The sequence below is a fragment of the Sporolactobacillus putidus genome (assembly GCF_014647035.1).
GTDB lineage: Bacteria > Bacillota > Bacilli > Bacillales > Sporolactobacillaceae > Sporolactobacillus > Sporolactobacillus putidus.
In genome coordinates, this window is sequence record NZ_BMOK01000006.1 from 1 (window position 1) to 57,671 (window position 57,671).

General features: G+C 48.4%; 50 protein-coding genes, 1 tRNA gene and 1 pseudogene (1 of these 52 running past the window's edge). 13 read left to right on the top strand and 39 right to left on the bottom strand.

What is annotated here, in order from left to right; all coding sequences use genetic code 11:
* The first annotated feature begins 141 nt into the window (after window positions 1-141).
* From IEX81_RS08320 to IEX81_RS08330, 3 genes are all read left to right on the top strand, one after another.
* A tRNA-Ala gene (locus tag IEX81_RS08320) sits at window positions 142-214 on the top strand.
* A gap of 121 nt (window positions 215-335) precedes the next feature.
* Window positions 336-1,202, top strand: coding sequence for an alpha/beta fold hydrolase (locus tag IEX81_RS08325; RefSeq protein ID WP_188802623.1), 867 nt, complete (start codon window positions 336-338; stop codon window positions 1,200-1,202).
* Between the two features lie 335 nt (window positions 1,203-1,537).
* A complete protein-coding gene (locus IEX81_RS08330; protein ID WP_188802624.1) occupies window positions 1,538-2,320 on the top strand; it encodes a helix-turn-helix domain-containing protein in 783 nt (260 codons plus the stop codon).
* Between the two features lie 1,105 nt (window positions 2,321-3,425).
* Here the strand turns inward: IEX81_RS08330 and IEX81_RS08335 are convergent.
* Together IEX81_RS08335 and IEX81_RS08340 are read right to left on the bottom strand one after the other, a co-directional pair.
* Window positions 3,426-3,722, bottom strand: a complete 297-nt coding sequence (locus tag IEX81_RS08335) for a YggT family protein (protein WP_229727526.1) — start codon at window positions 3,720-3,722, stop codon at window positions 3,426-3,428.
* Window positions 3,723-3,935: 213 nt separating this feature from the next.
* Window positions 3,936-5,291, bottom strand: coding sequence for a glucose-6-phosphate isomerase (locus tag IEX81_RS08340; RefSeq protein ID WP_188802625.1), 1,356 nt, complete (start codon window positions 5,289-5,291; stop codon window positions 3,936-3,938).
* 246 nt (window positions 5,292-5,537) lie between these two features.
* Here IEX81_RS08340 and IEX81_RS08345 point away from each other — a divergent pair, with 246 nt between their 5' ends.
* Window positions 5,538-5,768, top strand: a complete 231-nt coding sequence (locus IEX81_RS08345) for a DUF378 domain-containing protein (protein ID WP_188802626.1) — start codon at window positions 5,538-5,540, stop codon at window positions 5,766-5,768.
* A gap of 109 nt (window positions 5,769-5,877) precedes the next feature.
* On the opposite strand, the gene asnB is transcribed toward IEX81_RS08345, so the two are convergent.
* Both asnB and IEX81_RS08355 read right to left on the bottom strand, forming a co-directional pair.
* Entirely contained in the window at window positions 5,878-7,764 is a 1,887-nt protein-coding gene (gene asnB, locus IEX81_RS08350) for an asparagine synthase (glutamine-hydrolyzing) (RefSeq protein WP_188802627.1), read from the bottom strand.
* 195 nt (window positions 7,765-7,959) lie between these two features.
* Window positions 7,960-8,178: a helix-turn-helix domain-containing protein gene (locus tag IEX81_RS08355; RefSeq protein ID WP_188802628.1), complete on the bottom strand. Its 219-nt coding sequence runs from the start codon at window positions 8,176-8,178 to the stop codon at window positions 7,960-7,962.
* A gap of 181 nt (window positions 8,179-8,359) precedes the next feature.
* Here IEX81_RS08355 and IEX81_RS08360 point away from each other — a divergent pair, with 181 nt between their 5' ends.
* Window positions 8,360-8,728, top strand: coding sequence for a helix-turn-helix domain-containing protein (locus IEX81_RS08360; protein WP_188802629.1), 369 nt, complete (start codon window positions 8,360-8,362; stop codon window positions 8,726-8,728).
* A gap of 153 nt (window positions 8,729-8,881) precedes the next feature.
* On the opposite strand, the gene IEX81_RS08365 is transcribed toward IEX81_RS08360, so the two are convergent.
* The 7 genes from IEX81_RS08365 to IEX81_RS08395 form a co-directional block, all read right to left on the bottom strand.
* The gene (locus IEX81_RS08365; RefSeq protein ID WP_188802630.1) at window positions 8,882-10,099 is read right to left on the bottom strand and encodes an NAD(P)/FAD-dependent oxidoreductase; all 1,218 of its coding nucleotides are present in this window, start codon (window positions 10,097-10,099) and stop codon (window positions 8,882-8,884) included.
* A gap of 446 nt (window positions 10,100-10,545) precedes the next feature.
* Window positions 10,546-11,388, bottom strand: a complete 843-nt coding sequence (locus tag IEX81_RS08370) for a DNA/RNA non-specific endonuclease (protein ID WP_229727527.1) — start codon at window positions 11,386-11,388, stop codon at window positions 10,546-10,548.
* Between the two features lie 301 nt (window positions 11,389-11,689).
* Complete coding sequence (locus IEX81_RS08375) at window positions 11,690-12,055, bottom strand: HesB/IscA family protein (RefSeq protein ID WP_188802631.1); 366 nt, start codon at window positions 12,053-12,055, stop codon at window positions 11,690-11,692.
* A 57-nt stretch (window positions 12,056-12,112) separates the two neighbouring features.
* Window positions 12,113-12,985: a diaminopimelate epimerase gene (gene dapF / locus IEX81_RS08380; protein WP_229727546.1), complete on the bottom strand. Its 873-nt coding sequence runs from the start codon at window positions 12,983-12,985 to the stop codon at window positions 12,113-12,115.
* Between the two features lie 51 nt (window positions 12,986-13,036).
* Window positions 13,037-13,267, bottom strand: a complete 231-nt coding sequence (locus IEX81_RS08385) for a hypothetical protein (RefSeq protein ID WP_188802633.1) — start codon at window positions 13,265-13,267, stop codon at window positions 13,037-13,039.
* 139 nt (window positions 13,268-13,406) lie between these two features.
* Window positions 13,407-13,646: a DUF1450 domain-containing protein gene (locus IEX81_RS08390; protein WP_188802634.1), complete on the bottom strand. Its 240-nt coding sequence runs from the start codon at window positions 13,644-13,646 to the stop codon at window positions 13,407-13,409.
* Between the two features lie 35 nt (window positions 13,647-13,681).
* Window positions 13,682-14,002, bottom strand: coding sequence for a DUF1462 family protein (locus IEX81_RS08395; protein WP_188802635.1), 321 nt, complete (start codon window positions 14,000-14,002; stop codon window positions 13,682-13,684).
* A gap of 234 nt (window positions 14,003-14,236) precedes the next feature.
* On the opposite strand from IEX81_RS08395, the pseudogene IEX81_RS08400 reads away from it, so the two are divergent.
* Window positions 14,237-14,449, top strand: a pseudogene (locus tag IEX81_RS08400) (NifU family protein); the annotation flags it as partial.
* A 108-nt stretch (window positions 14,450-14,557) separates the two neighbouring features.
* Here the strand turns inward: IEX81_RS08400 and IEX81_RS08405 are convergent.
* The 7 genes from IEX81_RS08405 to IEX81_RS08435 form a co-directional block, all read right to left on the bottom strand.
* Complete coding sequence (locus tag IEX81_RS08405; protein WP_188802636.1) at window positions 14,558-15,529, bottom strand: YutH/CotS family kinase-like spore coat protein; 972 nt, start codon at window positions 15,527-15,529, stop codon at window positions 14,558-14,560.
* Window positions 15,530-15,613: 84 nt separating this feature from the next.
* Window positions 15,614-16,519: a non-homologous end-joining DNA ligase gene (gene ligD / locus IEX81_RS08410; RefSeq protein ID WP_229727528.1), complete on the bottom strand. Its 906-nt coding sequence runs from the start codon at window positions 16,517-16,519 to the stop codon at window positions 15,614-15,616.
* A complete protein-coding gene (locus IEX81_RS08415; protein ID WP_308424071.1) occupies window positions 16,503-17,471 on the bottom strand; it encodes an ATP-dependent DNA ligase in 969 nt (322 codons plus the stop codon). The genes ligD and IEX81_RS08415 overlap by 17 nt, the downstream gene beginning before the upstream one ends.
* 2 nt (window positions 17,472-17,473) lie before the next feature.
* A complete protein-coding gene (gene ku, locus IEX81_RS08420) occupies window positions 17,474-18,286 on the bottom strand; it encodes a non-homologous end joining protein Ku (protein ID WP_188802637.1) in 813 nt (270 codons plus the stop codon).
* 274 nt (window positions 18,287-18,560) lie between these two features.
* The gene (locus IEX81_RS08425) at window positions 18,561-19,331 is read right to left on the bottom strand and encodes a TIGR01457 family HAD-type hydrolase (RefSeq protein ID WP_188802638.1); all 771 of its coding nucleotides are present in this window, start codon (window positions 19,329-19,331) and stop codon (window positions 18,561-18,563) included.
* Window positions 19,332-19,360: 29 nt separating this feature from the next.
* Window positions 19,361-19,807 carry a type VII toxin-antitoxin system HepT family RNase toxin gene (hepT, locus tag IEX81_RS08430; protein ID WP_188802639.1) on the bottom strand — a complete coding sequence of 149 codons (447 nt, stop codon included), beginning with the start codon at window positions 19,805-19,807 and terminating at the stop codon, window positions 19,361-19,363.
* 340 nt (window positions 19,808-20,147) lie between these two features.
* On the bottom strand, window positions 20,148-20,444 hold the full coding sequence (locus IEX81_RS08435) for a YutD family protein (RefSeq protein WP_188802640.1): 297 nt from the start codon (window positions 20,442-20,444) through the stop codon (window positions 20,148-20,150).
* A 227-nt stretch (window positions 20,445-20,671) separates the two neighbouring features.
* Between IEX81_RS08435 and IEX81_RS08440 the strand changes: the two genes are divergently transcribed.
* Window positions 20,672-21,664 (top strand): M23 family metallopeptidase, encoded by a 993-nt coding sequence (locus IEX81_RS08440; RefSeq protein WP_188802641.1) that lies wholly within the window; start codon window positions 20,672-20,674, stop codon window positions 21,662-21,664.
* Between the two features lie 35 nt (window positions 21,665-21,699).
* Here the strand turns inward: IEX81_RS08440 and yunB are convergent, their stop codons facing one another.
* The 11 genes from yunB to gcvH form a co-directional block, all read right to left on the bottom strand.
* Entirely contained in the window at window positions 21,700-22,527 is an 828-nt protein-coding gene (yunB, locus tag IEX81_RS08445; protein ID WP_188802642.1) for a sporulation protein YunB, read from the bottom strand.
* Window positions 22,528-22,828: 301 nt separating this feature from the next.
* Window positions 22,829-23,113: a YunC family protein gene (locus tag IEX81_RS08450; RefSeq protein ID WP_373292359.1), complete on the bottom strand. Its 285-nt coding sequence runs from the start codon at window positions 23,111-23,113 to the stop codon at window positions 22,829-22,831.
* An 84-nt stretch (window positions 23,114-23,197) separates the two neighbouring features.
* Window positions 23,198-24,574, bottom strand: a complete 1,377-nt coding sequence (locus IEX81_RS08455) for a bifunctional metallophosphatase/5'-nucleotidase (protein ID WP_188802644.1) — start codon at window positions 24,572-24,574, stop codon at window positions 23,198-23,200.
* 356 nt (window positions 24,575-24,930) lie between these two features.
* Window positions 24,931-26,334, bottom strand: coding sequence for a Fe-S cluster assembly protein SufB (sufB, locus tag IEX81_RS08460; protein ID WP_188802645.1), 1,404 nt, complete (start codon window positions 26,332-26,334; stop codon window positions 24,931-24,933).
* Window positions 26,335-26,494: 160 nt separating this feature from the next.
* On the bottom strand, window positions 26,495-26,950 hold the full coding sequence (sufU, locus tag IEX81_RS08465; RefSeq protein ID WP_188802646.1) for a Fe-S cluster assembly sulfur transfer protein SufU: 456 nt from the start codon (window positions 26,948-26,950) through the stop codon (window positions 26,495-26,497).
* Entirely contained in the window at window positions 26,940-28,160 is a 1,221-nt protein-coding gene (locus tag IEX81_RS08470; protein ID WP_188802647.1) for a cysteine desulfurase, read from the bottom strand. The genes sufU and IEX81_RS08470 overlap by 11 nt, the downstream gene beginning before the upstream one ends.
* On the bottom strand, window positions 28,160-29,464 hold the full coding sequence (gene sufD, locus IEX81_RS08475; RefSeq protein ID WP_188802648.1) for a Fe-S cluster assembly protein SufD: 1,305 nt from the start codon (window positions 29,462-29,464) through the stop codon (window positions 28,160-28,162). The genes IEX81_RS08470 and sufD overlap by 1 nt, the downstream gene beginning before the upstream one ends.
* A gap of 30 nt (window positions 29,465-29,494) precedes the next feature.
* A complete protein-coding gene (gene sufC / locus IEX81_RS08480) occupies window positions 29,495-30,277 on the bottom strand; it encodes a Fe-S cluster assembly ATPase SufC (RefSeq protein ID WP_188802649.1) in 783 nt (260 codons plus the stop codon).
* 420 nt (window positions 30,278-30,697) lie between these two features.
* The gene (locus IEX81_RS08485; RefSeq protein ID WP_444544687.1) at window positions 30,698-31,660 is read right to left on the bottom strand and encodes an anti-sigma factor domain-containing protein; all 963 of its coding nucleotides are present in this window, start codon (window positions 31,658-31,660) and stop codon (window positions 30,698-30,700) included.
* Between the two features lie 27 nt (window positions 31,661-31,687).
* On the bottom strand, window positions 31,688-32,443 hold the full coding sequence (gene sigI / locus IEX81_RS08490; RefSeq protein WP_188802651.1) for an RNA polymerase sigma-I factor: 756 nt from the start codon (window positions 32,441-32,443) through the stop codon (window positions 31,688-31,690).
* A gap of 310 nt (window positions 32,444-32,753) precedes the next feature.
* A complete protein-coding gene (gene gcvH / locus IEX81_RS08495; protein WP_188802652.1) occupies window positions 32,754-33,143 on the bottom strand; it encodes a glycine cleavage system protein GcvH in 390 nt (129 codons plus the stop codon).
* Window positions 33,144-33,403: 260 nt separating this feature from the next.
* On the opposite strand from gcvH, the gene IEX81_RS08500 reads away from it, so the two are divergent.
* The 4 genes from IEX81_RS08500 (at window position 33,404) to IEX81_RS08515 (ending at window position 35,930) form a co-directional block, all read left to right on the top strand.
* Window positions 33,404-33,685: a hypothetical protein gene (locus IEX81_RS08500; protein ID WP_188802653.1), complete on the top strand. Its 282-nt coding sequence runs from the start codon at window positions 33,404-33,406 to the stop codon at window positions 33,683-33,685.
* Window positions 33,685-34,020 (top strand): spore coat protein, encoded by a 336-nt coding sequence (locus IEX81_RS08505; protein ID WP_188802807.1) that lies wholly within the window; start codon window positions 33,685-33,687, stop codon window positions 34,018-34,020. Before IEX81_RS08500 ends, IEX81_RS08505 begins: the two co-directional genes overlap by 1 nt.
* Before the next feature lie 292 nt (window positions 34,021-34,312).
* On the top strand, window positions 34,313-35,077 hold the full coding sequence (locus IEX81_RS08510) for a CAP domain-containing protein (protein ID WP_188802654.1): 765 nt from the start codon (window positions 34,313-34,315) through the stop codon (window positions 35,075-35,077).
* A 199-nt stretch (window positions 35,078-35,276) separates the two neighbouring features.
* On the top strand, window positions 35,277-35,930 hold the full coding sequence (locus IEX81_RS08515; RefSeq protein WP_229727529.1) for a GDSL-type esterase/lipase family protein: 654 nt from the start codon (window positions 35,277-35,279) through the stop codon (window positions 35,928-35,930).
* Between the two features lie 753 nt (window positions 35,931-36,683).
* Here the strand turns inward: IEX81_RS08515 and IEX81_RS08520 are convergent.
* The 8 genes from IEX81_RS08520 to gltB form a co-directional block, all read right to left on the bottom strand.
* The gene (locus tag IEX81_RS08520; protein ID WP_188802655.1) at window positions 36,684-37,337 is read right to left on the bottom strand and encodes a YpjP family protein; all 654 of its coding nucleotides are present in this window, start codon (window positions 37,335-37,337) and stop codon (window positions 36,684-36,686) included.
* A gap of 287 nt (window positions 37,338-37,624) precedes the next feature.
* On the bottom strand, window positions 37,625-38,605 hold the full coding sequence (gene nrdF / locus IEX81_RS08525; protein ID WP_188802656.1) for a class 1b ribonucleoside-diphosphate reductase subunit beta: 981 nt from the start codon (window positions 38,603-38,605) through the stop codon (window positions 37,625-37,627).
* Window positions 38,606-38,677: 72 nt separating this feature from the next.
* Window positions 38,678-40,729: a class 1b ribonucleoside-diphosphate reductase subunit alpha gene (gene nrdE, locus IEX81_RS08530; protein WP_229727547.1), complete on the bottom strand. Its 2,052-nt coding sequence runs from the start codon at window positions 40,727-40,729 to the stop codon at window positions 38,678-38,680.
* A gap of 16 nt (window positions 40,730-40,745) precedes the next feature.
* A complete protein-coding gene (gene nrdI / locus IEX81_RS08535; protein WP_188802658.1) occupies window positions 40,746-41,129 on the bottom strand; it encodes a class Ib ribonucleoside-diphosphate reductase assembly flavoprotein NrdI in 384 nt (127 codons plus the stop codon).
* A 368-nt stretch (window positions 41,130-41,497) separates the two neighbouring features.
* The gene (locus tag IEX81_RS08540; RefSeq protein WP_188802659.1) at window positions 41,498-43,648 is read right to left on the bottom strand and encodes an RNA degradosome polyphosphate kinase; all 2,151 of its coding nucleotides are present in this window, start codon (window positions 43,646-43,648) and stop codon (window positions 41,498-41,500) included.
* 11 nt (window positions 43,649-43,659) lie between these two features.
* Window positions 43,660-45,132, bottom strand: coding sequence for a Ppx/GppA phosphatase family protein (locus tag IEX81_RS08545; protein WP_188802660.1), 1,473 nt, complete (start codon window positions 45,130-45,132; stop codon window positions 43,660-43,662).
* A 270-nt stretch (window positions 45,133-45,402) separates the two neighbouring features.
* Window positions 45,403-46,866 (bottom strand): glutamate synthase subunit beta, encoded by a 1,464-nt coding sequence (locus tag IEX81_RS08550; RefSeq protein ID WP_188802661.1) that lies wholly within the window; start codon window positions 46,864-46,866, stop codon window positions 45,403-45,405.
* 55 nt (window positions 46,867-46,921) lie between these two features.
* A complete protein-coding gene (gltB, locus tag IEX81_RS08555) occupies window positions 46,922-51,475 on the bottom strand; it encodes a glutamate synthase large subunit (RefSeq protein ID WP_188802662.1) in 4,554 nt (1,517 codons plus the stop codon).
* Between the two features lie 190 nt (window positions 51,476-51,665).
* Here gltB and gltC point away from each other — a divergent pair, with 190 nt between their 5' ends.
* Complete coding sequence (gene gltC / locus IEX81_RS08560) at window positions 51,666-52,571, top strand: glutamate biosynthesis transcriptional regulator GltC (protein WP_188802663.1); 906 nt, start codon at window positions 51,666-51,668, stop codon at window positions 52,569-52,571.
* A gap of 115 nt (window positions 52,572-52,686) precedes the next feature.
* Here gltC and lipA read toward each other — a convergent pair whose 3' ends face one another.
* Window positions 52,687-53,616: a lipoyl synthase gene (lipA, locus tag IEX81_RS08565; RefSeq protein ID WP_188802664.1), complete on the bottom strand. Its 930-nt coding sequence runs from the start codon at window positions 53,614-53,616 to the stop codon at window positions 52,687-52,689.
* Window positions 53,617-53,649: 33 nt separating this feature from the next.
* Window positions 53,650-54,468, bottom strand: a complete 819-nt coding sequence (gene lipM / locus IEX81_RS08570) for an octanoyltransferase LipM (RefSeq protein WP_308424072.1) — start codon at window positions 54,466-54,468, stop codon at window positions 53,650-53,652.
* A gap of 391 nt (window positions 54,469-54,859) precedes the next feature.
* Here lipM and IEX81_RS08575 point away from each other — a divergent pair, with 391 nt between their 5' ends.
* Window positions 54,860-57,671: the 5' portion of a DEAD/DEAH box helicase gene (locus IEX81_RS08575; RefSeq protein ID WP_188802665.1), read on the top strand. The gene runs 245 nt beyond the window's last position; 2,812 of the gene's 3,057 nt are visible here — the first part of the coding sequence; its start codon is at window positions 54,860-54,862; its stop codon lies beyond the right edge, outside the window.

Below are 57,671 nucleotides of genomic sequence, written 5' to 3' on the forward strand. Positions count from 1 at the left end.
ATTCGTTTACACTATTGGGTACACGCTGGCAGATAAAAATTTGCCTACAAAGACTTGACTCAATCAAGTTGTCTTATCTTATTGACGATTGTAATATGTTTTGTTAAAATATTTAGGTTGACGAATTAAGAGTTACGTTTTGGGGCATTAGCTCAGCTGGGAGAGCGTTGCCTTCGCATGGCAGAGGTCAGGGGTTCGATCCCCCTATGCTCCATCAGATAGTTTGTTTAAAGCCGTCGCATCGAAATGATGCGGCGGCTCTTGCTTTATGTTATATTGGGTTTAGTTACGGCTGATATTTCATATTTTATGTCTTATTGTGGAGACTTGAAAGTATGAATAAATATGTATATAAGAGTGCAGATAGAGAAAAGAAAATACATTTATTTTATGACAAGGTTTTGGCAGATTTAGCAGTACCCTATAGCGAGCAATACATAGAAACATCTTTTGGGAAAACCCATATGCTGATCGTTGGTTCTCCCGATAAACCTTCTATTTTCACAGTACATGGCGGCAATGGAATCAATCCCTTAAACCTAAAGCTGTTTTTGCCATTGTTAGAACACTTCTGTATCTATGCCCCGGACGTAATAGGTTTTCCGGGAAAAAGCGAGCCAATAAGAATGAACCCTAAAGATGACAGTTACGGGATATGGCTAAAAGAATTGTTGGAAAAGTTAAATATCAGTAGCATTCCATTTATTGTCAGCTCATACAGCTCAGCAATGCTTTTAACTCTTGCTAAAGTCGCACCGGAGAAAATTGCAAAAGCTGTTTTATTAGTGCCATCGGGTATTGCACACGGTTCGATTTTTTCAATTGTTCAGAAACAAATGCTGCCTTTTATGACCTATTCAATAAAACCAACAGACTCAAGATTAAAAAAAGCGTTTAAACCCATGCTGACAGAGGAAGATGCCGTTTGGTACGACTTTTTCCACATTATGCTAACCGATTATAAGATGGAAATGAGAGCCCCGAGAGAGTTTTCAGCGAAAGAGATGGAACGATTCAAAGCACCTTTATTCATTATTGCATCAAATGAAGACATCTTTTTTCCTGCAAATAGAGTTTTTCCAAAGGCAGATAAAATCTTTCACAATATAAAAATTAGAAAAACTATTGATGGAAAGCATCTACCTTCGCCAAGTACCATGAATGCACTATGCGAAGAAATCGTCGATTTTCTGTTGGACTAGCTAGGTCCTATAAACTGTCGTATTCATATAAGAAGCCGCGTTTGCCCCGGGTGCAATCATTTTATCGGTCGTCATACATGATTTATCAGTCGTTACCATCATTTTATCGGTCGTCGCCAGCAAATGATCAGTCGTTACTGTTCGTTTATCGGTCGTTATCTGCAAATGATCAGCCGTCACAGAAAAAAGCATCAATTGATCGATTAAATTTAAACAGTTTAACGTTGATTAACTACCGCCTAAAAGGCAACCGCAACCACTGGTTGACAAATTGACAGCCTTGCTTGGTAGTCATCAATCCCGAAAATGAATATTCTTGATTCGAGGTGATGAGCATGACTTTTCAGGAAAAACTGCAAACACTGAGAAAACAGAACGGCATGTCTCAGGAAAAATTAGCCGAGATGCTCGGTATTTCGAGACAGGCCGTATCAAAATGGGAGTCAGGGCAATCCTATCCGGACATGGACAAATTAATCGCACTCAGCGATTTGTTCAAGGTCAGTATCGACAGCCTGATTAAAGAGAAACAGCCGAATGAAACAGGGCCTTATCGTGAACACAACCCGGCATTATATTATCCGTCCATTCATTATGAGTATAAAAGCAAAAGATCGCTGTTCGGACTTCCCCTCGTTCACATCAATGTTGGTCTCGGATTCTATACTGCAAAAGGAATTCTGGCCATCGGCAATATATCCCTCGGCCTTCTGTCCATCGGAGGAGTCGCACTAGGGGGACTTTGCCTCGGGGCATTATCGATCGGGCTGATCGGACTCGCCGGAGCGGCATTGGGACTGCTCCTTTCGATCGGCGGTTTGTCGATCGGCGCGCTCGCTGTTGGCGGTATGGCAATCGGCATTATAACGTTAGGCGGACTTTCGATCGGAATGTTCTCAGTCGGTGGAGCGGCGTTTGCTTCTCATATAGCAATCGGCGGCTATGCAAACGGACCTATCGCTATTGGACACACTGCAAGAGGTATCGAAACCATTGTGTCGCATTCGCAAACAGGTCTTGATGACATTTCAGCAAAGCAGGTCAGAAGCTTAATCCTAAAGGAGTATCCGGGTCTCTGGAAACCGATTCTCGACTGGCTGACACTATTCTTCCGCTGACAACCTCCGGGAAAAGCTTGCTGTTGAATGACAATAAAAAGTTGTTTAATTACAAATAAAGTCGTTTAAAAATTACAATAAAGTTGTTTCATTTTGGTGTTGCACAGTAAAACACGAACTGTTCATAAAATCGATAGGAGTGAAGTAAAGATCTGACAATATATAATGGCTGAACTTTTTTGTCATGTTGACTCAGCTTGGTCCAATTTGAATTTCGGTTCGATTTTTGCCGGATTCGGTTCTACTTTTCAATATTTCGGTTCGACTTCTTCCCGTTTCGGTTCAAATTCTTATTTTCGGTTCGACTTTTGCCAGATTCGGTTCTACTTTTCAATATTTCGGTTCGACTTCTTCCCGTTTCGGTTCAACTTCTCATTTTTGGTTCGATTTTTGCCGGATTCGGTACTACTTTTCAATATTTCGGTTCGACTTTTTCGCGTTTTGGCTCGACTTTCTCCTGATTGGGTTCAGCTTTCTAAATTCGATCGAACTGTTGCGCATTGTCCGTCAACTGCACAACAGACCATTTCTATAATTATAAAGCAGTAAAGGACTTTTTTATCATGAAATCTTAGATTGAATCATGGGGTGACTACATGAGTATATAACTATTTTTTTTACATGACGACTTAATTAAACGGAAGAACGCTGTTTAGCTGCTCTGAGTAAACAACTTTATTTGTATTTATCAATTTTAAACAACTTTATTTTGTAATGGAACAATTTTACAGCATAGGAATGCGGCTTCACGGCTTCATTTTTAAACAACTTTATTGTCAATGCACACTTACTACGCGGAAAACAAAGAGACAGAAAAAAATCAAAGGGTTAAGCATTGATGCGACTTTGCCCTTTGAATTTTTCAGTTTTGTCCATATTTTGCAAAGCCACGAGTTGGGAACCTTTATCTCAAAAAAGTGGATGAACATAAGTGCCGCGTCCTGCGGAGTATTCGGCATTAGGCCGGCATAACTGGTTAAGAAGTCTTTCCGATTTGATTCATCTTAATCCGGAGTATTGAACGAAAATCAAGGACGGCCGTCACCCATCCCCTGAAGCAGCGGAAAGTCTCTCCCTGATTTTCGTCGCCCCATCCTCCTCTGTCTTACTTCAACCGTAAAAGGCCGAGTACTTTCTGAATGCCGAACCCGACAACGCTGTAGACAATCAGGGCGAATACCGCAGAGAGGTCAAGCGTGTGTCCGCTGAAAACGACCGGATGGAATATCCCCTGAAACGGCTGAAGAATCGGCTGGCTCAGACCGTTCAGCAGTCTGACAAACGGTGTTTCATTAGCTCCGAAAAATTGAAGCAGTATTTCCAAAGCAATGATGACTTGAACAAAAGTCAGGAGAATGCTGACGAGTTTCGGCAGCATTCCGGCATTTTTACCTTTCACCATTTAATTCTTCCCTTCCGTTTGAGCGCATAAAACATGTCTCATTGATCCGCTGATATTCATGTTAAGGGATTAACGTTCGTCCGTCAAACGGAAAAAAGGCCTTGCCGCTACCGGTAAGGCCTTCTTCCTGAAATCTTTGTCGCTTTAATTTTCAAATAGATACACTGTTGTTCTTTTCACTTGGGCAAAAAATGACGCCGCCGGATTCGATCCTCAGTGATTGAGCCGTTTTTCGAGAACTTCTTTTTCCTTTTCAAAACCCGGTTTGCCGAGCAGCGCGAACATATTCTTCTTATAGGCTTCGACGCCCGGCTGGTTGAACGGATTGACGCCGAGCAGATAGCCGCTGACGGCAACCGCTTTTTCGAAGAAATAAATCAGATAGCCGAAATGATACGCCGTCAGTTCCGGAATCGTGACGACAAGCTGAGGCACCTGTCCATCGGTATGTGCCAGACGTACGCCCTCGGCAGCCTTTTTATTGACGAAATCCATCGTCTTGTCGGCGAGGTAATTCAGATTGTCCAGATTCCCCTCTTCCGCTTTGATCGTCATATTTCTGCGCGGTTCCCCGACGAGCACAGCCGTTTCGAACATCACTCTGCGGCCTTCCTGGACAAACTGGCCAAGCGAATGAAGATCTGTGCTGAAATCAGCCGATGAAGGGTACAAACCTTTAAAATCCTTGCCTTCGCTTTCACCGAACAGCTGCTTCCACCATTCGGCAAAATAATGAAGATGCGGTTCAAAATTAACGAGCATCTCGACAGTTTTGCCTTTGCTGTAAAGAATGTTGCGGACCGCCGCATACTGGTAGGCCGGATTCTTGCTTAGATCCGGCTCGCTGAAATCGTTCTGCGCGTCGCGGGCGCCGGCCATCAGCTGGTCGATATCGATACCGGAAACCGCAATGGGCAGGAGTCCGACGGCAGTCAGAACCGAGAAACGTCCGCCGACGTCGTCAGGAATGACAAAGGATTCGTAGCCTTCCTTGTCGGCTAGAGTCTTCAACGCCCCCTTGGCTTTATCCGTAGTCGCAAAAATACGGCCTTTCGCTTCCTCTTTGCCATATTTTTTTTCTAGAAATTCACGGAATATCCGGAAAGCAATTGCCGGTTCGGTCGTCGTTCCGGACTTGGAAATGACGTTGACCGATACATCCTTATCTTTCAGCAAATCAAAAAGTTCACCCAGATAAGTTGGGCTGATGCTGTTGCCTGCAAAGAAAATCTGCGGTGTTTTGCGATCGCTTTCAGGAAGCTCGTTATAAAACGAGTGATTGAGTGTCTGAATTGCCGCACGTGCCCCGAGATAGGATCCGCCGATACCGATGACAACCAGCACATCCGAATCGTTCTTAATCTTTTCGGCAGCCTTTTGAATGCGGGCGAATTCTTCTTTGTCATAGTCGGTCGGAAGATCCAGCCAGCCGATAAAGTCGTTGCCTGCCCCTGTTTTTTCATGAATCGTCTTGTGAGCCGCGGATACGGCCGCCGATAAGTAATCCAATTCGTGTTCCGAAAAAAACGGAAGCGCACTGCTGTAATCAAAAGCAACTTTCTTAGCCATTTGCTCTCTGCCTCCAATGTGAAACGAAAAGTTATTCCTCCTTAACTGTACAAGACACCCTTCATAAATTCAAGTCGGAATGTTGGTCATGCATGTAATTGGAATCGTTTTCACACGAATGTCACTTTTTTTCTTTCTCAATAATAAAGTGAGAAATTTTCTGTACCAATCTTCAGCAATTTACATGAATATTTTTTTTTAATCAAGACATGCTAACTCTGCATGGATAAAAAAGGAGGAAATATCATGAGCGGTTTGCAGAGAACATGTCTCACGATTTTGATCATCGGAGGCATCAACTGGGGACTGATCGGCTTCTTTAGATTCGATCTCATTTCGGTGATTTTCGGCGGCGCATACACCGCGCTTTCCCGTATTATTTTTGGTATTGTCGGTCTCTGTGCGCTGTATTGCCTGACCATACTGTTCAAGCCCAGCGAAGAACTTGAGCGCGGCCGGGAACCGGAAATACGCTGAAAACAGTACGCCACCCGAAAAGATCCCTCCTTCTCAGAGGGATCTTTTCAACTGAAAAAAAAAAGCCGCGAAAAAAATCATTTCTGATTTTCCGCGGCTTTCTGTTCTCTCACGCCTGATAGACAGGCTGTTTGTTAATGGTTATTGTTTTTTCAATATAGATCTGATGCCAGAGCATAAACATTAAAATCGTCCATATTTTCCTGCTGTTATCCCGTTTTCCGCTGCAGTGGTCGTCAAGCAGTTTCAGCGCGTAGGATTTGTTAATAAACTGGTCCGTACCGCTGTCATGAATGATTTTTCTCGTCCAGTCATAGAGCTCATTCTTCAGCCAGACACGCGTCGGCACAGGGAAACCAAGCTTCTTCCGGAAAAGAATGGAATCCGGTACAATACCGCGCATCGCTTCACGGAAGGCGTATTTTGTCGTGCCGTTTCCTGTTTTCAATGAAACGGGCAGAGAGCGGGCGACTTCAAATACTTCTTTATCCAGAAATGGAACACGAAGCTCAAGCGAGTGAGCCATCGTCATTCGATCGGCCTTGACAAGAATATCACCGCGAAGCCAGGTTTCTATGTCGATCAGTTGCATCTGATCAACTTTGTTATAACCGGCTGCCTCTTCATAAATCGGCCCCGTAATATCCGTAAACGGCGAGTCTTCTGAAAAAGTTTTAAGCACATATTTTTTTTCATTTTCACTGAACATAAACGCGTTCCCGACATAACGGTCGAGCAGCGGTGTTGTGCCGCGCAGCAAATAGCTGCGTCCTTTCATTCCGTACGGAAGCCTGCCCGCAAAAGCATGGAGCATTTTCTTGGCGGAATCGGGAACGGAATCAAACCAGTCGAGCGCGAGAGGTTCGCGGTAAATGGTGTAACCTCCGAACAGTTCATCCGATCCTTCCCCTGACAAAACAACCTTGACATGTTTTCTGGCTTCTTTTGCGACGAAATAGAGCGGAATAGCGGCCGGATCGGCAACCGGATCGTCCATGTGCCAGACAATCCTCGGCAGCTCTTCCATGAACATCTCCGGAGTCACTTCGATCGCGTGGTTTTCAACGCCCAGTTTCTCCGCAGAATCCCTTGCGACATCTATTTCGTTGTAGCCTTTGCTCTTAAAACCGACGGTAAACGTCTTGATATTCTGATTGAAACGTTTGGCCAGAGCAACAATACAGGTGGAATCAATGCCGCTCGACAAAAACGCGCCGACAGGAACATCGCTTCTCATATGCATCTTGACCGAGTCAACCAGCACATCCTGAATTTTTTTCTGTGCTTCATCCAGTGTCTGCTTCACCGGTGAGAAAGTCGGCTTCCAATAGGGCTTAATCTGCAGCGATTCACCGTTTTTCTTAAGGAGATAGTGTCCCGGTTCAAGCCGTCTGATCTGGCTGGAGAGCGTATACGGTTCCGGAACAAACTGGAAGGTCATGTAATACTGCAACGCTTTTTCCGAAACGGGGTGAGGTTCTTCGTCGACAAGCAGGCTCTTTTTCTCAGAGGCGAAGAAAACCCCGTCTTTCTTTTCCATATAATAAAATGGCTTAATGCCAAACATATCCCTCGCGCCGAACAGTGTCTTCTCCTGCCTGTCCCAGATCAGGAAGGCGAACATACCGCGCAAATATTTGACGGAATCCGTTCCGCGATCAGCATACAAAGCAACGATGACTTCCGTATCCGAGGTCGTCTTGAATGTATAGCCCTTCTGAATCAGCTCGTTCCTCAATTCCACATAGTTGTAAACTTCACCATTATAAATGATGTAGTAGCGATCATTATCGTAAGGCAGCGGCTGATGCCCGCCGGCAAGATCAATGATGCTCAGTCTCCGAAATGCGAGCTGCATCTGATCGTCGGTATAATATCCGGCATCATCGGGTCCGCGATGCTCGATAATCTCCGCTCGCTCAGTCATCGCATTCTGTTCATGCCGTCCAGTTTCCAGTACATTGTCATTCGCTATATAGCCGCAAAATCCGCACATCATAATGCCCCCTTTCAGAGTTGGCTGACCTTGGATGAGCATTAGCCTTCACTGCTCCAATCAGCCCGAATAGTACGATACTTAGTTTATCATTCACTTGGACAAATTCATAGCACTGGCAGCGGATTCATGTTCTTCAGGCAAAAATTTTTTGATCGCAGTGCCTTTAAATCACCCATTCATGATAAAAACCCGTTACCTATCCTCCTCGTCCTTCTCAACGAAAAATTCTTCAATCGGCACCTTAAGAATGGTCGCAACCTTAGCGAGCGTCTCTGCCGTTATCTTACTCCTTCCGGTTTCCAGATAATAATAACCGTTCGGACTTTGGTATCCAAGGTGTGAAGACATCTGATCCAGCGACATTTGGGACTTGCGCAATGTTTTCAGTTTTTGCAGATCGACTGTGAGCATGATCATTCATCCTTCCGTTACCCATTTGGAAATTATCAATCAAATTATAGCATTTAATTTTAGAAAAGCGTGCGAATATTTCCTATTTGGCAATATATCTTCTGCAAAAAAGAGAACATGTTAAAATTTCTAGTGTTTACCAAATCCATAATGAAGTCTTTGAATGGGAGGACGTTCCTCAATGCGAAACACGCTGGGCAGCAGGATTCGTTTCCTACGTGATGAAAAAAATCTATCACAGGTGGAAATGGCCGATCAACTGAAAATTTCAAATGTCCAGCTGAGCCGCTATGAATCCGGCGCCCGCAAACCCGATCCTGATATGCTTGTTCAGATCGCCGATTATCTGAATGTCTCGACGGATTTTCTTCTTGGACGAACATCCTCAATCCATGAACCTCAATCGGCCTACCTCAGCCGTGAGGATGTTCAGCTGATTGAGCGGCTCAGGCAGATACCCGGACTTTTCCCTTTCATTCAGGAACTCCCGGATCATCCCGAGGAGACGGTTCAGCTGATGAAAATTTGGGAAATCCTCCGGAAACAATAACGTTTCTATTAAGTTTTCCATTCCGCCCAAAATAATAAATTATTTTCAAATTTAAGAATGAAGGCTTTTTTCTTCAGGATTAATAAAAAGATCCGAAGTGCATTTCACCACTTCGGATCTTTTTCTCTTCTTTTTCGACACCGGTTGTCCCGATTACAGCAGATTCAGTTTACCCTTTCGGAGCAGGAGACCGACGCCGCCGAGCATCAGCAAATAGCGGTCATCAATGACTTTTTTCATTGCGGCTGCAGGTTTTCCGGTCAGTTTTTTATCAAACACGATGCCGATTGCCTCTTTTTCACCCAGAGAGGCGACCGTGCCCTTCGCTTTGTACACAAACTTTTCAGTTGCTTCTCCTTTAATCAGGTGTTTCAGGTTTCTCGCAACCGTTTCGGCCTGTTGAATCGCAATCTGGGCGGTCGGCGGATACGGGCGTTCTCCTTCAGCCGGAAAAACAAGCGCAACATCCCCGACGGCAAAAACATGATCGTCATCCGGCGCGCGAAGATCGTCCGTAACCTGAATTTTCCCGCGGTTGGTTTCAAAACCGGAATCGGCGGGAATATGGCTCGCCTTTACGCCGCCTGTCCAGACAACAGTCCCTGCTTCAATTTCTTCCAGTTGTTCGCTTCCCTGTTTCTGAACTTTGACACCGCCCGGCGTTGCTTCTTTAATAAATGTGCTGAGTTTGAATTCAACACCTTTTCCTTCGAGATACTTCTGCGCATATTCCGCGAGATCGCGTTCAAAGGGAGGGAGCACAAGCGGTGTTCCTTCGACGTCAATAATCTTGATCTTGGCCGGGTCGATGTCATACTCTTTGCACAGTTTGGGAATTCTGTCCACCAGTTCGCCGAGGAATTCGACACCGCTCAGCCCTGCGCCGCCGACGACAATGGTCAGATCGCTTTCCTTCGCATCCGGATCATTATTGTAGCTGGCAAACTTATATTCAATGTGTTCGCGAATTTTGCGCGCTGTGTTGACGCTGCGGATGGCAAAGGCATTTTCTTCAAGGCCCTTGATTCCAAACGTATTGGATTCAAAGCCTAATCCAATCACCAGGTAGTCATAAGGAATTTCCCCGTTTTTCAAAATGACCTTCTTGTTTTCTTTATCGATGGATTGAACCGAATCCTGAACAAAGTTTACACGGTTCGTATTGATTACATTCTTGATCAGCATTCTCGTCCGGTCATGATGAATCGTTCCCGCCGCCGCTTCGTGAAGCCACGTTGTCTGATAGTGGTAATTGTGCTTATTCACAAGTGTTATATCAGCATCGTCCGCTCCAAGTTCCTTTGTGAGACGAACCGTTGTCATCATCCCGCCGTAACCCGCGCCAATGATTAAAATTTTTGGCTTACCCATGATTCACAGCCACCTTTTCCATATGATTAAGTTGAAATCATTTGAGATTTAAATCACAAATAACAGAATGCGTCTTCCTCATAACCAATAATATGTCTTTTTTGTTAACATTTCAAGCATAATAAAAAGACTCGAGTGAATGTCATTGAAAAATCGTAAAAACCGGAGATTTATTTAAAAAAACAGCTTTTCCCCGTTTTTGTTTCCGTTTTCATTGTGTTTTTCCCCTTGAAAAGTGTTCTTGACAGACGTCAAGTCGAGTTAAAAAAGAGGCTGTCCCAAAAGGTCAGTCTCTTTCCGCTTACCATAAAATAAACGAATGGCAATTTATGTAAAATAAAGCTCCTTATAAATTACAGAATTTGACGTTTCTATTTTCTAATTTAATTTATACCTATAATGTATCTGGTTTACGTTCATTAACTGTATGATGAAAAATGATAATTTTAGTTTCTATTGCTAAAATGTGGTGCGCCAGCCGGTGTAGGAACTGTCATGCTTTGATCTACCTTTGATGTTCCGTCAGCATAATTAAATTGGAAGCCTGGTTGAACATTGAAAATGAACACGTTGAAATTCAGTGATTCATCCGTTGAAATGGCTTGCAATTCAACACCCTTTGCCATCAAATCATTCCCATTGAAAATAGCCTGTGCTTGATAGATGACCTTTTTGCCCTGCTTCAAGGCGTCGCGAACTTTGCTTTCATAGATCGTCTGAATTTCCTGATTGGAAAAAGCCGTCTGCGTAAACAAATTTTTCGGATTATTCTGATCTCCCGATTGCAGGCTAGGATTATATTGTCCCGTGTAAGCAATCCCCTTTGACAGTGAGTAGGCGATCAGATGACCACGATTGAGGATCGCTTCGCGGTTTACAAACTTTTGATGCCATCCTGTCGGTTTGACGATCTGGCGTACCCTGAGTGAGTCATTGGCAAGGTTTCTTGCCTCCAGAAAAGCCGTGTTCGGCTGAGAAGTACGGTTCAACGAATCCAAATTGCTATAAATCACCTTGTTTTCTTTCCAATCAGCCGGATTCAGTGTGGACTTGTCATTATTCACGGTTATAACTGCGCTTGATCCAGGCTTATAGTTTAGGGACGCAAGATTAGACGATGAAGTATCTGTGGTTGATGATCCTTGACTGGACTGGGACGAGGAAGAAACCGATGCAGTCTGCTGTATCCCATTCTTGACCTTGTTAATGGAGCTGCTGATATTAAATTTTCCCATACCAATGCCGATTACTACTACTAATGTGATGATAATGACGAGTAACTTTTTCAAATCTCTTTCTCCTTTGCACTTGCTTACTACTCTATAGCCGTAGACTTTTAATTTTACCACATAACTCAATATAACGATTGGTCGGTTTTAGTATTGCTTCGTGATTCACTCGATTATGTCGTATTCTTTTTGACAAAACAAAAACCACCTCCCAATGATTGATCACTAAAAGATGGTTTGAAAAAAAAATCAGCGGCTTAACATTTATTAATTAGTTTGAATCAAATTGACATTTGTAAAACCATTTTTATTCACTTGTTATTTGCAACCCTCAATTGTCCATCCCGTTATCGCTTTCCAATCAGCAGCCGCAGTCTTTAACCGGTTCGCCTTCATTTCCGGCGGTCTTAAAGGAGTGTCCGCAGCCGCATGTGGAGATAGCGTTCGGATTGTCTATCGTAAACCCGCCGCCCGACAGATTCTGCTTAAAGTCAATGGTCACGCCATTAAGCAGCGGCGCGCTGTTCTTATCGACTACAACTTTCAGACCGTTTTCTTCGAATGCCAGATCGCCTTCGATCATCTTATCGTCAAAACCCATGCCGTACGATAGGCCGGAACATCCGCCCCCGCCGACACCGACACGAAGAAACAGGTTTTCTCCGGGTTCTTCATTCATCATTTCTTTCACACGATAATTCGCAGCTTCAGTCAGAGTGATTTTCATCTTTCTCAACTCCTTTCATTTTAAGTTTATTATAACGTGAAGTGATTATGATCACAATTAAACGGTCGATGAGCATTCTCTATTCGGATCATGGGCAAAAAACGTGCCTTCACAAATCGTCTCGGCCTCTCCGGTCATCAGTACATGATTAGAGACGGACTGCCATTCGATTGTCAGATCTCCGCCTGCAAGATGGACGGTCACCGGACGGTCTTTAGCGATCCGCAATTCAAGAATTGAGGCGACAACCGAGGCACAGGCACCGGTCCCGCAAGCCTGGGTGATGCCCGATCCCCGTTCCCAGACCCGGTAGTCCGCCTCATGATCGGAAAGCGGATGAACAAATCCGACATTGACACCGGCAGGAAAAAGGGGGTAAGTGTCGGCGAGCAGGGCACCAAGCCGCCTGATCGGCGCTTTGTCAACGTCCTCCACAAAGAAAAGGGCATGCGGATTGCCCATCGACACCGCAGTAAAACGGTATTCTGTGCCGTCAACAGTCAGCGGTTCGCGAACGACTTCGCTGCCGGGATCGCCGCCCCTCACGGGAATTTTTCCGCGCTCTAGGATCGGCTCGCCCATATCGACCGTTACTTGATCCACTTTTTCACCGCGGAGGTGCACTTCGGCCTGTTTATTGCCGGACAGCGTTTCGATCGTAAAACGTTTCCGATCCACCAGCCCGTGTTCATAAGCATATTTTGCGACACAACGCAGCCCGTTTCCGCAATTTTTCGCCTCTGAACCGTCTTTATTGAATATTCTCATCCGCACATCGGCCCGGGTCGATGGCAGGATCAGGATCAGTCCATCCGATCCAATTCCCTTATAAGGATCCGAGACCCGAATGGAAAGTTCGGCGGGCGAAGAGATATCGAGCGGCCGGCTGATCCCGTCCAGATAAATGTAGCAATTGCCGAGCCCATGCATTTTTGTAAAGGTAAAGGTTCTGTCCAACGTCGTTCACTCTCCGGCTTCTTTTTATCTGAGCGCCTGAGCCGCCCAGATATAATCGCTGTCCATGCTTTCAATCACAATTTTTTCATGACAGCACGGCATAATAATGTGTGTCTTGATTCCTTCAAATGCCCCTGCTATCGCTTCTTTCTTGATCGAAATCATGACAGGCGACGTATGACAGAATGGGCATTCCTCAAAATAGATATCGTTCATCACGCGTTCGTACGGCCAGCTGTGGTGAAAATCCAGCACGGCAATCCCTTCCTTCTTTAAAACAGACCTTTCGCAAAATCCGGCTTTTGATTTCTAATTGTAGCACGGCACCGCGAATTCGTCATGTTTTAAAATCAGGCTGTTTGGGCATCCGAACCGAAACGGACCGCCGCGTGCTCTACTCTTTAAAATGTTCGTCCAGATCGTCATACACGTTCTCGATCAGCTCATCGGCCGTTCTTCCGGTAACAACCCGGCCGTCAACTTCAGCGAACAGCTGCCTTGCGCACTGTCCGCAGTGCCTCAGGCACGGATATTCAGTGACGGAAAGGTTAGGATCTTTATCCAGCGAGCGAAAGGCTTTCTGGGAGCCCCACGCGAGGTTGCTGATGCAGAACTTTATTTGCGGATCGATCATTTTATATGCGCCTCAATTTTCATTCCCGTCAGGTTTCACACCTGACGTTCACTCACATCCTCGAATCCATGTTCATCAAGAAAATGGAAAACCGGTTTCAGTGAAATAAATCCATCACCGAGCACCGTATCTCCCGACACAACAAGCGGATAAAAATATTCATCCGCAGAAACCTTATCGCAGTACAGTCGGTCACGTTCAGTTTCAGGATTCTCCAGATCGACATAGCGTACGGTCACCTTGTTCCCGTACTTTCGCGTCACCGCCGCTTCGAGCCACTCGGCTGTTGCCCTGGAGGATGGCGCCTGGATGCAGCTCGTGCAGGCAGCCTCAGCCCCATAAACAGTCAGTTCCAATTTATATTCACCCCGCCAATCACAGGTTTATCCATACTATAACATGGGTTCGTCTCCGTGTCATCGATCAGGAAACACAGGCTTTTTCGTATCTTAAAGGCCGAAAAAATCTTAACCCGGAATTCCCATCATGCGGCAGAAGCGCATCGGTCTTTCGGAATAGATTTTTCCCCGCAAAACAGATATAATAATTCAAGAGAAAGCAACGGGAAAGGAGTGTTTCGTTTGTACGACCAAGTCGAGGAAGTTCTTGAGAAGCTTCGTCCTTTTTTGCTGCGTGACGGCGGGGATGTCGAATTGCTTGATGTGGAAGATGGTATCGTCCGTGTTCGGCTGATGGGGGCATGCGGCAATTGCCCGAGTTCGACGCTGACACTGAAAGCCGGAATTGAACGTGCTTTGGTTGAAAACGTCCCCGGAGTACGTGAACTTGAACAGGTTTTTTAATCAACTGATAAATGATCTACCGCTTCGCTTGACGGCGAGCGGTTTTTTATTGCTTTTTTACTAAGGGGTCTGTTTGACAAAAGAACGCTCATTGCGCAATCTGTGAACTTACCGCGCCCCGCCTGCGGCAAGCCATTCGGGAGCCTCAAAACGATGCGCATACCTCTTTGTTAAATAAGTAAGCATTGATTCGCATGCTCCGGCCTTCTCTTCGTTGGCCCGGATTGTCTCCTCCAGAAGCTGCCGGTCTTGCTGATCAGATCCGGAGAAATACCGTTCACAGCACTCCAGGAAGGAAAGCGGGAAAAGCAATCTGCCGAACAGATTGGCAGTCAGCTGATCCGTCAGCGGAAAATGGGCTTCATAATCGTCAAGAAAACGTTCTGCAGCCGCTTCCTGATCCGCGCCGCTTCTCGTCCACGCCAGTATACGGAGCCATTCGGCCAGATCCCGCGAGCGGTCGTCGGCAACCCAAAACGCCGGATTTTCCGGATAGAGTGATTCGAGTCCTGAAAAACGAAAATGTCCAATCACCGCCGCTTCCTGATCGGTATGATCAATGAACGTATCGACACTGAGCTGAATCGCATTTTCCGCACATCCCGTGAAATAGGGAAAACTTGCCAGAAAACTCTGTTCAAAGAAATCAGCGTGCTCCTTCCCCTGAATCTCCGCGTATTTTTTCCCGAGCGCATCCATTCTGTTTATCCACTCGGATACTCTGCCGCCGACCGGCGACTCCGGAAAGTATTGAATATCCTGAAGGGCAGTCCGGCGATGAAACTCCGCGAGCGCCGCACCGATTGACAAAGACGGATATCTTTTCTCGTCAGGCAGCGACATCAGAACCGAGGGAACGCCGCCCACTTTCGTGACGTACTGATTTTCGCGGTTTCTAAACATCCTGCAGACCGGCACGCCCATCCTGAGCGCCATATAATCCGCCATATCGGCCAGCACTTCCAGATTACGGTGATAAAAGTGATGCAGCGGCTGAAAAAAAAAGCGGGCATGAGCCGTATCTTCTTTCTGCAGCCGATACTCCCTGCCGGCAACAGCCTGCCAATCCGTCCCAGTCAAACGCACGCACCCCTTTACGCGTCTTTTTCTTACAATCTATGCGGGGGTACGCGGATTCAATACAGGGCTGACAAAAAGAAAAGATTATCGGGGAATCTGTTTCTTAAGAGAGGAGACGATGGCCGGCAATGAACGGTTTTCTTGTTTGAAAAAGTCCTGCATCGGACATTGGCCTTCCGATATCCGCTGAAGGACAAAAGGAATCGTATATTGATCCATTCTGAGGGTTTCATTCACTTCTTCCCAGCGAAGCGGTGCCGCAACCGTCGCCCCTTCTTTTCCGCGCGGGGAATAAGGACAAATGATGGTTTTCCCTGGCGCATGCTGGACGTAATCAATGTAAAGACGGTTCCCCCGATCCTTTTTCAGCCTTTCGACCGTGAAATCATCCGGAAATTTTTCAATTAGAAGACGGGCAATAAATGAAGTGAAAATCCGTGTGTCCGGATAGGTCAGCAGGCTTCCGGCAAGCGGGATATGAATCTGCAGACCCCTGCTCCCGGAAAGTTTCGGATAACCAGTGATTTTCAGACGGTCGAGAATTTTTCTAATCTCTAATGCCGCCTTGATTGCCAGAGGAAAATCTGAGCGGTCGGCCGGATCCAGATCAAAGACGATTTCCAGCGGCAGGTCTGAATCAATGGTTTGAAACGGAACGTGGTATTCGATGGCCAGTTGGTTTCCCAGCCAGGTCAATGTCGAAAGATCGTTGCAAACAATAAAATGATTATCCCCTATAACCGCTGTCTGAATAAATTCAGGTGCATAGTCCGGGCAGTTCTTCTGAAAGAATGACTCTCCAGGAACCCCGTGTGGAAATCGGATCGTTGTTAAAGCTCTGTTTTCTAAAAAGGGGAGCATGAACCGGGAAACCTCGGTCAGGTAGGAAATGAACTGAGCCTTGTTGATCCCCGGTTGTTTCCAAATGACTTTATCCGGGTGCGTAATCCCGACATCGTGACACGCAAGCATCTTATGCAAAGTTTCCATGATCATCCTCCTTTATCCTGCATTTTTCCGGATCCTGATTGACAAATGCCTGAATGCTCGGTTGTCTCAGAGAGTGCCCGGCACGCCAATCGATATAGTGTACCTTTGCCGTTAGCCAGGGTTTCAGCCAGCGGACTCCCTTTGAGTCCGCCGGCCGAATCGCGAAGGGCATGCTGTCCGTTTCCAGCGGAACGATAAACGCGCTGAATGCCCGCCACTCCGCTGCCGTCAGTTTGCCCGTTCCGCAGTGCCCGATATAAATCAACCGGTTCAAACGGTCATAAAGTCCCAGCAGTACAGAATGAACGATGCCCGAACGATAAGTAACGCCTCCGATAACGGCGATCAGATCTTTGTAATTTTTGATCTTCCTCCAGTCCGAATTTTGTCCGTTGACAATATATCGGCTCCTGGTATTTTTAGAAACGATTCCTTCCAGACCAAGCTTCTTTACCGTTTGAAATAAAGCTGTTCCGTCTTGATGTATTGGGGTCAGCTGAATTCTGTCGGATGGCGTGACGATTCCGCCGAGCAGATCAAGTCTTTCGTTAAGCGGCCGGTCGTTCAGCCATTCTCCGTTGAGATAAATGAGATCAAAAATCATATAGTACACCGGAACATTTTTCATAGCCGTTTTGACACGATCCGGCCGCCCGATTCCATCCCGCCTCATAACTTCATGAAAAGAAGGCCTGCCTTCCTGATCAAGAGCGATGACCTCCCCGTCCAATATGAACGATTCGGCAGCCGCGCTCGTTCTGACGTCTGCGAGTTCCGGAAAAACTGCTGTCCGCTCATTCTTCTTCCGGTTAAAAAGACGGATTCCCTCTCTATCTAAATAGGAGAGAACCCGGACGCCATCCCACTTGATCTGATGGACCCACTCAATTCCGTCGGGGATCACCTCGGTGCGGACCGGTTCAAACGGCACAACAGGATCCAGTTTCCGCATCTTTATACCGTCTTTTTCCGTCTTGCCGTTCTCTTTTTCGGTCGGGTTTCTTTGACACTCGCCTCCAGGGCGGAGAGCAGATCGACGACGTTCTTCGGCTGAGGAACCCCTTTTTTCTGCTCTGGTTTGATGCCGGCGATTTTATTCTGAATCAGATTTTCAAGCTTCAGACGATATTCATCTTTATAGTTCTCCGGCTGGAATTCAGTCGCGAGCTGATCAATCAGCTGCGTCGCCATATCGAGCTCTTTCTGTACATTTTCGCCGGCAACATTCCCAATTTCCGGAACTTCTTCTATGCTCCTGACCTCATCCGGATAGTACAAGGTTTCAAGGATCATCCCGTTCCCATGGCTTCGGATCGCGGCGAGATGCTGTTTCGACCGAATGATGATGTTGGCGATTCCGATTTTGGCCGAGTCGCCGATCGCTTGGCGAAGGAGAGAATAAGCCTTAAGTCCGTTTCCGCCGTCCGGACCGATGTAGTAAGACTTTTCATAGAATATCGGATCGATTTCACTGAGATTCACAAAATTGATGATTTCAATGCTTTTGTCACTATCTTCCTGCAAATGACTGAGTTCTTCTTCGCTTACGGCGACAAACTGTTCAGGCGAATACTCGTAACCCTTAACAATATTCTCGTAGCTGACTTCCTTGCCGCATTTCGAGCACGTCCTTGTGTAATTGATTGGTGCCATGCAGTCCTTGTGCAGCATGCGGAGTTTGATATCTTTATCTTCTGTCGCCGTGTAGAGCTTGATCGGGATGTAGACCAGTCCGAACTGGATGCTTCCTTTCCACATTGTGCGCATAAAATCACCTCTCCGGATAAGTTGCGCAAAAAAAGAAAAATGTATTAGAAGACTTGGCGAAGCCAATCCCTCGCGCACGCAGGCTGAGCCTTAGTTGCGGGGGCCAGGACGGCCTAATGCCGAACGTGCCGCAGGACGCGGCGATCTGTTCGATCCCTTACACCATAATCCTTAAAATTTTTATACTTTCCTATAGTGTAAAAAAAACTCCTTCTCTACTCAAAAAGGAATTTTTGCACAAAAAAATATTTTTCAATGAAAAGCCAATGAAACGTCAGAAAACCCATTCACTCAATGAGCGAAGCGTGTACGTAGGCTGAACGGTTTTTGTTTCCAGAGCCTGTTCCGATGTGACTCCGGTCAGTACAATCAGCGTGTCCATATCGGCACGGATTCCCGCCATAATGTCGGTGTCGTAGTTATCGCCGATCAGAAGTGTCCGGTCCTTCGCCGTTCCAAGTTTTCTGAGTGCCTGTTCGATAATGATCGGTTCCGGCTTGCCGATAAAAACCGGCTGAACACCTGTTGAGACGCTGATGACCGATGTCAGGGAGCCGTTTCCCGGAACCAGGCCGTATTCTGTCGGCAGAGCGGCATCGGGATTCGTTGACACAAACCCGGCCCCCCGGCGTACGGCAAGGCAGGCCTTCGCATATTTTTCGTAGGTGATCTGCCGGTCCATCCCAAATGCAACGTAATCGGGATCGCTTTCCTCATATTGAAGACCCTCTGCTTCCATGGCCTGTTTCAGTCCGCGCTCTCCGATGTAATAAACGGTCGCGTCCTGTTTCTGGTTCTTTATGTAACGGGCTGTCGCCATACTTGTTGTCAGTACATCGTCAGGAGTGCACGGAATGCCGAAGCCGCTGAGCTGGTCCGCCACCGTTTCCTTCGTGCGCGTTGAATTGTTTGTCACAAATAAATAAGGGCACTCTCTTTTTTTTAGTTCCTTGACAAATTCCACCGCTTCGGGAATTTTTTCCTTTCCGCGGTAAACCGTGCCGTCGAGATCAAGCAAAAACCCTTCATATATCTTCCTTTCCATCAATAAACCTCCAGCCTGACGATACTCTTTTACTTGCCGGTGTCAGGTGAAAAAGCCGACACCGGCCCAAGCTCGTTCTCCAGATATTCCGTGATATGTGCAGAAAACCGTTTCAGAGGAACGAGACGCTCTGTTAACATACGGCGCACTTTCTCGTGATCAACGGCTGTGTACTCCTGTACAAGCATTTTGCGGAGCCGCACGACCTCCCTGATGGCGGATGCGTCCTCCGAGGGCAGCACCGATTCGTCCTCCAGAATATCGATAACATCTTCATACCCGCCCGGATCGCGCATGATAAAGCCGTCGATCATTTGATTGCCGACGTCGATCATGGATTCGATCAGAATCTGAGCCAGGCGTTCCAGTGCGAGATGCGCGGTTGGAGAATCCCAGCCATCCCTTTCGAAAAGATCCAAAAGTGAATCCATATAGTTCAATGTTCTGCCGATCTTGCGACGATCTACAAAATACATGACGTTCCCCTCTTTAATCAAATAGTAAAATTCTCCAAGTTTCATCAGGAAGCCAATTGGCAGTGCCGTATGTCATGCCGTCTGGGATCTTTCCGGATTCACTCATCAATTGAATGTTTTCTGCACAGAATACCGGAAAGGAGGTACAAAGAAATGGACCGTTTGCGAAAACCATTGCGTTCAAATATTCACATTGCTGAAAAAAGCCGCAATCCATCCGTGTCCGAAGAATTTCCCGAAGGGGCTTATGGTACCGGAAAAACCGGCGTTACCGGCGGGCGTCGGAAGGCGGCAGACTGTTTTTTGAAAAACCTGAGAAACAGTTCCGTCCGTAACCCGCTCAGTCACGGCTGTTTGTCACTTTTTTCAGCACAAAATAAGCGCAGCCGAAGCTGCAGTATTCGACCAGATAATCCACCAGCGTGCTGATTTTCGTGTCAAATGTCGACTTTTGATTCTGATCGTCATAGAATCCCCTGAGCCGAAGCTGCTGGTAGCCCCAGTCTCCGACGATATAGTCGAATTTATTCAGTATGTCGCTGTATCGCTTGTAGAATGCTTCCTCATTCCAACCGTTGCGTACGTTTTCAATGACTTCGTAACGGTGGTGATCGACGGCGACAGTCACATTGCTCAACAGATAACCCTCCTTAATCTCGATGAAGCCGGACAGATCCTTTCCGAGGCGCTTCGGGTGTGCCTGCTTGATTGGTATTCGGGACAGACCCAGGCAAAACGGAATGGAAGCGAGCCTGCAAATTTATTATAACAGATCCGGCGAAATCCGGAGAACGAGATCTTGGTTCTGCAGTTGTTCGGAATTCGCTTTACTTCTAATTGTAAAAGAGAGGACCGTCATCTAACATGATTTATTTTTCACGGATTGCAAGCTGCATCGTTTTACTTTTTATTCTGTCGTCGGACTTTGCTTCAGGAAAAACGCTTACAGAGAAGGCGGTTTATGCGGAACGGAAATCCCTTTATCTTAAAACGTCCGCGTTGACCGGAGTCCCGTGGAGTGTGATCGCCGGATGTGATCAGTACGCGCGCAATATTGCCTCGTTTAAGCGATCCGGCAAGACGGACATTCCGCTTATCAGCCTGAACTTCAGCAAAAAAGCATGGACCGGCCTTCTCAATCCGGACGAAAACGATGATGATCCGAAAACCATCGCTTTCTTTGGCGGCGCGGGAAAAGATGGGAACGGCGATGGAAAAGCCAGTCTGGAGAATCCGGAAGACCGCCTGTTCGCTTTTGCGGAGCGGATTGCCGAATTCGGTCCGGGTGAACAAAATTACAGGATTGCCATCTGGGATATTTACCGAAGAGGCAAAGCCGTGGACCTGATCGAAGATTACGCGCGCCTGTTTGAAGCGTTCAATTCTACGGATCTATACAGCCACGCCTTCCCGCTTCCCCTTCGGTCTAATTACGATTATAAATCGACCTGGGGCGAACGCCGCGGCTGGGGCGGACTGCGCATTCATGAGGGTACGGATCTGTTCGCCAATTATGGAACGCCGGTCCGCGCGACGGCCTACGGCATTGTCGAGATGATCGGTTGGAACAAATATGGCGGCTGGCGGCTGGGTATCCGCGACATTCAGGGAAATTATCATTATTTTGCCCACCTGAACGGCTACGCGCCGCATATCCGCAAAGGATCGATCACAAAGCCGGGACAGGAGATCGGCTACGTTGGAAGTTCGGGTTATGGTCCGAAGGGGACGCAAGGCAAATTTCCCCCGCATCTTCATTACGGCATCTATCGCGATAACGGACGTACGGAATTTTCCTTTGACCCCTATCCTGTCCTCCGGGTATGGGAGAAACAGGAAAAAGCCGCAAAACATTGACAGACACGGTTGACCCTGGCTTTCCTCGGCCCGCGTCAATTATTAGTTGTCTGGCCTTTAGGCGCCGAACCCGGTATCGGATTGATTGGAAGAGCCGGCGATGACCCGCTTCCGCCTGAACTATAATAGTAAGGCACGCCCTGGGGAAGTACTTTCGACCCGATCGGAATATGCTGATTAATGGTCGCTGTCTGCATCGCAAACGGGACGATGACATTGACTTTGACATTGACATTCAGGTAAATGACGAAAATAATATTATTTATACCGACATTTTTGTAATCCCACTGGATGTCTGTTGCTACATTGCTAACCACATCCATTTCAACAGGAATACGCGGACCGTAATTGCTGAGCAGGGCATTGTTTAAGATCTGACCAAGCGGAATATTGGCGATCATGCCTGTTCCTCCACTGTTTTGTACGTACTGAAGATCCTGAGCCGGTCCGTTAGTCATTGTAATTTTCCCTTTTTCGGCCATTCGGAGAAACCATAAAATCCGATCGGATATGACGCCCCTGATCCGGTTTGCTTCAGCGGAATTCAATTCATAATCGCTGACCTCGTTCTGGGCATTCCTGTGCGTCACAATTAACTTATTCGTGTCCATATTCGGGAGCTGATTCGGATCGGTGTTTTTCTGGATATTGGCCAGCACGTTCTCTCCGACGCCGTAGTTGATCGCGTAATTGCCCAGTTGTTCAGCCTGGGACACGGCGATATTCATCACCGCCGGTTTCATCTGATCGTTCACAATCCAGATTCCCGCCCAAGTAAACAGAATAAAAATAAGCAGGGACAGGAAAAATACCTTCCTGAGCGGCATCGTTCTTCTTGTGTATCGTCTGCTGGGCTTAAACATGACAAACCCCCTTCACCTCATCTATATGCTGAGCGGGAAGGGGATAAAAGTCTTTTTTACACTATAGGAAAGTACAAAAATTTTAAGAATTATGGTGTAAGGGACCGAACAGATCGCCGTGTCCTGCGGCACGTTCGGCATTAGGCCGTCCTGGCCCCCGCAACTAAGGCTCAGCCTGCGCCAAAGGCCCCGCTTTGCCAAGTTTTCTAATACAGACTGAAAAAGCCAATATTTCTACCAATCAGCAGCGAACCGCCTCATGCGTCTTTCCAGAACGTGCAGATTTTTCTTGCCGCGGTCCTCAAACCATTTTCAGCAGCGCTTCTCGGCCGGTCATCCCGGCCTGTATACCGCGTTTTTCAGCCTCCGCTGTCACTTCGGCGAGCGGCGCGTTCAGCAGCTCCTCAAGCGTCCGGACGCCGACCGCCTTTCCGGCTATGATTCCCCGATCGGCAAGCTGATCGTTGAGCAGCCGCACATCAAGCGCGCCGCACATAATGTAGCCTGACTGATTCGCAACCGCAAGCAGCGTCGTTTTCGGCAACTTTACCGTGACCGCCTGAAAAGGCAACCCCTCAATCATCATCGGTTCCAGTTTAATCACTATTACTGCCTCCCTCCTCTTCTATCCTATGGAAAAAAGGGCGGAGAGTGACAAATACCCGGCCTCTCAGGCCAGTTTATTCAGACGCCAGGCCAGCAGGTCGCGCAGTGTCTCGGGAAGAAAATAACGCTGATCCGCCCGGACAATCGGCGGAAGAAAAGTGCCAAAAGTGAAAACATCAATCGTGCCGATGCTGTAGCGATCATTCATCTGAATCGGAATGCCGCCGATGCGAACACCATAGGGTTCCTGCAAATCCCCATTCGATCTTGTCCCGTACGTCAGATTGCTGAAAACCAGCTTGCCGAGCACTTTGCCGCGAAACCCGAATCCTTTGAGTGCGTATGTCTGAAATTCTTTTCTCAGTCCGAGCTGTATCATCTGGACAATCTCACGGCCCGTCACTTGCACTTTGCACGGATTGATCGGGTGAGGACAAATATGGTGCACATCGAATTTTGTGACCGGTCCGGCTTCCAGACCACCAAGGATGACTCCTGCGTTCACAAGTCCGATATCTGCACGGCACCATTTTTTTAACGCATCGGCCATGATCAAGGTCAGTTCTGTATCCTCGAACCAGCTGACAGGCAGCGCATGATCCAGCCGCGCCACTTCCTGCTGCATATTTGCCCTACCTTCAGCCGTCAGTCTCCGAACCTCATCCTCGGTCGTCTGATCCGGCGTTTCCCTGAGGGTCACAAGATCGGCTCCCTTGTACGTCACCTGATGCTTTTTCTCATCATACTCCAGAACGATGTGCCCGGCGAAACGGCCGAACTTTCCTGCCTGGGCAATCAGTGTCGAGCCGACGATCATTCCCTGCTCAAGCACATGATGCGTGTGTGCGCCGATAATCACATCGATTCCGTCCAGCTCTTCGGCAATACGCTCATCAAAAGGCAGGCCGACATGCGACAATAGAACAACAACATCTGTTTCCGTGCGCAACTTTTCGAGAAGCGGTTTGAGTACAGAAAAGGGATCGCGGATGTCCCAGCCAAGCTGCCCGTAAAATTTTGAAAAAGCGGCCGTCAGTCCGATAAGACCCACCTTCACTCCCGCCATATTCTTGATCACGTACGGTCTGCACCAGTCAGGGCGCTCACCCGTTTCCTCAAACAAGTTGGCAAGCACGACATCGAAAGTTCGGTCGTTATAGACCGTATTCAATGTGTCCTTGGTAAATGTAATGCCTTCATTATTGCCAATGGTCACGGCATCATAATTCGCATCATTGAGCAGCTTGACATTTCCTTTGCCGAGAAGCCCTTCCGTCATTGGGTTGACGCGATCCATATGATCCCCGAGATCCAGTGTCAGATAGGGCTCACCCTCCTCCCTCAGCCGATGCCGCTCAAGATTCAGGTAGCTCACAAGACTTCCCCAGTGGTCAAAGTGACTGTGCAAGTCATTCGTATGAAAAAAATGGAGCGATATCAATCCAAAACCTCCCGATCATTCACCATTAAGCTGCTTCGATCAAAAGTATTCCTTGCCTTCGGATAAACTTTATGAAGAATGGGCGGCCCGCTTCGGCCGCAAGCCGTTTATCTTCGAAACATCGATTTATTTCATTAAAGGAGTCATTCCGCTTTAGCCGGATCTTTTCCTGCCCGGACAAATCAGGAACATTTTTCAGACCTAACTTATATTGTAGCGCTTCTTCCGACCGCCCTTCAAGATATTCCGTTAAGCCCGCACATCCCATTATCCGGCCTGCATAAACAGAAAAAAGTCCCGTCAATCCTGTTGAAAGATTGAAGGGACTTGATCTGTTTCAGATCAGTGCAGCTCGATCAGCCGATAGAGCCTTCCATATTGTACTTGATCAACCGGTTCATTTCAACCGCGTATTCCATCGGCAGCTCCTTAGTGAACGGTTCAATAAAGCCCATGACAATCATTTCCGTCGCTTCCTGTTCCGTAAGGCCGCGGCTCATGAGATAGAAAAGCTGTTCTTCGGAAACTTTCGACACTTTCGCTTCATGTTCCAGGGAGATATCCTTATTCAGGACTTCGTTATAGGGAATCGTATCAGACGTCGACTTGTCGTCCATGATCAGTGTGTCACATTCAACGTGTGACCGGGAATTGACCGCATTCGGACTGAAGTGAACTTTTCCGCGATAAGTCACATTGCCGCCGTTCTTAGCGATCGATTTGGAAATGATTGTCGACGACGTATTCGGCGCCAGGTGAATCATTTTCGAACCCGTGTCCTGATTCTGGCCCCGGCCGCCGATCGCAATCGACAATGTGTTTCCGCGGGCCCCCTCGCCTTTCAGTACTACGGAAGGATATTTCATCGTGATGCAGGAACCGATATTGCCGTCGACCCACTCCATAGTCGCATGCTCTTCACAGATCGCGCGCTGGGTCACAAGATTATAGACATTGTTCGCCCAGTTCTGAATGGTTGTATAGCGGCAGTAGGCGTTTTTCCGGACATAGATTTCAACAATCCCGCTGTGCAGCGAACTGCTTGAATAGACGGGAGCGGTACATCCCTCAACATAGTGAACGGATGCTCCTTCGTCCACGACGATCAGCGTCCGTTCAAATTGTCCCATGCTTTCCGAATTAATACGGAAATAAGCCTGCAGAGGTGTCTTGCATTTTACCCCCTTCGGCACGTAGACAAATGATCCGCCGGACCAGCAGGCCGCGTTTAACGCGGAAAACTTATTGTCAGCGAAAGAGATCACCTTGCCGAAGTACTCCCGGAACAGTTTCTCATGCTTCTGCAGCGCCGAGTCCGTATCCAAGAAGATGATCCCCTCTTTTTCGAGATCTTTCTTCATGCTGTGGTAGACGACTTCGGACTCATACTGTGCCGACACGCCGGCCAGATATTTTCGCTCGGCTTCGGGAATCCCGAGCTTATCGAATGTATTCTTGATTTCGTCCGGCACCTCATCCCATGACCGGCCCTGATTCTGCACCGGTTTGACATAATAGGTCAGATCATCGAAATTCAGACCGCCGAGGTCCGCACCCCACTGCGGCATCGGCCGCTTGTAAAAGTGGCGTAGCCCTTTCAGCCGATAGTCAAGCATCCACTGTGGTTCATTCTTTTTCTTGGATATTTCCCTGACGATATCTTCAGTCAGACCGCGTTTTGTACGGAACACCGAAACATCTTTTTCCCTGAACCCGTATTTATATTCATCAATTTCAGGCAACTGCTGCTGTGTAGCCATTACAGGATCCCTCCTTTTAAAGGTTTGAAAAATTTGCATTGCCGCGCCGGAACTATCAACTTTAAAGCAGGACGTCCCTTAAAAGTTTTATCGACGAAGGTTAAGAGTCGTGTCTCACTGAATATAAGCTTATTTTATCATTATTCACAAAATTGTTGAATTACTTCATTTTCTCGTTTTCAGTAGCTTCGCGAAGCCCTTTCTCCATGGCCTTCCATGGAAGTGTCGCGCATTTGATGCGGGCAGGATATTGTGAAACACCTTGAAGCGCCTCCGCATCGCCCAGTTCGAGATCATCATTGTGCTCCCGTCCCTGAACTAATTCTGAAAAGTCGAAAGCCAGCTCGTGAGCCTCTTTTACGGACAGCCCCTTTACGGCATCCGTCATCATTGACGCGGATGATTGACTGATCGCACAACCGCTGCCGCTGTATTTAACATCAACGATCCTGCCGTCCTCCACTTTGAGCGATACCTGAATCTTATCGCCGCAGGACGGATTGTTCATAGATACCGTAATGCTGTCCTTATCAGCCAGTGTCCCATGATTATGCGGACGCTTATAATGATCCATGATAACTGAACGGTACAATTGGTCGAGATTATTAAATGACATGACCGAAGTACTCCTTTGCATCCTTGATTCCCCTGGCCAAAGTTTCGACTTCATCAAGTGTGTTGTAAAAATAGAAACTCGCCCGGACCGTCGACCCGCACTCCAGCCGCCGCATCAGTGGCTGGGCGCAGTGATGGCCGGCCCGCACGGCGATTCCGTCCGCGTCAAGCGCGGTCGACACATCATGCGGGTGGATACCGTCAATATTGAAAGACACCATCCCCGCCCGTTGTTTTGGACCATAGACGGTTACTCCACTGATTTTGGAAATGATAGCATAGGCGGCCTTGCCAAGTTCCGCCTCGTATTCACTAATCGCGTCCATACCGATCTGACTCAGGTAGTCGACCGCCGAGCCGAGCCCGATGGCCCCGGCGATATTCGGGGTGCCGGCTTCCATTTTCCACGGCAGCTCCGCCCACGTCGCACTGTAGAAGTCAACCTCGTCAATCATTTCCCCGCCCGTTTCAACCGGTTCCATGGCATCGAGCAGCGCCTGTTTGCCGTAAAGAATGCCGATTCCTGTCGGTCCCAGCATTTTGTGGCCGGAGAATACAAAGAAGTCGGCGCCAAGATCCTGAACGTCAACAGACATATGAGGCGTGCTCTGGGCACCGTCCACAACCATGATTGCCCCTTTTTCATGGGCAAGCCCGGCAATCTCTTTAACCGGATTGATCGTTCCAAGCACATTGGAAACCTGAGTGCAGGCAACGATTTTTGTATGACTTGTGATCGTCCGGCGCACATCTTCCAGATCAAGCGTGCCGTCCGGCTTCATCGGAAAATATTTCAGCGTTGCACCTGTTGCTTGAGCCACCTGCTGCCACGGAATCAGATTGGCATGGTGCTCCATCGGCGATATGACAATTTCGTCACCTTGCGACAAATTTGCCCTTCCATAGCCCGAAGCAATCATGTTCAGGGAATTTGTTGTCCCTTTTGTATAAATGATTTCTTTCGTGCTGCGCGCATTGATAAAGTTCCGGATCTTTTCCCGCGCTTCCTCGTAACGGTCCGTCGCAAGCGTCCCCAGTGTATGCACGCCGCGGTGAACGTTCGAATTATAACTTTTATAATAAGTGACGAGTGTATCAATAACCGATTGTGGTTTCTGAGAAGTAGCGGCATTATCCAGATAGACGAGAGGGTGTCCGTTGACTTCCTGATCCAGAATCGGGAAATCCATGCGAATCGATGTTGTATCCATTAGCCGACTTTCCTTTCGATTAATTCTGCCAGTTGCCTTTTCACACCTTCGATAGGCAACAAATCAACCACCGGTTCAAGAAAACCTTCGACAATCAATTTTTCAGCGGTTTCTTTTTTGATGCCGCGGCTCATCAAGTAATAGAGCTGTTCGGGATCGACCCGTCCTACTGAAGCCGCATGTCCGGCAATAACATCATATTCGTCAATCAGCAGAATCGGGTTGGCATCTCCGCGCGCCTTTTCGCTGAGCATCAGCACGCGCTGGGTCTGCTCACCGTCCGCCCGGGACGCCCCTCGTTCGATTTTCGTCCGGGCATTGAAAATCGAGTTTGACTCATCTTTCTGCACGCCGCGGACGAACAGGCGGCTGACCGTCGCTCTCCCAACGTGCCGAATATAGTTGTCAAAATTCTGCTTTTGCGTTCCGCTCCCGATGCTCACCACTTTTGTATCTGCAGAAGCGCCGTCGCCTTCAAGGTTCGTCGCATTTTCCGAGACCGTGTTCCCATCATTAATCTGACCGAGCGCCCACTGCAGACTGCCGTCTTTTTTGACATTGGCCTGTCTGCTGACATAGGTCACGACTCCTGCTGAAAAATGATCCACAGCGCCGAAGCTGACTCGGGCATTTTCACCGACCGTGACTTCACTGACGAGATTGGCGGCACCGTCGCCCACAGATTCATCAGAAAGATAATTTTCAACGTAGGTGACCGCACTTCCTGTTTCTGCAACAACAATCGTATGGGCGACAAGGCCGGAAGACGGAGCATCCTGAAAATAGACGGCCTGCACAGGGTTTTCGACAACAACATTTTTCGGAATATAGAGAAACGATCCGCCGTTGACCAGTGCGGCATGCAATGCGGTCAGTCTGTGTTTGTCAATAGTAGTTGTTTTAAGATAATATTGCCTGACCAGATCACCATGTTCTTTGATCGCAGTTGCCAGATCTGTAAAAATAACGCCTTTATCTTTTAGATCCTTTGCCAGACTGCTGTATACAGCCTGACCGTTATGATGGACAAGCACATTCTCCGCCTTCTCTTCACCGATCAGTCGGCGGATATGAGCGGGAAGATCGTGTATCAATGATACCGGATTCCCTTCAGGCTTATAATTGAAGTTTGTAAAGTTCCAATCGTCGATTCTTGTTTTTTCCGGTCTGGGCAGCGGCAGCTCCTCTGCCAGCTCAAGCCCCCTCAGCCTTATATCTGTAAACCATTCCGGTTCGTTCCTGTCCGCAGAAAAACGGATAATGTCTTCCGTACCGAGCGGCAGACTCTGCAATTGTGTCGACATAGTGTCCCTCCTGTCCCTGGCTTCATTCAATCAGGCTTCTACGGTCTCGTCGTCCTTGATTCCGAGCTCCGCCTTCATGCCGTCGTAACCTTCTTCTTCCAGCCGGAGTGCAAGTTCCGGACCCCCGGTTTTAACAATACGGCCGTTCATCATGACGTGCACCTTATCCGGTTTGATGTAATTCAGGAGGCGCTGATAGTGTGTAATAATCAGGCAGCCGAAATTTTCAGAACGCATCGAGTTGACGCCCTTGGCAACCCATTTCAAGGCATCGATATCAAGACCGGAATCAATTTCGTCAAGAATAGCGAATTTCGGTTCGAGCATCATCAACTGAAGAATTTCATTGCGTTTCTTTTCGCCGCCTGAAAAACCTTCATTCACATAGCGCTCTGCAAAGGCCTGATCCATTTCAAGCATCTGCATTTTTTTATCTAACGTTTTAATGAATTTCATCAGCGGGATTTCATTGCCCTCCCCGCGCCTGCCGTTGATCGCCGTCCTCAAGAAGTCTGCGTTGGTCACACCGCTGACTTCACTCGGGTATTGCATCGCAAGAAAGATTCCGGCGCGTGCGCGCTCGTCCACTGCCATATCCAGCAGATTTTCCCTGTCGAGAAGCACGGTTCCCTGTGTCACTTCATACTTCGGATGTCCCATAATCGCCGAAGCAACCGTCGATTTTCCGGTGCCGTTCGGTCCCATTAGGGCGTGAATTTCCCCGCCTTTTATTTCAAGATCAAATCCCCTGACAATCGATTTTCCTTCAACGGATACATGAAGATCCTTTATTTTTAACTCCGGTACAGTCATTTTCCGACCTCCAATTCAAAATATCTATATGCGGCTGAAATCAATGGAAATTAATTCTCAATCTATTATCATTATTATCTTATATCACATGTAAACAGATATCAACCCATGATTTCAGTGATACTTGCCATGAATCCAAGCGGGGACTGAGAATCTTTATCTCTGTCTGATTATCATTATACTGCTGTTTTCGATAAAGATAAAAAATGAAAGTCACTTTTTTGCATTTTTCGTTTACAACCTTTAATTCCCGTTCCCGATCCATCTGCTCTTATCATACAGCACCGTGTTTAGTATCTCTCGTTAGCAAACAAAAATCCGCCCCTGCTCCATAAGGCCAGGTGCGGATTTTTCATAAAAAGTGGAAGAACAGGCTAGATGCCCGGTTTGTTCAGCTAATCGAAATAAAGACGACTGCGATCAGGCTTGTATGCTTACCGGCACTTTCCAGAGTTTTGCAGCCGCGTTCCCCAAACGATAGCTGCTGCTAACAGGATTGCCCGCTTTTTCTCTGGTTTTAAATGGATTCAGATCGAGCGGGATTATCTCTGGGGAGCTGAGCAAAATTTTTCTGATCGTGTCCCCTTGAGTACGGTTACTGCTATTAACTTTCATAGGCCGACTCCACGGATTGACGAACAATAGGTTGTCTTCTCCTGCTTCGGAGCCCGGTCCGGTCTCACGCGGGCGAAGGCTTTTGCCCAGAGAGTTTGCCTGCCTGCTAAGCAGATATCTCCCCGTGGAAACTCTGTTTTTTATCGCTTCAGTGCGACCGTCAAGTGATGCATGTAGCCATCTGAGAGAGACGCCGCTCGACTGAACAAGCTGCGAAGAACCGCTCTTAACCGCCTGAATCAGTCCTGCGTCAAACGCATCTCGATGGGAGTGCGAGACCCGGCCGGTCAAGACCGCGGTAATCAGGTACAGGGAGCCGCTGTTCAGATAGCCTTTTTCATTCAGACGGGTGACCAGTATGGAACTGAACTTTTTCAATGACATGTCACTGAAAAAATCCGGATCAGGTATAACTTTCTTGGCATCCTCATTTAACGGCCGAACCGAAATCACGCGAAAGCTCTGATCGACCGTCGCCTCAATACTTGGTGCCAGATCGAAATCGAGATAGGCGGCAACCGGCCTGTCCGCGACATCTGTGCTTTGCGAAAATGGCAGAAGGCACAGAAACGACATGGACACCGTCACCACAGAGGTCAGAAAAAACTTGCAAATCTTAAAAGTGTGGGAGAGATGCCTAGATAAAACCGTCTGTCCGATCGAGATATCGGCCGACCGCCTGAGTTTTACCGACCTGAAGTCTCCCTCATTGGTCAGCAAAATGGCATGACGTCCCTCTCTGGACACAAGGATCCCCTGATTTTTCAGTCTCCCTCGCCACCTTTCCGTTCGCCGTTAAACCGTTTCCTTCTCCGGTTCGATATACGACTTCAGTGCACTGAAGTCGCCGATATAAATCAGCGCCAGCGCTATAATATATTTTCGATTTCTTTCTATGGTTTTGCGGCTGCAAGAGACAAATTGCAGTAAATCTTTTATCGGCAGCTGTTTCTTTTTCTTCAGAAACTGTACAAGCGTCTTGTGCTCCACTAATTTTTTCGCGGCAATTTTCGCGTTCTCACGCGCATCGGCATGTTTCGGGCAGTGCTTGCTTAACACGTCAAACGTGATTCCATAATTCAGCAGCAGCTGCTGATAACTGTCAATTTGCTCCATGCGTTCATTGATCTGACATTTTTCCTCATAATAATCAATAGCCGCTCGCTGTTCGACAAAACTTTCCTCCATTCCGTTCTCATCGCCTGGTTCCGCCTGATCCAGATAAATATTGCGCATCTGCCTTGATTCTTTCCGGATAAAGTCGATAATACGGCGGCGGATCACCATGTCGGCAAAAGTCAGGAATTTGCTGCCCTGGCCCTTCTGATACTGGTTAATCGCTTCATTAAATGCGACCATACCGACACTGAACTCGTCCATTGTCTGATCGATAAATCGATTGCACACTTTTGAAACAACCTTTTTAATAAAAGGCTGGTAGGATTCGATAATAAAATTTCTCAAGGGTTCATCGCCCTGCTGAACTTTAAAAATGTTCGTTTCAAGCGGAAAATTATATGTTCCGCCCATTGCAAGCTGGTTCGTGCTCATCACACTACCTCACCTCTCGCTTTAATCTGGTGAATCTCACCCTGAACAAAGCATATCATGTCCGGATCATTCAGAAGAGTATTGTCAAAAATTTTTGTTAATGTAAGAATCTGCTGTTTTTTTTTGCCGAATAAGCTCGAAAAACCCTTGTCTCTTTTATACCATGCTTTCACACCTTAATGAAAGCGACAATCTGGTAACAAAAAGATGACAAGGGTTGTTACTTAAGTATTATAATGAACGTACGCCTGCGATCCATGCGCAGCGTCCCGCACTATTTTCCATTTTTTATGTTTACGAATAAAGCGAATCAGGCGTCTTCACCGATCAACTTTTCGTATGCCTCTGCATCAAGCAATTGATCAAAATCAGCGCGTTCGACGGATTCCAGCTCCACCATCCACGCCTTCTCATAAGGGGATTCATTGACCAGCTCCGGAGAATCTTCAAGTGAGTCATTGGTTTCCGCCACCTGGCCGCTGACCGGAGCATAAAGCTCGGAAACGGTTTTGACAGATTCAACACTGCCAAAAGAATCACCGGCATTCAGCTGTTCACCGGATTCCGGCAGCTCGACAAAGACGATGTCGCCCAGCTCTTTCTGTGCAAATTCCGTGATACCGACGCGAACCTTCCCGTCCGCTTCTTTCTTTACCCATTCATGATCTTTCGAATAAAGCAAATCCTTTGGTACATTCATTTTTCTGCCTCCTTTTTTAGTTTCCTAATCGATTCAGATCAAACGCTATTCGATTGAATTCAACGCCATACTCATTATATCGTAAAACCAGCAAAATAAGCGGTTTATTTTTCTTCATCGTCACTTGTTTTGCCCAGATCTTTTCAAACCGTTCATAAATCCCATTTAAATTGTTTCTCCAGTCAATTTTTTTTAGTGCTGAGGGACATAATACAATTGAGCCCCGTTACCCATTAAATCCACAGGAGTGTGAATCACACATGAACATACAGCAGCAGGGCGGGCAGACGTCAACAAATTATGCTCAGCCTCCGGCTATTCTTTCCACAAAAGATTGTCTCTATATTGAGGACATGCTGTCGTGGAATCTGGATGTCATCAAAAAAGCGCATGCTTTTTCATTGTTGTGTCAGGATCAGGATGTGGTTCAGGCGATGAACCGTACATGTCAGATTCATATCCGCCAGTATCAAACCATCCTCAATCATCTTGGTAAACACGTTCAGGCGGCAACAAATACGACCGGAGGTGTCTTGCAATGATGGAAAAGCAGCCGGTCCGATCGACGACGATTCAAAACACGGAGACGCAGGTTCCTAAGACTCCGCAGATGAACGACAGAGATTATCTGAACGATCTTCTTCTTACGGAAAAATATATGACCGTTTCCTATGTGCAGGCGCTTCACGAAGCAAGCCATCAATCGTTTTTTCAGGACATCAAAAACGTTCTCGACCAGACATGCGATCACCAGCGCGACCTATACAACCTGATGTTTAACAAAGGATGGTACAAAATTGAGTCGCAGGATCCTCAGAAAATACAGCAGACGCATCAGCAATTCACTCAGTACGCTCAGCAGCAGTTCCCCAAATAAACCCGATAGTTTATAAGAAGCACCGTTCGGAACTCATCCGGCCGGTGCTTCTTTCCGTTCTCTCTTCAACAGGCAATTCCTATTTCCCTGGAAATAAAATTAAAACAGACTGGAGATCCATACGGTTCTCTATCTGATGCTGAATGAGTTTGTTCGTTTTCCAGCTTAATAGTTAATGCACCATTCATAGGTTAACCTTTCCATTATTTTGGTAACATCATGTAATTCATATTTTACCCCTCCACAAAACTCATATTCTCGAAACCTATGAACCAAGGAGGGAGTTACAAAAATGTTGAAAAAGATTCTCGCAGTTGCACTTGCAGGGTTTTTCACTCTGCCGTTCGTTACGACGGGACACGCTGAAGCGGCGTCCCAGCCGCAGGCCGGCAATACTCAAATCGTTGTTTCCAGTCCGTTTGATTCTTGGAAACTGAACAGCAATCAGATCTCTGAGTTAACCGGCATGATGAAACAGTTCGGCGTTCCTTCGAACTTTTCTCCGGCACAGGGCCAGCCCGGGTCGGCATGTCCGGGAAATCAGACTGCCCAGCCGGCCGGAACCGGCACAGCAGGAAAAACGGTACAGCCTGCAAAACCTGCTCAGTCCCAGAAACCTGCTGCCAAAAAAACAACGCAGCCGTCCTCGCAGAACACTTCCAACAGCCAGATGAATGCGTTCGAAAAGAAGGTTGTCGATCTGACGAATCAGGAAAGAGCAAAAGCCGGATTGAAGCCTTTAAAAGCAAACAACAGCGTTCTTTCGAAGATGGCGCGCGACAAGTCTGCGGATATGCGTGACAAAAACTACTTCGACCATCAGTCGCCAACCTATGGTTCCCCGTTTGATATGATGAAAAAATACGGCATCAGCTTCTCAACCGCGGGTGAAAATATCGCCGCCGGACAAAAGACACCAGAAGAAGTCGTTAATGGCTGGATGAACAGCCCGGGACACCGTGCTAACATTCTGAACGCCAACTTTACAACGATCGGCGTCGGCTATGTTCAGGGCGGATCCTACGGCAGTTACTGGACTCAGGAATTTATCGGATAATCAAATCCTGCATTATAATCAAATATCCCAATAGAAAACAGCGTCTCACTGTGCTTCAGCATTGGGGGCGCTGTTTTTCCGTGCCATATTTTCAACCCGCTTTTTCGGGGAGTCGCCGATCCGCTCTCCGATGAATAAACTAGAGAAGCATCCTGCTGCCTGGCAGGAGCATGTCCACGGTACTTTGGAGGTGATCCCTTTGTATAATTATCCGCTTTACGCAGCTCTTGGCGATTCGCTGACTGTCGGCGTCGGATCGACTATTTTCATGCCGAATTTTGTCAAGTGCTTTCATCAAAGCCTTGAATCATTTTTCCGGCAGCCGATCGCCCGCCTCGTTTTTGCCAGGAATGGTGCAACGACAGGGGAGATACTGGAGTCGCTCTCGCGTCCCGATGTCTCTCAGGCTGTCGGTTCCGCTAGATTCATCACATTAACGGGAGGCGGGAACGACCTGCTGCGCGCCGGAAAAGTATGGCTCAAAACGAGAGACAACACCTTTATTCTAAGCGCACTTCATGAAAGCTTTGCTAACATTGAGCAGATCATCACCAAGATAATTGATCTGCATTCCAGCGATCCCGAACCCTTTATGATCCGGATATTGAATCTCTATAATCCGGTGCCGTATATCCCCGAATCACACATATGGCTTGAGACGTTCAATGAAAAACTTCTTTCGCTGGAACGCTTTGCCGAGGTCAGGATTGCCGATATTTACCATGCCTTTTACGGCAGGGAACCCCATCTTCTGGCCAGGGATCATACCCATCCGAACCCACTCGGCTATCGAATTATGGCCGATACAACGGCCCGTCTTGGCTTTGCACCCGTCGCCCTCCAAAAGATTTGAAATCATCCCTCCGTTCAATGAATTTTCGACCTGCACAAATGTTCATCCCACACACCCGCCGCTTCAGGTCAATTGACGCTCCCTTTGATCAAATATATTGCAGTTCCATCCTCTAGTCTCCCGATTATCGTCATGATGAGGACTGACAATAAAGATGTTAAAAAACAAATAAAGTCGTTTAAAAGTCACCATAAAGTTGTTTCATTTTGTTGTTGCGCAGTAAGCATGTACGGGACATTAAATCGATAGGAATGAAGGGCAGAGCTGACAGAATGTGAAATGGTTGAACTTTTTTTGTCATGTTGACTCAGCTTGGTTCAATTTGACTTTCATGGATTTCGATCCGACTTTTTCGCGTTTCGGTTCGACTTTCTCCTGATTCGGCTCAACTTCTCATTTTCGGTTCAACTTTCACGGATTTCGGTTTAACTTTTCGTTATTTCGGTTCAACTTTTTCGTATTTCGGTTCGACTTTGGCTCGATTCGGTTCAACTTTCTAAATTCGATCTGACTGTTGCACAGTTCACGTCTGCTTTTTCAATATAAGCCGCTCATTATAATATTTACAGAGTGGAAATGCGGCTTCACGGCTTCATTATTAAACACCTTTATTGTCGTCGCCTTAACTCCGAGTCGGAATGCTAAGAACCGGCGTGGGGAATGACTTCATTCTCCACGCCGGTTCTCCATCTTAATCGTTTCGGCCTTTGTTCAGCAAGCCGTCCAGGCTTTTGTCTATATTCCGGCCGTATTTCAAGCTCTCCACCTGGGCGGCATGTTCTTGCCCCAATACACTTTTTTCAGTTCATGGTGTTTCTCGAATCCGTCCAGAGCCGTATGATAATGAAAATTAAACCAGTAGCCGTCGAGCGGCGGGTGGTCCCTGCGCACATGCAATTTCAGTACGTCCTGTCCGGTATCCGTTTGATAAACATGCAGGATACGCTCCCCCATGCCCGGAGATGGCGAATGGGTGACCGCAAGATTTCTGACCCAGTTCTTGTCGTGGCTGCGGCTGACTTCCCTGACCGCGACAGCAAAGGCGGGTGCGATTTCCTTTACATATTGGTCGCCGATTTGATCCGTTACACGGCTGCCAAACTTGTACAGTCCCTGGTCTTGTGCCTCGCTTACGGCATAGATGGAAAAAGCATCGATCAGGCGGTCTTTTGAACTGTCTTTTCTGACCGCCTTTTCCCATGAGCCTTCCCCCGTCTCCAGCCCGTCCCGGTCTTCTTCTTCCCGTTTAAACGGCCCAATTGCCGGAACCCTGCTTTGCTCCCTCTGGAGACTTCCTTTATCAAGCTGTTTTCCGACATGATTGGCCGGCAGGTTTGGGACGACAGTCCCGAGAGTCAGTACGGCAACAAGTACGACAAGACATTTTTTCAATAAAACAGGAATCACGTTCCGACCTCCTCTGTCCGCGGTTCAATCTGCATCAGCGGCGATCGTACCGGTCCTGCGATGAATCGGTTTATCCGAAAGAGCGTCATTCACTCTAATTCCCACGCCGACGGGTTCGTCCCAACGGCAGTCTGATCGGCCGCTTTTTCAAGCCGGACTTGTTATACTAGACTATTCGTTTCTTTTTTCTCTTTCAGACAGTATAACGGCCGGCCTTTATCCGAATTTTATTAAAATCGGCCTGAACGCACCGTATTTTTTCAGATTGCGAATGAGAAAAACATGATTCAGACATTGTCAAACTTGAAATCTTCATCAGTAAGCGGTTCGATATTGAGCGGTACCACGTAATCGCCCTTCGTGGAAAAGAAATCATGATTTATCGTACCGGTGTCGATACCGTTCAATACAACCTGGCTGACCGGATCATGTGCGTACCGGTCTTCGCGTCCCAGATTCTGCAGCGCCCGGTTGGCATTGTACAGGACGTAGTCATTGACTTCTTTAACCAGATTGATCTTTGAATAGATTTTTTCCGTATATCTTTTTTCAACTTCGACCAGCTGATCCAGCAGCTTATAAAGCTCCTGGTCCGCTGTCCTTTTTTCTTCTTCGTTTAAATTTTCACGATACAGGCGCTGGGCAACCATCCCTGTAAAACTGCCGTGAATCGACTCGTCCTGTATAATTTTGCGGATAATTTCACCGCTCGCGATCATCCGGCCCTGTCCGGACAAGAAAACAGGGTAGAAAAACCCGCTGTAGAAAGAGAAGCTTTCGAGAAAAACCGAAGCCGTCATGGCCATGTAACGCTTGAATGGCGTCACATTTTCCCTTTTGTCATAGAGTTTGTTGTACCAGCGGGCAATCAGCCTGTATTTTTCCTGAAGTTCCGGTTGACTGTCCACCCACTCACCCAGATAAAAGTCGGTTTTTTGCGATGGAATCAGAGTTGAAAAAATGTGCGAATAGGACTTTGCGTGAATGTGCTCCATCATCCCCATCCAGGCAAATACGGCCTGTTCATGCATATTGTCATGATGGACGGCGATAAGAGGCATACCGTTGTCGCCCTGCTCACGGTCGAGGCCCGTCAGTCCCGACAGAACCTCCACATAGGTGTCCTGCTCATCCTGAGACATTGAACTCCAGTCCGAGAGGTCGCGGGAGACTTTGAACGCCTCTTCCGTCCAAAACTGATTGATATTCTGTTTCCAGTATACTTTTGCTGTCTGATTGTTATTATTATTCCAATTGATCGCTTTCATTGTCTGACCATCCTTCAAAAGGTAGTTCAAAATGGATCTTCGGCTGCAGAAGCCGGTGCATTGTTGCAGAAATTAAACAGAGCAGGCCGTGCATTCCTCAGGAGAGAGCAGCTGCGTTCTTGTATAGTAAAGTGATTTCAGTCCCTTTTTATGTGCGTAGACATAGAGACGCGCGAGCTGGCGCGTGCTCGTCATGCTGTCGACATAAAGAATGGTCGAAATACCTTGATCGACGTGCTGCTGAATCGCTGCGATCATGTCGATCACGCGGTACTGGCTCGTCTGATAAGCCGACTTGTAGTACCACATGGTCTGCGGTGAGAGGAACGGCATGGGATAGATCGTTTCGCTGTTTCCGTATTTTCTCCGCTCAATGATGTTCACGACCGGCATGACCGAGCTCGTCGCGTTCTGCACATAGCTGATCGATTGCGTCGGTGCAACGGCCAGACGGTAGGCATTGTACAGGCCGTATTTTTCAACCTGTTTCTTAAGCTCCGTCCATTCTGCGGTCGTCGGAATATGAATGCCTTCAAACAATTCAGCCGCCCTTGCTGTTTTCGGGCCGAAGTATTCCTGCTCATATTTTTTGAAATAAGAACCATCCGCGTAATCGGTCAGCTCGAAGCCCTTGAACGCCGTTCCGCGCTCTTTGGCAATCATCATCGACTTCTCAATCGAATAAAAATTGACCATTGAAAAGAACGTACGCGCAAAGTCCCGCGCTTCTTCCGATTCGTAGGAAAGCTGATTCTTCGCCAGATACCCGTTCAGGTTCATGGCGCCGAGACCGACCGAATGCAGCTCGATGTTTGCCAGGCGGACACCTGGCGCGTTCGCGATCTGTGTCATGTCGCTTACCTGCGTCAATGCCTCAATGCCGCAGTGAACGGAGTCGCGGATCTCGCCGCTCTCCATCACATTGACGATGTTCAGCGATCCGAGAATACAGGAGACGTCGCGCCGGATTTCATCGGGAACGTCATAATCATTAATCGTCGATGTTTCCTGCATCTGAAAAATTTCCGTACACAGGTTGGACATTTTGATGCTGCCGAGCCGGTGCAGCGGGTGGTTTTTATTGGCATTATCCTTGTAAAAAATGTAAGGGTAGCCGGACTGCATCTGCATCTGGGCAATCCGATTGAGAAATTCACGGGCATCCGCGCTCTTTTTCTTGACTGCCGGATTGGCGATCAGTTCATCGTACATCTTGTCCATGTCCATATCGTCGAGATGCTGTCCGTATGCCTTATAAACCGTGTACGGTGCGAACATACAGAACGGCTTGCCCTGTTCCGCCAGTTCGAAAAACTTGCCGGGAACGATCAGCCCGATGGAAAGCGTCGACAGGCGGATGTCTTCGTCGGCATTTTCCTTTTTTGTGTCCAGAAATTCAGGAGCGTCCCAATGGAAAATGTTCAGATAAGCGGCGCCCGCGCCGGGACGCTGACCCAGTTGATCGGCATAGGCGAATCCAAGCTGGAGCTTCCGGGCAACAGGAACGACACCTTTTGCTACGCCTTCAACGCCCTTGATGGCTTCACCGCGCCCGCGGATTTTCGACAAGTTAAGCGCCACACCGCCGCCGATTTTCGACAGCTGCTGCGATGTGCTTTCAATGTAATTGATCGAATTCAGAGAATCGTCCGCTTCAATCAGAAAACAGGAGACCATTTCGCCGCGGCGGGACTTTCCCGCGTTGAGAAACGTAGGCGTTGCCGGCTGATAGCGCTGTTCCATCAGCGCGTGCATGAACCGTACGGCTTTATCATAATCCCCGTGTGCCAAATACAGCGCCACGATGGAAACGCGTTCGAAGTAATGTTCCAAGTAGTGAGATTTGTCATTGGTTTTCATCGCATAATCGCGATAAAATTTACTTGCAGCCATATAGGAGCTGAATTTGAAATGATAAGCTGCCGCCATCTCGTGCAGCTGTTCGATGTTTCCTTCTGCGTAGTCATTGAATACGTCATAATAATAGGCATGGTCAACAAGATAATGCAGTCTTTCGAGTACACTGCCGAAGTGGACCATTTTCTGCTCGACTTCGTCCATGTAAACCTGAATCGCTTCCCGGTCTTTCTCCAGCTGGTAAAAACCGTCTTCTCCGCGTGTCATCACCTCATTGTTCAGTTCAATGTAGGATTTTGATTTGGTCGCTTCGTTCAGCAAATGCGCTCACCCTTTCCCGAAATTGAATCACGTCTTCTGCTGTACCGCCTAATTCAAACTTATAAAGCACCGGTACATTGTAAACCGCTGAAATCACGTCAGCCGCACGGGCAAAATTCCGACCCCAGTTTCGGTTTCCGCTCGCCGCGACGGCTTTAAGGAAACGCCCGTTTCTTGCAAGAAATGCTTTGACACTTTCCGGCGCGTCACCGAACCCAATCGTATTCGTCACCAGTATAAAGGGTTGATCAACTGTCGGACGATTGCTGATCGGTTCATGCGGAAGTCCTGTCTTTGCCAGAAACCGTCTGACATTCCCGGTCATGGTCTCGTATAGGATCAGCATCAGCGGCCCTCCTTTCTCATCAAAAAAACAACATTTTTTGATATATAGTGCCTGATGCCAGCCAGTTCATACTATATATAGTTTATGTTTATTAATTTACCACAATATATTGTTTATCACAAGAAATTTTTCCCGGCCAGAAATAAAGTCACTGTTTATCATAAGACATCAAACGACGCGATTCAACAGGTGGATGCCCATGAAAATAAGAGGCATTTCTAGTTCTCCGGCAAAAACAAACCGGACCGGCTGGAAATGCCTCTTTTTATTTTTTGCCTGGCGTGCACGGATTGCCCCGGAGTCCGGCAATCATCACAGACGCCGCCTGTCTGTCAGCTCCGCAGCCGGCAGATCCGCTGCCTTTCCTGTCAGACCGGCTCGTGACTGTCAGCCGGTCCCTCTTCCCTGCCCCGAATCGGTGTAAACGTGCGCCTCTCTTCCATGGATTTGCGGCGCCTGATCGAGCGCTGCTCGGCGAGGCCGGCAAAATGCTCCTGCGCATTCACCGACGCTTTACCGCGCCGATCCGGCTTGCGGTACAAGCCGTCATCGCCCATGATCCTCGTCTTGACATTATCATTCATCATCGTATCGAACAAATGAATAATTGTCACCCGGATCTCATCATCCTCGATCGGAAACATTAGTTCGACACGTCTGTTCAGATTGCGGGACATCAGGTCAGCGCTGGCAAGAAACACTTTGGCCTCTCCGCCATTTCCGAAAATATAGATTCTGCTGTGCTCAAGATAGCGCCCGACAATGGAGTGCACCTCAATATGATCGCTGACTCCCGGAATGCCCGTACGCAGGCAGCAGATGCCCCGGACGAGCAGCCTGATCCTGACCCCGGCTGCGGAGGCACGGTACAGCGCTTGAATCATTTCCTCGTCGGACAGAGCATTCATTTTGGCGTGAATAAACGCAGGCTTCCCGGCCCGGGCATTCTCAATCTCCGCCTGAATAAGATCAAGCATCGTACTGCGGAGCCACAGGGGCGCCATGACCAGCTTATGAAAATAGGGCGGTTCCGAGTAGCCGGACAGCATATTAAAGACATTGGACGCATCCACACCCATCTGCTCATTGCTTGTCAATAGACCCATATCGGTATAAAATCTGGCCGTGATGTCGTTATAGTTGCCGGTACCAAAGTGCATATAGCGCTTGATTCCTGTCTGTTCCCTGCGGACAACAAGGGCCATTTTGCAATGGGTTTTCAGTCCGACCAGGCCATAAATAACGTGGCACCCGGTCTTCTCCAGTTTCTGTGCCCAGTTGATGTTGTTCTCCTCATCAAACCTCGCCTTCAGCTCTACGAGCACCGTGACCTGCTTTCCGTTCTCGGCCGCTTTTTCCAGATAACGGATAATCGGTGAATTACCGGAAACGCGATAAAGGGTCATCTTGATTGCAAGCACATTCTGATCGACGGAAGCCTGTCGGATCAGTTCAATGACCGCGTCAAACGAGTCGTACGGATGATGAAGGAAAATATCCCGCTCACGTAGCGTATCGAAAATGGAATGCTCCATCAATTCATAATGAACGAACGAACGGTGCGGCGAATAGAGCAAATCGCTAAAACTGTCCAGTTCCGCCACAAGCCTGGATAAAAAGGTCAGGTCGATCGGGCCGTTCACACGGTAAACATTTTCCGAACTGACGCCAAGCCTGCTGATCAGTTTATTGATCAGCCGTTCGCTGATCCCCGCCTCCACATCAAGGTGGATCACATTCCCTCGCTCGCGAAGACGGAGCTGTTTTTCAATCTCTTTCAGAAGATCGGCCGTCTCCTCTTCGTCAACTTCAAGATCCATGTCGCGCATGACCCGGTAGCAGGAAGCCTCGTCAAGTTCATAGCCGACAAACAGTTCCTTAAGGTGCCGGCGAATGATATTTTCAAGCAATACGAAACTGAAATGCCCCTCTTCATCAGGCAGTTTCACAACCCGCGGGAGCACGCTAGGTACCTGGACCGTGACAAATTCTTTCTGCCCTGTGCGGCTCCCTTTTTTATGAATCAGTGCGGCTATATTAATGCTCTTGTTCAGAATAAGAGGAAACGGACGCGAGGAATCGACCGCCATCGGTGTCAGTACCGGATAAACTTCCCTGCTGAAGTAATGGTCGATAAAATCTAGCTGTTTTGAAGTCAGTTCGGCAACCTCCAGAATATAAATACCATGCTCCTTCATCAGCCGGCTCAGCATGCGATTGTACGTCATATACTGCTGGCCGGTCATCTGATGCGCCGCTTCGCTGATCTTCGTTAATTGCTGGCTCGGCTTCAGACCCGCGGGATCCGGTTTTTCATAATTGACATTGACCATGTCGATCAGTGAAGCAACGCGCACCATGAAAAACTCATCCAGATTGCTGGCCGTGATCGACAGAAATTTGACCCTTTCAAGCAGCGGATTATCCTTATCGCGCGCCTCTTCAAGGACCCGCTCGTTAAAGAGCATCCAGCTCAGTTCACGATTGCTGAAATACTCGTTTTTATCAAAACTCTCCATGATCGTCCACCTCATCCTCTTAATATCGGCTTCAGCCCGAAAACCTCTTCAAAATAGGCAGCCTTTTCTTCAAAAGTCAGCCTTTCGAGCGACAGATCATCATCTGACTGGGCCGTAATGATGACTTGATCGTGCTTCAGAGAAACGGTGATTTTTTTCACCTTCTGCTGGTGGCTGTCATCTAAGGCGTCCGCCAGGCGCAGAATGGCGGCAAGCTTGGCCGTGACCAGCTTGCTGCCGGAAGGGAGGCGGCTGAATGAAACCGAATCGCTCGACGGGGTTCCCGTACTGTGATAACGCGCAATATTGGCAACGATGTCCCTTTCGTTTTCCGAAATCCCGATAATTTCCGACGACTGAATGATGTAATATGAATGGATGTAGTGCGCATTCATGTCGATATAGCTTCCTGAATCCTGCAGAATGGCGGCCAACTGAAGAAGCAGTCTTTCTCTTTTTCCGAGGCCGTGCAGCGCTTTAAGCCTGTCAAACAAATGCAAAGAAAATTTTTCAACCACTTCAATGTGCTGCGGGTCACATTTGTAACGTTCAGCAATATTCCGGGCTGACACTATGATGTCCTCCGCAAAAGAATGCTCAATAGGCCGTCTCTGACTATCCAGTTCATCATGAATCAGTATTCCGTCCGCAAGATCCGCCTCAGAGAGAAGAATGCTTTTTGCATCCGTCATTTCAAGCATTTTCTTCAGAATCATTGCTGAAGGAAGAAGCTGGGTTGCCGAATCATAAGGTACTCTGTATTTTTTTGCCAGCACTTGAACGGGAAGATCGAGAATGTGGCGGTACAGCTCATCGAAACGTTCTCGATCTATGGTATCGCTGCTTGTTTTCATAAATGCCCGTTTAAAGGCGAGCAGATCCGTCCCGACAAGGACAAAGTGTTTATAGCGAACGTCTTCCGGCGCAAACTGCCGGTATCCTGTGATTTTGCTCATGATATAATCTTCCATAATATCCACGACATCGCCGGTCTCATTTTCCAGATCACCGAGCATTTCACGGATTCGGAGCGGGCCAAGCTTGATATTTCTCGAAAAAATAAACTGGCCGTTATTATAAACGGTTAGCTGTATACTCCCCGAACCGATATCGATCAGCATCGTGCCTTCTTTAATCAATTTGCTGAACTCTTTCGTTTTATAGGCAACGGCCTGATTGTGCAGATAACGTTCCTCCGCGTTTGCCAGCCACTCGAGGTTAAGCCCCGTCTTCAGACGGATTTGTTCTTTTACATACTCCGCGTTCGCCGCTTCCTGAACGGAACTCGCAGCAACCGCCCGATAGGCTTCAACCCCGTAATCGTTCATAATCCGAACGAATCCGGCCAATGCCCGGCACGCCTGTTCTACTGTCTGAAAAGCAATCATTTGCTGGTTATAAATGTCGGCTCCAATCGCCACATCAGCTTTAGCGTATTCCACAGTAGTCAATTTCGTCATATCGGCTATTTTTAATACAATCATTTGCAACCCAACTGTTATGGACGCAAAGAGTCTGTGTTTGCCCGTGGCCCTCACCCCATTGTCTGAATCTCTCTGTTCTTTGTACTCAAGTAAGCTGTCATGCTTCTATTCTCCATTATAAAGCATATTCCGGGCTGAAAAAGTCATCTTTGGACGCTTAATAGAAAAAAAGCGGAACACAAGAGCTTACATCTCACCTATGCAAAAAAGATCAAACCAGGTTGCTCCCGGTTTGATCTTCGTGAAAAACTGTTTCTCACGTCTTCCAAGTCAGCTTTTAAGCAGAGAATGTTTACCATCCAGATAAAGGTCGACGGAAGCCGCGGCTTTCCGGCCTTCCTCAATCGCCCAGACAATCAGTGTAGCGCCTCTGCGCGCGTCCCCGGCCGCGAAAATTCCTTCCCGGCTTGTCTGATAGCTGCGTTCATCGGCTAGAATCACGCGCCCGGACGGATCCTTTTCAATATCAAAATCACCAAAAAGCCGATCTTCGGCTCCGCGAAAGCCAATCGCAATCAGAACGAGATCTGCATCCCACTTCTTCTGTTCTGCCCTGCCGTCTTCAATCTTTTTGAATGATCCCGTGGTAAGCCCTGTTACATGGCCATTTTCATCACCTGTAAATTTGTCTGTTTCCACATAATATTCACGCGGATCCTTGCCGAAGAGTTCTTCCGCTTCTTCATACGCATAATCAACGGAAAAAACATTCGGATGTTCCGGCCACGGATTGCCCTCTGTACGCCGATCCGGAAGCCGGCCGTGCTTTCCGAACTGGACGACGCTTTTGCATCCCTGGCGGATCGCTGTTGCCACGCAGTCTTCTCCGGTGTCGCCTCCTCCGATAACGATAACGCGTTTCCCGCAGGCATCAAGATCCGATTCCAGCGGTTCATTGTACAGAAGGTGGCGGTTGCTCGCTGTCAGGTAATCCATCGCAGGTGCGATGCCCTGCAGATCGCGGCCTTCAATCGGAAGCTCCCTGTGCTTCACCGCGCCCGTGCAGAGAACGACGGCATCAAAGCTCTTCTTCAGTTCGGCAGCCGTAATGTCTTTCCCGACATCAACGCCCGTTTTAAACGTTACACCCTCTTCTTCAAGCAGACGGATGCGGCGGTCCACAACATCCTTTTCGATTTTCATGCTTGGAATACCGTACATCAGAAGGCCGCCCGGGCGATCCGAACGCTCGAACACAGTCACCTGATGGCCGATTTTATTCAGCTGATCGGCACACGCCAGACCTGCAGGCCCTGAACCGATCACCGCGACCTTTTTTCCCGTGCGGCGCAGCGGCGGTTTGGGAACAACCCATCCTTCGTCGAACGCGCGGTCGATGATGGCCCGTTCTATCGACTTGATTGAAACCGGATCGCTGACAAAACCGGCGGTACATGAGCCTTCGCAAGGTGCCGGGCAGGCTTTGGAAGTGAACTCGGGAAAATTGTTGGTTTTCGCGAGCCGTTCGTATGCTTCTTTCCACAAACCGCGATACACCAGATCGTTCCATTCAGGGATCAGGTTGTGAATCGGACAGCCGCTCGTCCCCCGATTCAGCGTTACGCCGACCTGACAGTAGGGCGTGCCGCAATCCATGCAGCGGGCCGCCTGTTTCCTGGCCCCCTCTTCCGTCATCGCTTCTTTGTATTCATTCCAGTCGTTCACCCGTTCCAAAGGGCTGCGTTCTTTCTGATTTTTTCTCTCTATATTTAGGAAACCCATTAATTGTCCCATTGTATGAACTTCATCCTTTCAGCATTTATCCGATGGCTCGTGACAGATCCGAATTTTATACCGGCTGATAGATCGATTTTGAAACAGCCAGTTTACCCTGTTTTTTCAGATAAAAAGCCTGTTCCTTTGCCTGTTCTTCCGTCAAACCGTCCGCTTCAAACTGTCCGATCTGCGCCACCATGGCTTCATAATCGCGAGGGATGATCTTGATCAGCCGCTTAAGCGTTTCGTCCCAGTTCACGAGCGCCTGCTTGGCTTTCGGGCTGCCTGTATAATTCAGATGATTTTTAATCAATGTATAGATTTCGTTCTGCTCATCCTGATCGGTCACTTGTTCACTATTAATCAATTCCTTATTCACATGTGCCATCACCTTATCCGCCTGTTCATCAGGCAGAATATAGGCGGTTCCTCCCGACATGCCCGCCGCAAAGTTTCTGCCGACCGGACCGAGGATAACCACTCTTCCTCCGGTCATATATTCACAGCCATTTTCACCGACACCCTCCACAACAGCGCTCACTCCGCTGTTCCGGACACAGAACCGCCCGCCGGCTGTGCCGCGGATATAGGCCTCGCCTTCTGTCGCACCAAAGAAGGCAACATTTCCGATCATCGCCTGAGAGTCGGTCGATACCCCGACAACTTGTTCCGACTTAATGATCACTTTGCCTCCGGACAGGCCTTTGCCGACATAGTCGTTTGCGTCTCCGGTGAGCTCCATGGTCACACCCTTTGGAATAAAGGATGCGAAGCTCTGTCCCGCACTACCCGTGAACGAGAGACTGATCGTATCTTCCGGCAACCCTCTTCCGCCAGTCGATTTTGAAATGACGTATCCGAGAGTTGTCCCCACGGTCCGGTCGGAGTTTTTCAGCCTATATGACAAGTGAACCGGCTGCTTGTTTTCGATCGTCGGCAGGCATGTGGAGATCAGATTGCGTTCATCAAAGCGTCTCTCCATATGATGATCCTGGGCGCGGGCAAAATGCCGTCTGGATACATCGCTTTCAGCCTGGTACAGCAAATCCGACAAGTCCAGATAGCGCGCTTTCCAGTGGCCGTGCACCTCTTTCTTGATCCTGAGAAGATGGGCTTCGCCGATCACCTCATCGAGTGAGCGATACCCCAGATTAGCCAAATGTTCCCGAATATCCTCGGCAATAAATGTCATAAAATTAACTATATAGTCCGCACTGCCCGAAAAATTCTTGCGAAGTTCCGGATTTTGCGTCGCGATGCCAACGGGACAGGAATCAAGATGGCAGGCGCGCATCATCAGGCAGCCCAGCACGACAAGCGGTGCCGTAGCAAATCCAAACTCTTCGGCGCCGAGGCAGGCGGCAATCAGTACATCGCGGCCCGTCATCAGCTTGCCGTCCGTTTCCAATCTCACACGATCGCGCAGTCCGTTTTTCATTAACGTCTGATGGGCCTCCGCGAGACCAATCTCCCACGGCAGTCCGGCATGTTTGATACTGGTTTTCGAGGCTGCACCCGTACCCCCGTCATGGCCGCTGATCAGAATGACATCGGCTCTGCCTTTGGCGACGCCCGCAGCGATCGTGCCGACGCCTCCTTTTGCGACCAGCTTCACACTGATTCTTGCCTTCGGATTGCTCGACTTCAGATCATAAATCAGCTGGGCAAGGTCTTCAATAGAATAGATATCGTGATGCGGCGGCGGCGAAATCAGACCAACGCCCGTGGTTGCGCGGCGCGTACGCGCGATCCATGGATAAACTTTTCCGGCCGGAAGCTGCCCGCCTTCCCCGGGTTTCGCACCCTGCGCCATCTTGATTTGCAGTTCGGCCGCTTCCGAGAGATAGTAACTTGTGACGCCGAATCTCGCCGACGCCACCTGCTTGATCGCGCTTCGGCGCCAGTCGCCGTTCTCGTCGCGAGCGAAGCGCTCGGGATCCTCCCCGCCTTCCCCGCTGTTGCTCTTGCCGCCGATCCGGTTCATAGCAACCGCCATTGCCTCATGGGCTTCCTTGCTGATTGAGCCGTAGGACATCGCCCCGGTTTTAAAGCGTTTGAACAGACTCTCCACCGATTCAACTTCTTCAATCGGAATCGGATTGCGGTCCCGCTCGAAAGTCAGCAGGCTACGGATGGTCGAGAAAGGAGCATTGTCCACCATCTCCGCGTATTCTTTATAAAGCTTGTAATCATTTCGTCTCGTTGCCTGCTGAAGCATGTGAACGATCAGTGGTTCAATTTTGTGCTGCTCGCCGCCCTGGCGCCACTGGAGTGTACTGCCGGCATCGAGCGGCTTTATATTTCCCTGCCGGAGTTCTTCCGTCGCCCGGTTATGCCGTACAATCGTTTCGGCCGCAATTTCCTCCAGGCCGATACCGCCAATCTGTGAAACGGTCTTTTTAAAGTATTTGGCGATCACTTCATCCGAAATGCCGAGTGCCTCAAATGTCTGGGCACCGCGATAGCTCTGAATAGATGAAATGCCGACCTTGGACATCACCTTAACGATGCCGCCGACAAGCGCCTTAATATAGTTTGCTTCCGCCTTCTCCTCGGAAACACTCAGGTGTCCGGCGTTTTTCAGCGCGCAGACGGTTTCCAGAGCGAGATAAGGATGAATCGCGTCCGCTCCGTAGCCCAGCAGCAGGGCGACCTGATGGCTGTCCCGCGGTTCACCGGAATCCACAATGAGACTGACACGGGTCCGTGTCCCCTGGTCAATCAGGTGATGGTGAATGGCGCTTACAGCGAGGAGCGAAGGAATCGGCAGTCGTTTCTCATCCATAGACCGGTCCGAGAGCACGATCAGCAACGCACCGTCATGAATCAGCTGGTCGACATGAAGAACCAGCTGATTAACGGCTTCCGCAAGTCCCTTTTTCCCCTTTGCGGCAGGAAAAAGCATATCGACCGTCTCGGTTTTCAGTCCCTGATGCCGAAGCTCATGAAAGGTTTTCCCGTCAAGGATCGGATGGCTCAGGCGAATCTGCGGCGAAACATGTCTCGTTGGATCAAGCAGACTGATCTGCGGCCCCAGCCAGGTCACCTTCGACATGACCCAGGCCTCGCGAATGGCATCAATCGGTGGATTCGTAACCTGTGAAAACCATTGCTTGAAATAATCAAACAGCAGCTGAGGCTTATTGGAGAGCACGGCCAGCGGGGTATCGTTTCCCATCGACCCGGTCGGTTCCTTTCCGGTCTCCGCCATCGGCTGAATAGCTTTTGCCACATCCTCGTAAGTGTATCCGTGCACCTTCTGTTGATAGAGGCGGACGGCATCGGGCGCTTTTCCCGTCTCTATCCGGCTATCTTTAAGTTCAATGACGGTTTTCTGCAAAAGCTCATGATAGTCGGCGGAGTGGCAAATTTCTTTTTTTAATTCATCACTCGGAATGATTTTTCCTTTTTCCGTATCAATCAACAGTAATTGTCCCGGTTTCAGATGGCATCTTTCCCGGATGTTCTCAGCAGCCAGATCGGCAACACCGACTTCCGAGGAAAAGACGACCTTATCATCGTTCGTGATATAATAGCGGGCCGGACGAAGCCCGTTCCGGTCCAGAATGGCTCCGATCTGCTTCCCGTTACAGAAACCGAGCGCCATCGGGCCGTCCCACGGCTCCATCAGTCTGCTGTGAAATTCATAGAAATCCTTCAGATAGTCCGGCAGTTCCTCATTGTCTTCCCAGGGCTCCGGAACCATCATCATCACGGCGTGAGGCAAAGAAAAACCATGATAGGTCAGGAATTCGAGAACGTTATCAAAAATAGCGGAATCGCTTCCTTCCGGGTCAATAATTTGAGGCAGACGGCCGCCGGAAAGGCGCTTCGCTTTGGCATTAAACCAGCTCATGTTTCCGCGAATGGTATTAATTTCACCGTTATGGACAATCATACGGTTGGGATGCGCACGTTCCCAGCTGGGAAACGTGTTCGTGCTGTAGCGGGAATGCACTAAAGCAACAGACGAAACAAAACGCTCATCCTGAAGATCTGTATAGAATGCGGACACTTCTTTTGCCCGGAGCATTCCTTTATAAACGAGAGTCTGGCTTGAGAGGCTGGCAACATAAATTTCATCTTTGAGTTTCGCCTCAATCGCCTTTCTGAGCAAATAAAGTTTTAAGTCAAGTTTGCGGCCCGAATCCTGATTGGCCGTTCCAATAAACATCTGATACATGAATGGCGATTTGCTGCGCGCCAGCGGGCTGATTTCATTTTCAGCAACCGGTACATCGCGTTCGCCGTAAAGACGCAAATTTCGGGCCGCGATGCACGCCTTGATTTTACCGATCGCCACCAGTCTGCTGGAGCGGTCCTGAGGGAGAAAAAACATGCCGACACCATAGTGCCCCGCAGAAGGCAGAGAAAAATTACAAACCGACTGGAAAAACTGATCCGGCACCTGTACAAGTATCCCCGCACCGTCGCCGGTCTTACCGTCTGCCGCCTTGCCGGCACGGTGATCCAGCCTGGCCAGCATTTCAAGAGCTGTTTTGACAACATCGTTCGACACGCGGCCCTTAATATCCGCGTAAAGGCCAATCCCGCACGAATCATGTTCAAATTCCGGACGGTAAAGCCCCTCGGCCGTTTCATCTCTGTTTTGACCATTTTTAATCATAAACGTCATCCTTCCTTCTGTTCGCAATCACGCATCGAATCTGTTCCACTTTTCAGAAAACAGATTTTTTCCGTCTCTCTATTTTTTCCGAAAAGTATGGTAATTTTATTTTACACTTTCTTTATCAATCTTTACAATATATAATTAAGAACATATACATCTCGATTTGATATGAATGGAGCGGAAAGAGATGGAACTGCGGCAAATCGAGTATTTTATCGAAGCAGCGAGAAGAGAACATATCACACAGGCAGCGGAAGCTCTGCACGTGGCCCAGTCTGCAATCAGCCGCCAGATAACGCTTCTGGAAGATGAACTGGGTGTCTCTTTATTTTCGCGCAAGGGGCGGAACATCAAACTGACGGCAATGGGAAAAATCTTTCAGGAACACGCCGAACGGGGACTCCTTGAATTTGAAAAGGCACAGCAGAAAATCAAGGAACATCTGAACCCGGAAGTCGGATTGATCCGACTGGGTATTTCAACAAGCCTTTCCGTTCATACACTGCCGATCGTTTTGCAGAATTTTCACCGATTGCATCCGGGCATTGATTTTCAGCTGCACCAGGGAACGGTTCCCTATCTCATTCATCTAATTGAACAGGGAAATATTGATCTCGCGTTTGCATCTCCGGTGCCGAAGAACCACGAGATTGTCGGCAGCACCATTCTTTATACCGAAGAAATGGTGCTTCTTCTTCCGAAAAGCCATCGTCTTGCAGGACGGGAACCGGTGTCGCTAAGCAAACTGAAGGGGGAGCGGTTCATCACATTCCGCAGCAAACTGTCCCTGCAGGGGCTCTTTCGCAATGCATGCCAACAGGCAGGTTTTGAACCGAATATTGTTTTTGAGGGAGAGGACATGGACACGATCAAAGGGCTTGTCGCCTCGGGTTTTGGCATCGCATTGATGCCGGAGAACGCAGTGGCATACAATCTTCCCTCCGATGTGGTGACCGTTCCCCTGGATTCCCCGAAAGTCGCGCGTGCCGTCGGTATCATCAAACCGCGGGAACGTGATCTTGCTCCTTCCGAACAGCTCTTTTCCGGATTCGTTGACGAATTCTACGACAGGCTCTACCGATTCGGCCAGTAATCATCGTTCTTATCGGGACTCTGATCAGCTTTTTCCGTATGCTTATGACCTTGTAAATAAAGAGCCGTCTTTTTCCCGGACAGGGAAACGGACGGCTCTTTCCGGTTTTATTGCGTTATTCATTCATGCTTGCACGGTTTTCCATTTCAATCAGTTCGTCGTGGCGCATACGTGAATCTTCTCCGACCTGTTCATCCGCATGATAAGATGACCGCACAAGCGGACCCGCTTCGCAGTGCCTGAATCCTTTTGATAAAGCGATTTCCTTGAGTTCGGCAAATTCTTCAGGCCGATAGTAGCGGACCACATCAAGATGTTTGCGGGTCGGTTGAAGATACTGGCCGATCGTCATAATATCGACGTGACTGGCAAGAAGATCGTCCATCACCTGGATAATTTCCTCTTTTGTTTCGCCGAGACCGACCATAATGCTAGACTTGGTCGGTGTATTCGGGCTCAGCTCCTTGACTCGTCGCAGTACGCCTAGGGAACGGTCATAGGTCGCAATGGCGCGCACTTTTTTAGTCAGCCTGCGCACTGTTTCAATATTATGGTCGAAAATATCAGGTTTTGCTTTCATTAACGTTAGGATGCTGCCGTCGTCCCCCTTCATATCTGAAGGAAGCACTTCGATCGTGCAATACGGGGCTTTGCGGCGAATAGCCCGTATGGTCTCTGCAAACACATAAGCCCCACCATCCTCCAGATCATCACGGGCTACTGCGGTGACGACCACATGCCGCAGTTGCATTTTTTTGACCGAGTCGGCCACCCGTTCAGGTTCTCTCAGATCAAGTTCCGTCGGCCGGCCGGTCCGGACCGCGCAGAACCGGCAGCCGCGCGTGCAGATGTCGCCGAGAATCATGAACGTGGCTGTCCGTCTCGCCGCCCAGCATTCGTGAATATTCGGGCATTTCGCCTCCTCGCATACCGTATGCAGCCTTTCATCACGCATAAGATGCTTGATTCCGCGAAAATCCTGATTTGTGTTGATTCTGATTTTAAGCCAGTCCGGTTTTCTTAAGTATTCTCCCTGTTTTCCCATTTCTATCCCCCCTTGTTTGTTCCAGAACAGCCGTCAGCGCGAATAATTCCACTCGTCTGATTCATATTTCGATTGAGCCAGCGCCACGACTTTACGTTCCTCATCTTTATCAAGTTCCATTTGTATAAGCTTCACGCCCAGTCCTTTTTCAAATCCGTGATAAAAAGCCTGCTTGACTTCATCCAGTGTCACTTTGCGGCCCGCCAGGCGTTCCAACGTAACGGCCTTGCCGCCAAAAGCCCGTTTTGCACGCTCCTTAATCCGCTCGCTGTCATACTGAAAACAGTCGAACAATTCTTCCTCGTCCACCGTGAGCGGTATCGAACCATGCTGAAGAATCATGCCCTTCTGTCTCGTCTGGGCGCTTCCCGCAGCTTTACGGCCTTCAACGACCAATTCGTACCAGGAAGCTTCCTCAAAACAGACAGGCGAGTGAGACGCTTCATGATTTTGTTTCGGGACGGCCAGTTCAGCCGTCAGGCCGAGTGCCCGGAATCCTTCAAGCAATCCCGCGGAAAGAACACGATACGCACCGACGACGGATCCGGGCATACCCGGGTAATCCTCCGGTAAAATTACACTGTACGTCAACTCGTTATGGTGCAGAACCGCTAAACCGCCTGTCAGCCTGCGCACCAGCCGAAAACCGTGTGCGCGGATCCCGTCCTGATCGACACGGCCCGCCGTTTTCTGAAAATAGCCGATCGAAAGACCTGGGGGATCCCATCCGTAGAAGCGAAGAACCGGCTGCTTTCTCCCTTCCGCTCCTCGCTGAAGCAGATACTCATCAAGAGCCATATTGTATGACGGCGTATGCTGTCCTGAATCCAGAAAAAGCCACTTTTTATCCATAATAACTCACTTCCCTGTACCTGCAATGGTGACAGCGTTTGCAACACAACTGCCGTTCCAACTGTAAAAAAATCTTCTATTCCCCAATTTCAGCGTCTTCTCTGAATGACTCGATCTCGACTTCTATCATATCAAGAATTGCGGACAAAGGTAAGCCTGAAGAAGAGAAACTCCTAATTCTATTACATACGGTAAGTTTTAATAAACGACGGCATCTTTTCTTTAAGAGCCCTGTTATGGTACACTAATCAGATAGGGAATTTTTATGGATACGGAGTTTATACCTATTTAATTGCTTCATCCGCAGGTTGACCTGGCAACCGTCTGCGCGTGTCAACGCCTGGATTTTATCTTTTATTTTTACCTTTTTCTAAAAAAGGAGATCTGCATGATGAATCGCTATCTTCAGATGACTTTCGTGCCGCACATCGAAAACGGCTGGAATTTCTATCTATGGCTGACTGATAAAAACGGTGAACCTCTTCCTTTCGCATCCGGCGCACCTGCGCCGTCATGGCTGAGCGAACGTTCGCCTTACCGTTTTTTTCCTTCTCAGGCCAATTTCGTCACCGGAAGCGGAAAGATTGCCGTGTCCGGTGTGATCATGACGATGAGCAGCGCGTTCCGAATCATGAAAGACGGTGTGCTTAAGGATCATTCCGGTGAGATTCTTCCCGGTAAAACATTTCAGTGGTTCAGCCAGATTGCTGAAGCCATTCAAATTTTATTGGAAAACGGCCATTTCTATCCCTTTTTCTACCAACTTGAACGGGGAAATCACGAACAGTGCTATTACTGCGAATGGATGCCGGACGCGGAGCTGATCGTTCAGAGCGGACTGTTCGCCGACTGGCTCAGCCGCCTGCCCCGTCTTGCACTGTCTATTGCAGACCTGCAGGACGAGAAAGTCCGGCAGTGGCTGCACTTGATTGTCATCTTCTGGACGAACACACTCATTCGCTATATCTCTAAAGACCTTGTAAGCGAGGAAGGCATCTTTCCAGAAGCCGCGGCTGTAAAACCTTCATTCGAACAACGGTTTTCGGCGGATCTTCCATTCAATAACTTTGGGAAACCGTGGATCATTTCAAATGACCCGGATCAAATTAAAAAACTCAGTATTTTGGAAACAGAAATGACCGGCTGGGTGCATCCTGTTGCAGCAGCACTGGAGTGGAACAAGGCGCTGCTGAGCTACAGAACTGCCCAGCAGGAATTCTATTTTTCACCTGATAAAGCGCTGATTATACTTGAACCGGTCGATTCTAATGATTTATTTTCTCCGACTTCATTATGGGACTGCGAAATCATGATCCGAGGCTGGCAGAACGGGCAGCAGACCGAACGGCCGCTTAGGCAGCTGCAGCGTATTCAGTCTTTACGGAAAAACAGTTGGTTCGATGATCAGCTGAGATCTTTAAAGGGCAGGATTCCAGCCGATGTGCTTCAGCTTCTCGGCACACATTCCCGGGGCTATCTGACTTCAGCCGAAGTTTCCGATCTTTTTCAGTGCAAAGACGTACTTGCTTCCACTTCAATCGATCTGGTTTTTCCGGACGGTCTGAATATCCGTGCCGCCTCCCGATCCGTTGATATCGATCTGATGATCAGTCAGGATGACGAGAATCAGGATTCCCTGTTTAGCCTCGCTTCACTGATCAACTATGATTGGAGGATTGCGATCGGAGATATCAAGCTCAGTGCCGGCGATTTCATGCGCCTCGTCAGAGAAAACCAGTCCTTTATCCGTCACGGGAACGAGTGGATCCATTTACCGATGAAGCAGATGATGAAGGCTTATGAAGAAATGGGCGATACAATTGATTTGTTCGACAAAAAGCCGAGCGTTGCCGGTGCTCTTCGCCTTCAGGCTGTACGCCGTCGGAAAAAAAACAGAAAGATAACCGTTCATCTTGATCCGTCATTGGAGAGTTATCTCAGTCACCTTTTGAAGAAACCGATCAAAAACATCCCGCTGCCCGAAGGATTTAAAGGACAGCTGCGTCCCTATCAGGAAAAGGGCTATGCCTGGCTCGCCGGCCTTCGCCGCCAGCATGTCGGCGGGTGTCTGGCCGATGACATGGGACTCGGAAAAACCGTTCAGGCAATCGCTTATCTGGATTACTGCAAGTCGCAGCCGGCCGATCCGCTGCCGGGCGATCTCGCTTTCGAGGGCCCCTCTCTTATTGTCTGCCCGACATCGCTCGTCTCTAACTGGAAGCATGAATTCCATACTTTCTCTCCGAATTTGAGCATTTACGTGCATCACGGCGGATCACGGCTGCAAGGCGAAGCGCTCATCGGCAGGCTTAAGCAGTCGGACGTGATGATCACGAGTTATGCCATTTTTACTAAGGAAGCGCCTCAGCTCGGACAAATCTATTGGAAAAGTGTGATTCTTGATGAGGCTCAGGCCATCAAAAATCCGCATGCACAGAAGACACAGGCGCTGCGGCCGGTCCGGACCGCCCACCGCCTTGTGCTGACCGGAACGCCGATCGAAAACCGTCTGGAAGAACTCTGGTCAATCATGGATTTTCTTAACCCGGGCTATCTCGGTTCACTTGAACGTTTTCGCAAGCAGTTCATCAGGCCCGTTGAGAAAAAGAACAACAGTTCAAAAGCGGGACAGCTGACAAAAATTATTCAGCCGTTCCTGCTGCGGCGCGAGAAGACCGACAAAAAAATCATTCGTGACCTTCCGGATAAGATTGAAACCAAAAAAACCTGTTTTTTAAGCAAAGATCAGGCTTCGCTTTACCAGTCATTTGTCAACCGGCTTGCAAAAAATGTAGCGGCAGCGGGAGGCATTCAGCGAAAAGGGCTGATCCTCTCGACGCTGACAAAGCTCAAACAGGTTTGCGATCACCCGTCGCTTGTTCTCGATCAGAAAAACGACGGCAAAAAATCAGGCAAGCTGCAGCTTTTTTTCGATTTGCTTGATCCTCTTTTCAGTAACGATGAAAAGGTACTTGTGTTTACCCAGTATGTCCAGATGGGAAAACTGCTCCTTGAAAAAGTCCGGAACCGTTATCCGGATGCCACTGTCCTCTTTCTCCACGGCAGTCTGAGCGCAGAGCAGCGCGAAAACATGATCCGGCAGTTTCAGTCAGGCGGAGATGGGAAAACATTGTTTATCCTGTCACTCAAAGCAGGCGGCGTCGGCATTAATCTGACGGAAGCCGGCTACGTCATTCATTACG

What these genes read in the sequence shown, in the direction of transcription:
- IEX81_RS08325 (WP_188802623.1), top strand. Translation starts at nt 336, where the DNA reads ATGAATAAATATGTATATAAGAGTGCAGATAGAGAAAAGAAAATACAT.
- IEX81_RS08330 (WP_188802624.1), top strand. Translation starts at nt 1,538, where the DNA reads ATGACTTTTCAGGAAAAACTGCAAACACTGAGAAAACAGAACGGCATG.
- IEX81_RS08335 (WP_229727526.1), bottom strand. Translation starts at nt 3,722, where the DNA reads ATGGTGAAAGGTAAAAATGCCGGAATGCTGCCGAAACTCGTCAGCATT.
- IEX81_RS08340 (WP_188802625.1), bottom strand. Translation starts at nt 5,291, where the DNA reads ATGGCTAAGAAAGTTGCTTTTGATTACAGCAGTGCGCTTCCGTTTTTT.
- IEX81_RS08345 (WP_188802626.1), top strand. Translation starts at nt 5,538, where the DNA reads ATGAGCGGTTTGCAGAGAACATGTCTCACGATTTTGATCATCGGAGGC.
- asnB (WP_188802627.1), bottom strand. Translation starts at nt 7,764, where the DNA reads ATGTGCGGATTTTGCGGCTATATAGCGAATGACAATGTACTGGAAACT.
- IEX81_RS08355 (WP_188802628.1), bottom strand. Translation starts at nt 8,178, where the DNA reads ATGCTCACAGTCGATCTGCAAAAACTGAAAACATTGCGCAAGTCCCAA.
- IEX81_RS08360 (WP_188802629.1), top strand. Translation starts at nt 8,360, where the DNA reads ATGCGAAACACGCTGGGCAGCAGGATTCGTTTCCTACGTGATGAAAAA.
- IEX81_RS08365 (WP_188802630.1), bottom strand. Translation starts at nt 10,099, where the DNA reads ATGGGTAAGCCAAAAATTTTAATCATTGGCGCGGGTTACGGCGGGATG.
- IEX81_RS08375 (WP_188802631.1), bottom strand. Translation starts at nt 12,055, where the DNA reads ATGAAAATCACTCTGACTGAAGCTGCGAATTATCGTGTGAAAGAAATG.
- dapF (WP_229727546.1), bottom strand. Translation starts at nt 12,985, where the DNA reads ATGCATGGGCTCGGCAATTGCTACATTTATCTGGACGGGATCAGCCGG.
- IEX81_RS08390 (WP_188802634.1), bottom strand. Translation starts at nt 13,646, where the DNA reads ATGATCGATCCGCAAATAAAGTTCTGCATCAGCAACCTCGCGTGGGGC.
- ligD (WP_229727528.1), bottom strand. Translation starts at nt 16,519, where the DNA reads ATGGAAACTTTGCATAAGATGCTTGCGTGTCACGATGTCGGGATTACG.
- IEX81_RS08415 (WP_308424071.1), bottom strand. Translation starts at nt 17,471, where the DNA reads ATGCGGAAACTGGATCCTGTTGTGCCGTTTGAACCGGTCCGCACCGAG.
- ku (WP_188802637.1), bottom strand. Translation starts at nt 18,286, where the DNA reads ATGCGCACAATGTGGAAAGGAAGCATCCAGTTCGGACTGGTCTACATC.
- IEX81_RS08425 (WP_188802638.1), bottom strand. Translation starts at nt 19,331, where the DNA reads ATGGAAAGGAAGATATATGAAGGGTTTTTGCTTGATCTCGACGGCACG.
- hepT (WP_188802639.1), bottom strand. Translation starts at nt 19,807, where the DNA reads ATGTATTTTGTAGATCGTCGCAAGATCGGCAGAACATTGAACTATATG.
- IEX81_RS08440 (WP_188802641.1), top strand. Translation starts at nt 20,672, where the DNA reads ATGATTTATTTTTCACGGATTGCAAGCTGCATCGTTTTACTTTTTATT.
- yunB (WP_188802642.1), bottom strand. Translation starts at nt 22,527, where the DNA reads ATGTTTAAGCCCAGCAGACGATACACAAGAAGAACGATGCCGCTCAGG.
- IEX81_RS08450 (WP_373292359.1), bottom strand. Translation starts at nt 23,113, where the DNA reads ATGATGATTGAGGGGTTGCCTTTTCAGGCGGTCACGGTAAAGTTGCCG.
- sufB (WP_188802645.1), bottom strand. Translation starts at nt 26,334, where the DNA reads ATGGCTACACAGCAGCAGTTGCCTGAAATTGATGAATATAAATACGGG.
- sufU (WP_188802646.1), bottom strand. Translation starts at nt 26,950, where the DNA reads ATGTCATTTAATAATCTCGACCAATTGTACCGTTCAGTTATCATGGAT.
- IEX81_RS08470 (WP_188802647.1), bottom strand. Translation starts at nt 28,160, where the DNA reads ATGGATACAACATCGATTCGCATGGATTTCCCGATTCTGGATCAGGAA.
- sufD (WP_188802648.1), bottom strand. Translation starts at nt 29,464, where the DNA reads ATGTCGACACAATTGCAGAGTCTGCCGCTCGGTACGGAAGACATTATC.
- sufC (WP_188802649.1), bottom strand. Translation starts at nt 30,277, where the DNA reads ATGACTGTACCGGAGTTAAAAATAAAGGATCTTCATGTATCCGTTGAA.
- sigI (WP_188802651.1), bottom strand. Translation starts at nt 32,443, where the DNA reads ATGAGCACGAACCAGCTTGCAATGGGCGGAACATATAATTTTCCGCTT.
- gcvH (WP_188802652.1), bottom strand. Translation starts at nt 33,143, where the DNA reads ATGAATGTACCAAAGGATTTGCTTTATTCGAAAGATCATGAATGGGTA.
- IEX81_RS08500 (WP_188802653.1), top strand. Translation starts at nt 33,404, where the DNA reads ATGAACATACAGCAGCAGGGCGGGCAGACGTCAACAAATTATGCTCAG.
- IEX81_RS08505 (WP_188802807.1), top strand. Translation starts at nt 33,685, where the DNA reads ATGGAAAAGCAGCCGGTCCGATCGACGACGATTCAAAACACGGAGACG.
- IEX81_RS08510 (WP_188802654.1), top strand. Translation starts at nt 34,313, where the DNA reads ATGTTGAAAAAGATTCTCGCAGTTGCACTTGCAGGGTTTTTCACTCTG.
- nrdF (WP_188802656.1), bottom strand. Translation starts at nt 38,605, where the DNA reads ATGAAAGCGATCAATTGGAATAATAATAACAATCAGACAGCAAAAGTA.
- nrdE (WP_229727547.1), bottom strand. Translation starts at nt 40,729, where the DNA reads ATGACACGCGGAGAAGACGGTTTTTACCAGCTGGAGAAAGACCGGGAA.
- nrdI (WP_188802658.1), bottom strand. Translation starts at nt 41,129, where the DNA reads ATGCTGATCCTATACGAGACCATGACCGGGAATGTCAGACGGTTTCTG.
- IEX81_RS08540 (WP_188802659.1), bottom strand. Translation starts at nt 43,648, where the DNA reads ATGGAGAGTTTTGATAAAAACGAGTATTTCAGCAATCGTGAACTGAGC.
- IEX81_RS08545 (WP_188802660.1), bottom strand. Translation starts at nt 45,132, where the DNA reads ATGATTGTATTAAAAATAGCCGATATGACGAAATTGACTACTGTGGAA.
- IEX81_RS08550 (WP_188802661.1), bottom strand. Translation starts at nt 46,866, where the DNA reads ATGGGACAATTAATGGGTTTCCTAAATATAGAGAGAAAAAATCAGAAA.
- gltB (WP_188802662.1), bottom strand. Translation starts at nt 51,475, where the DNA reads ATGATTAAAAATGGTCAAAACAGAGATGAAACGGCCGAGGGGCTTTAC.
- gltC (WP_188802663.1), top strand. Translation starts at nt 51,666, where the DNA reads ATGGAACTGCGGCAAATCGAGTATTTTATCGAAGCAGCGAGAAGAGAA.
- lipA (WP_188802664.1), bottom strand. Translation starts at nt 53,616, where the DNA reads ATGGGAAAACAGGGAGAATACTTAAGAAAACCGGACTGGCTTAAAATC.
- lipM (WP_308424072.1), bottom strand. Translation starts at nt 54,468, where the DNA reads ATGGATAAAAAGTGGCTTTTTCTGGATTCAGGACAGCATACGCCGTCA.